General features: G+C 32.1%; 60 protein-coding genes, 1 tRNA gene and 1 pseudogene (1 of these 62 running past the window's edge). 29 read left to right on the top strand and 33 right to left on the bottom strand.

All coding sequences use genetic code 11. The annotated features are described in order from the left end of the window. From B4A23_RS07950 to B4A23_RS07935, 4 genes are all read left to right on the top strand, one after another. Window positions 1-631: the 3' portion of a TPM domain-containing protein gene (locus tag B4A23_RS07950; RefSeq protein ID WP_291118734.1), read on the top strand. Its footprint begins 182 nt before the window's first position; 631 of the gene's 813 nt are visible here — the last part of the coding sequence; the start codon falls outside the window, past its left edge; it ends in the stop codon at window positions 629-631. Window positions 632-642: 11 nt separating this feature from the next. Next, a complete protein-coding gene (locus tag B4A23_RS07945; RefSeq protein ID WP_349679959.1) occupies window positions 643-1,413 on the top strand; it encodes an NADAR family protein in 771 nt (256 codons plus the stop codon). A 105-nt stretch (window positions 1,414-1,518) separates the two neighbouring features. Continuing rightward, complete coding sequence (gene dgt, locus B4A23_RS07940) at window positions 1,519-2,886, top strand: dGTP triphosphohydrolase (protein WP_291118731.1); 1,368 nt, start codon at window positions 1,519-1,521, stop codon at window positions 2,884-2,886. A gap of 65 nt (window positions 2,887-2,951) precedes the next feature. Next, a complete protein-coding gene (locus B4A23_RS07935) occupies window positions 2,952-3,404 on the top strand; it encodes a GNAT family N-acetyltransferase (protein ID WP_291118728.1) in 453 nt (150 codons plus the stop codon). A gap of 54 nt (window positions 3,405-3,458) precedes the next feature. Here the strand turns inward: B4A23_RS07935 and B4A23_RS07930 are convergent, their stop codons facing one another. Beyond that, the gene (locus tag B4A23_RS07930) at window positions 3,459-3,989 is read right to left on the bottom strand and encodes an RNA methyltransferase (RefSeq protein ID WP_291118725.1); all 531 of its coding nucleotides are present in this window, start codon (window positions 3,987-3,989) and stop codon (window positions 3,459-3,461) included. A gap of 80 nt (window positions 3,990-4,069) precedes the next feature. Between B4A23_RS07930 and mutS the strand changes: the two genes are divergently transcribed. The 6 genes from mutS to B4A23_RS07900 all read left to right on the top strand — a co-directional run bounded on the left by mutS (window position 4,070) and on the right by B4A23_RS07900 (window position 13,673). Then, complete coding sequence (mutS, locus tag B4A23_RS07925) at window positions 4,070-6,625, top strand: DNA mismatch repair protein MutS (RefSeq protein WP_291118722.1); 2,556 nt, start codon at window positions 4,070-4,072, stop codon at window positions 6,623-6,625. 10 nt (window positions 6,626-6,635) lie between these two features. Continuing rightward, window positions 6,636-7,439: a M48 family metallopeptidase gene (locus tag B4A23_RS07920; protein ID WP_291118719.1), complete on the top strand. Its 804-nt coding sequence runs from the start codon at window positions 6,636-6,638 to the stop codon at window positions 7,437-7,439. Between the two features lie 97 nt (window positions 7,440-7,536). Beyond that, window positions 7,537-9,441, top strand: a complete 1,905-nt coding sequence (gene acs, locus B4A23_RS07915) for an acetate--CoA ligase (RefSeq protein WP_115001458.1) — start codon at window positions 7,537-7,539, stop codon at window positions 9,439-9,441. A 180-nt stretch (window positions 9,442-9,621) separates the two neighbouring features. Beyond that, the gene (locus B4A23_RS07910; protein ID WP_038332050.1) at window positions 9,622-10,269 is read left to right on the top strand and encodes an O-methyltransferase; all 648 of its coding nucleotides are present in this window, start codon (window positions 9,622-9,624) and stop codon (window positions 10,267-10,269) included. Further along, complete coding sequence (locus tag B4A23_RS07905) at window positions 10,269-11,033, top strand: C40 family peptidase (RefSeq protein WP_180904985.1); 765 nt, start codon at window positions 10,269-10,271, stop codon at window positions 11,031-11,033. Before B4A23_RS07910 ends, B4A23_RS07905 begins: the two co-directional genes overlap by 1 nt. Before the next feature lie 141 nt (window positions 11,034-11,174). Beyond that, window positions 11,175-13,673, top strand: coding sequence for a cation-translocating P-type ATPase (locus B4A23_RS07900; protein ID WP_291118713.1), 2,499 nt, complete (start codon window positions 11,175-11,177; stop codon window positions 13,671-13,673). Window positions 13,674-13,700: 27 nt separating this feature from the next. On the opposite strand, the gene B4A23_RS07895 is transcribed toward B4A23_RS07900, so the two are convergent. The 3 genes from B4A23_RS07895 to B4A23_RS07885 form a co-directional block, all read right to left on the bottom strand. Continuing rightward, the gene (locus B4A23_RS07895) at window positions 13,701-14,471 is read right to left on the bottom strand and encodes an alpha/beta fold hydrolase (protein WP_291118710.1); all 771 of its coding nucleotides are present in this window, start codon (window positions 14,469-14,471) and stop codon (window positions 13,701-13,703) included. A gap of 91 nt (window positions 14,472-14,562) precedes the next feature. Continuing rightward, window positions 14,563-15,129 carry a guanylate kinase gene (gene gmk, locus B4A23_RS07890; RefSeq protein WP_135834340.1) on the bottom strand — a complete coding sequence of 189 codons (567 nt, stop codon included), beginning with the start codon at window positions 15,127-15,129 and terminating at the stop codon, window positions 14,563-14,565. Further along, complete coding sequence (locus tag B4A23_RS07885; protein WP_291118706.1) at window positions 15,129-15,989, bottom strand: YicC/YloC family endoribonuclease; 861 nt, start codon at window positions 15,987-15,989, stop codon at window positions 15,129-15,131. The genes gmk and B4A23_RS07885 overlap by 1 nt, the downstream gene beginning before the upstream one ends. A 149-nt stretch (window positions 15,990-16,138) precedes the next feature. On the opposite strand from B4A23_RS07885, the gene B4A23_RS07880 reads away from it, so the two are divergent. Next, on the top strand, window positions 16,139-17,449 hold the full coding sequence (locus B4A23_RS07880; RefSeq protein WP_286484778.1) for a DUF4026 domain-containing protein: 1,311 nt from the start codon (window positions 16,139-16,141) through the stop codon (window positions 17,447-17,449). Here B4A23_RS07880 and hutI read toward each other — a convergent pair. From hutI to hemH, 6 genes are all read right to left on the bottom strand, one after another. Next, complete coding sequence (hutI, locus tag B4A23_RS07875) at window positions 17,439-18,668, bottom strand: imidazolonepropionase (RefSeq protein WP_291118703.1); 1,230 nt, start codon at window positions 18,666-18,668, stop codon at window positions 17,439-17,441. The two genes, B4A23_RS07880 and hutI, sit on opposite strands and share 11 nt — an antisense overlap. A 134-nt stretch (window positions 18,669-18,802) precedes the next feature. Next, window positions 18,803-19,339 (bottom strand): GNAT family N-acetyltransferase, encoded by a 537-nt coding sequence (locus tag B4A23_RS07870; protein ID WP_291118700.1) that lies wholly within the window; start codon window positions 19,337-19,339, stop codon window positions 18,803-18,805. 5 nt (window positions 19,340-19,344) lie between these two features. Further along, window positions 19,345-19,554: a hypothetical protein gene (locus tag B4A23_RS07865; RefSeq protein ID WP_286478764.1), complete on the bottom strand. Its 210-nt coding sequence runs from the start codon at window positions 19,552-19,554 to the stop codon at window positions 19,345-19,347. Between the two features lie 70 nt (window positions 19,555-19,624). Further along, on the bottom strand, window positions 19,625-20,674 hold the full coding sequence (locus B4A23_RS07860) for a DUF3078 domain-containing protein (RefSeq protein ID WP_286484775.1): 1,050 nt from the start codon (window positions 20,672-20,674) through the stop codon (window positions 19,625-19,627). Between the two features lie 26 nt (window positions 20,675-20,700). After that, window positions 20,701-21,801 (bottom strand): DUF3078 domain-containing protein, encoded by a 1,101-nt coding sequence (locus tag B4A23_RS07855; protein ID WP_286500293.1) that lies wholly within the window; start codon window positions 21,799-21,801, stop codon window positions 20,701-20,703. An 80-nt stretch (window positions 21,802-21,881) separates the two neighbouring features. Next, entirely contained in the window at window positions 21,882-22,865 is a 984-nt protein-coding gene (hemH, locus tag B4A23_RS07850) for a ferrochelatase (RefSeq protein ID WP_291118696.1), read from the bottom strand. A gap of 108 nt (window positions 22,866-22,973) precedes the next feature. Between hemH and ruvB the strand changes: the two genes are divergently transcribed. From ruvB to B4A23_RS07815, 7 genes are all read left to right on the top strand, one after another. Continuing rightward, the gene (gene ruvB, locus B4A23_RS07845) at window positions 22,974-24,011 is read left to right on the top strand and encodes a Holliday junction branch migration DNA helicase RuvB (protein ID WP_038332085.1); all 1,038 of its coding nucleotides are present in this window, start codon (window positions 22,974-22,976) and stop codon (window positions 24,009-24,011) included. A 3-nt stretch (window positions 24,012-24,014) separates the two neighbouring features. Continuing rightward, entirely contained in the window at window positions 24,015-24,956 is a 942-nt protein-coding gene (gene queG / locus B4A23_RS07840) for a tRNA epoxyqueuosine(34) reductase QueG (protein ID WP_291118693.1), read from the top strand. Between the two features lie 41 nt (window positions 24,957-24,997). Then, complete coding sequence (locus B4A23_RS07835; protein WP_291118690.1) at window positions 24,998-26,851, top strand: protein O-mannosyl-transferase family; 1,854 nt, start codon at window positions 24,998-25,000, stop codon at window positions 26,849-26,851. Window positions 26,852-26,922: 71 nt separating this feature from the next. After that, on the top strand, window positions 26,923-27,603 hold the full coding sequence (locus B4A23_RS07830) for an SH3 domain-containing protein (RefSeq protein ID WP_291118687.1): 681 nt from the start codon (window positions 26,923-26,925) through the stop codon (window positions 27,601-27,603). Continuing rightward, entirely contained in the window at window positions 27,596-28,126 is a 531-nt protein-coding gene (locus B4A23_RS07825) for a hypothetical protein (RefSeq protein WP_291118685.1), read from the top strand. The genes B4A23_RS07830 and B4A23_RS07825 overlap by 8 nt, the downstream gene beginning before the upstream one ends. Next, on the top strand, window positions 28,116-28,610 hold the full coding sequence (locus B4A23_RS07820; protein ID WP_291118682.1) for a hypothetical protein: 495 nt from the start codon (window positions 28,116-28,118) through the stop codon (window positions 28,608-28,610). The genes B4A23_RS07825 and B4A23_RS07820 overlap by 11 nt, the downstream gene beginning before the upstream one ends. A gap of 29 nt (window positions 28,611-28,639) precedes the next feature. After that, complete coding sequence (locus B4A23_RS07815) at window positions 28,640-29,155, top strand: hypothetical protein (RefSeq protein WP_286484768.1); 516 nt, start codon at window positions 28,640-28,642, stop codon at window positions 29,153-29,155. Between the two features lie 52 nt (window positions 29,156-29,207). Here B4A23_RS07815 and B4A23_RS07810 read toward each other — a convergent pair whose 3' ends face one another. Together B4A23_RS07810 and B4A23_RS07805 are read right to left on the bottom strand one after the other, a co-directional pair. Further along, window positions 29,208-30,260 carry an endonuclease gene (locus tag B4A23_RS07810; protein WP_291118680.1) on the bottom strand — a complete coding sequence of 351 codons (1,053 nt, stop codon included), beginning with the start codon at window positions 30,258-30,260 and terminating at the stop codon, window positions 29,208-29,210. 81 nt (window positions 30,261-30,341) lie between these two features. Then, complete coding sequence (locus tag B4A23_RS07805) at window positions 30,342-31,220, bottom strand: helix-turn-helix domain-containing protein (RefSeq protein WP_115001429.1); 879 nt, start codon at window positions 31,218-31,220, stop codon at window positions 30,342-30,344. A gap of 196 nt (window positions 31,221-31,416) precedes the next feature. Here B4A23_RS07805 and hemA point away from each other — a divergent pair, with 196 nt between their 5' ends. The 4 genes from hemA to hemE are packed head-to-tail and all read left to right on the top strand — an operon-like array spanning window position 31,417 to window position 35,290. After that, window positions 31,417-32,664, top strand: coding sequence for a glutamyl-tRNA reductase (hemA, locus tag B4A23_RS07800; RefSeq protein WP_291118677.1), 1,248 nt, complete (start codon window positions 31,417-31,419; stop codon window positions 32,662-32,664). A 7-nt stretch (window positions 32,665-32,671) separates the two neighbouring features. Then, the gene (gene hemC, locus B4A23_RS07795; protein ID WP_291118675.1) at window positions 32,672-33,598 is read left to right on the top strand and encodes a hydroxymethylbilane synthase; all 927 of its coding nucleotides are present in this window, start codon (window positions 32,672-32,674) and stop codon (window positions 33,596-33,598) included. Then, complete coding sequence (locus B4A23_RS07790; protein WP_291118673.1) at window positions 33,598-34,275, top strand: uroporphyrinogen-III synthase; 678 nt, start codon at window positions 33,598-33,600, stop codon at window positions 34,273-34,275. The genes hemC and B4A23_RS07790 overlap by 1 nt, the downstream gene beginning before the upstream one ends. Beyond that, window positions 34,262-35,290: a uroporphyrinogen decarboxylase gene (hemE, locus tag B4A23_RS07785; RefSeq protein WP_286484763.1), complete on the top strand. Its 1,029-nt coding sequence runs from the start codon at window positions 34,262-34,264 to the stop codon at window positions 35,288-35,290. The genes B4A23_RS07790 and hemE overlap by 14 nt, the downstream gene beginning before the upstream one ends. Before the next feature lie 44 nt (window positions 35,291-35,334). Here the strand turns inward: hemE and B4A23_RS07780 are convergent, their stop codons facing one another. Beyond that, window positions 35,335-36,003: a hypothetical protein gene (locus B4A23_RS07780; RefSeq protein WP_291118671.1), complete on the bottom strand. Its 669-nt coding sequence runs from the start codon at window positions 36,001-36,003 to the stop codon at window positions 35,335-35,337. 60 nt (window positions 36,004-36,063) lie between these two features. Further along, window positions 36,064-36,348, bottom strand: a complete 285-nt coding sequence (locus tag B4A23_RS07775; protein WP_291118669.1) for a hypothetical protein — start codon at window positions 36,346-36,348, stop codon at window positions 36,064-36,066. 386 nt (window positions 36,349-36,734) lie between these two features. Between B4A23_RS07775 and B4A23_RS07770 the strand changes: the two genes are divergently transcribed. Next, a complete protein-coding gene (locus tag B4A23_RS07770) occupies window positions 36,735-37,514 on the top strand; it encodes a superoxide dismutase (protein ID WP_291118667.1) in 780 nt (259 codons plus the stop codon). Window positions 37,515-37,581: 67 nt separating this feature from the next. On the opposite strand, the gene B4A23_RS07765 is transcribed toward B4A23_RS07770, so the two are convergent. From B4A23_RS07765 to B4A23_RS07720, 10 genes are all read right to left on the bottom strand, one after another. Further along, a complete protein-coding gene (locus tag B4A23_RS07765) occupies window positions 37,582-37,905 on the bottom strand; it encodes a T9SS type A sorting domain-containing protein (protein WP_115001418.1) in 324 nt (107 codons plus the stop codon). Between the two features lie 129 nt (window positions 37,906-38,034). After that, window positions 38,035-38,859 carry a translation elongation factor Ts gene (gene tsf / locus B4A23_RS07760; RefSeq protein ID WP_038334478.1) on the bottom strand — a complete coding sequence of 275 codons (825 nt, stop codon included), beginning with the start codon at window positions 38,857-38,859 and terminating at the stop codon, window positions 38,035-38,037. A 114-nt stretch (window positions 38,860-38,973) separates the two neighbouring features. After that, complete coding sequence (gene rpsB / locus B4A23_RS07755; protein WP_038334479.1) at window positions 38,974-39,720, bottom strand: 30S ribosomal protein S2; 747 nt, start codon at window positions 39,718-39,720, stop codon at window positions 38,974-38,976. 124 nt (window positions 39,721-39,844) lie between these two features. Next, a complete protein-coding gene (rpsI, locus tag B4A23_RS07750) occupies window positions 39,845-40,231 on the bottom strand; it encodes a 30S ribosomal protein S9 (protein WP_038334481.1) in 387 nt (128 codons plus the stop codon). 9 nt (window positions 40,232-40,240) lie between these two features. Next, window positions 40,241-40,696, bottom strand: coding sequence for a 50S ribosomal protein L13 (gene rplM, locus B4A23_RS07745; RefSeq protein ID WP_038334665.1), 456 nt, complete (start codon window positions 40,694-40,696; stop codon window positions 40,241-40,243). A gap of 355 nt (window positions 40,697-41,051) precedes the next feature. Beyond that, a complete protein-coding gene (locus B4A23_RS07740; RefSeq protein WP_180904968.1) occupies window positions 41,052-41,912 on the bottom strand; it encodes a fumarylacetoacetate hydrolase family protein in 861 nt (286 codons plus the stop codon). Window positions 41,913-42,036: 124 nt separating this feature from the next. Then, a complete protein-coding gene (locus B4A23_RS07735) occupies window positions 42,037-43,176 on the bottom strand; it encodes an acyl-CoA dehydrogenase family protein (RefSeq protein WP_115001412.1) in 1,140 nt (379 codons plus the stop codon). A 51-nt stretch (window positions 43,177-43,227) separates the two neighbouring features. After that, complete coding sequence (locus B4A23_RS07730; RefSeq protein ID WP_291118665.1) at window positions 43,228-44,028, bottom strand: porin family protein; 801 nt, start codon at window positions 44,026-44,028, stop codon at window positions 43,228-43,230. A gap of 26 nt (window positions 44,029-44,054) precedes the next feature. Continuing rightward, on the bottom strand, window positions 44,055-44,795 hold the full coding sequence (gene ubiE, locus B4A23_RS07725; RefSeq protein ID WP_038334486.1) for a bifunctional demethylmenaquinone methyltransferase/2-methoxy-6-polyprenyl-1,4-benzoquinol methylase UbiE: 741 nt from the start codon (window positions 44,793-44,795) through the stop codon (window positions 44,055-44,057). A 25-nt stretch (window positions 44,796-44,820) separates the two neighbouring features. Continuing rightward, window positions 44,821-45,384, bottom strand: coding sequence for a hypothetical protein (locus B4A23_RS07720; protein ID WP_180904965.1), 564 nt, complete (start codon window positions 45,382-45,384; stop codon window positions 44,821-44,823). 123 nt (window positions 45,385-45,507) lie between these two features. Here B4A23_RS07720 and B4A23_RS07715 point away from each other — a divergent pair, with 123 nt between their 5' ends. Beyond that, window positions 45,508-46,581 (top strand): 3-oxoacyl-ACP synthase III family protein, encoded by a 1,074-nt coding sequence (locus B4A23_RS07715; protein ID WP_038334667.1) that lies wholly within the window; start codon window positions 45,508-45,510, stop codon window positions 46,579-46,581. Window positions 46,582-46,598: 17 nt separating this feature from the next. Beyond that, window positions 46,599-47,663 (top strand): chorismate synthase, encoded by a 1,065-nt coding sequence (gene aroC, locus B4A23_RS07710; RefSeq protein WP_291119484.1) that lies wholly within the window; start codon window positions 46,599-46,601, stop codon window positions 47,661-47,663. Between the two features lie 52 nt (window positions 47,664-47,715). Here the strand turns inward: aroC and B4A23_RS07705 are convergent, their stop codons facing one another. Both B4A23_RS07705 and B4A23_RS07700 read right to left on the bottom strand, forming a co-directional pair. Then, window positions 47,716-48,396: a LytR/AlgR family response regulator transcription factor gene (locus B4A23_RS07705; RefSeq protein WP_291118663.1), complete on the bottom strand. Its 681-nt coding sequence runs from the start codon at window positions 48,394-48,396 to the stop codon at window positions 47,716-47,718. Continuing rightward, window positions 48,383-49,450, bottom strand: a complete 1,068-nt coding sequence (locus B4A23_RS07700) for a sensor histidine kinase (protein ID WP_115001401.1) — start codon at window positions 49,448-49,450, stop codon at window positions 48,383-48,385. The genes B4A23_RS07705 and B4A23_RS07700 overlap by 14 nt, the downstream gene beginning before the upstream one ends. 142 nt (window positions 49,451-49,592) lie before the next feature. On the opposite strand from B4A23_RS07700, the gene B4A23_RS07695 reads away from it, so the two are divergent. Further along, a complete protein-coding gene (locus B4A23_RS07695) occupies window positions 49,593-50,417 on the top strand; it encodes a DUF5694 domain-containing protein (protein WP_286484754.1) in 825 nt (274 codons plus the stop codon). 209 nt (window positions 50,418-50,626) lie between these two features. Here the strand turns inward: B4A23_RS07695 and rplI are convergent. The 3 genes and pseudogenes from rplI to rpsF form a co-directional block, all read right to left on the bottom strand. Continuing rightward, window positions 50,627-51,124, bottom strand: a pseudogene (gene rplI / locus B4A23_RS07690) (50S ribosomal protein L9); the annotation flags it as partial. 21 nt (window positions 51,125-51,145) lie between these two features. Then, complete coding sequence (rpsR, locus tag B4A23_RS07685) at window positions 51,146-51,448, bottom strand: 30S ribosomal protein S18 (RefSeq protein ID WP_019976570.1); 303 nt, start codon at window positions 51,446-51,448, stop codon at window positions 51,146-51,148. A gap of 8 nt (window positions 51,449-51,456) precedes the next feature. After that, window positions 51,457-51,804 (bottom strand): 30S ribosomal protein S6, encoded by a 348-nt coding sequence (rpsF, locus tag B4A23_RS07680; RefSeq protein ID WP_038334492.1) that lies wholly within the window; start codon window positions 51,802-51,804, stop codon window positions 51,457-51,459. A 338-nt stretch (window positions 51,805-52,142) separates the two neighbouring features. Between rpsF and B4A23_RS07675 the strand changes: the two genes are divergently transcribed. Continuing rightward, window positions 52,143-53,447, top strand: a complete 1,305-nt coding sequence (locus tag B4A23_RS07675; protein WP_291118661.1) for an aminopeptidase P family protein — start codon at window positions 52,143-52,145, stop codon at window positions 53,445-53,447. Between the two features lie 74 nt (window positions 53,448-53,521). Here B4A23_RS07675 and pncB read toward each other — a convergent pair whose 3' ends face one another. Next, window positions 53,522-54,724 (bottom strand): nicotinate phosphoribosyltransferase, encoded by a 1,203-nt coding sequence (gene pncB, locus B4A23_RS07670; RefSeq protein ID WP_291118659.1) that lies wholly within the window; start codon window positions 54,722-54,724, stop codon window positions 53,522-53,524. Between the two features lie 96 nt (window positions 54,725-54,820). After that, window positions 54,821-55,576, bottom strand: coding sequence for a hypothetical protein (locus B4A23_RS07665; protein ID WP_291118657.1), 756 nt, complete (start codon window positions 55,574-55,576; stop codon window positions 54,821-54,823). A 68-nt stretch (window positions 55,577-55,644) separates the two neighbouring features. Here B4A23_RS07665 and B4A23_RS07660 point away from each other — a divergent pair, with 68 nt between their 5' ends. Further along, a complete protein-coding gene (locus B4A23_RS07660) occupies window positions 55,645-56,058 on the top strand; it encodes an RNA-binding S4 domain-containing protein (protein WP_115001391.1) in 414 nt (137 codons plus the stop codon). On the opposite strand, the gene B4A23_RS07655 is transcribed toward B4A23_RS07660, so the two are convergent. Continuing rightward, window positions 56,055-56,582: a shikimate kinase gene (locus B4A23_RS07655; protein WP_291118655.1), complete on the bottom strand. Its 528-nt coding sequence runs from the start codon at window positions 56,580-56,582 to the stop codon at window positions 56,055-56,057. The two genes, B4A23_RS07660 and B4A23_RS07655, sit on opposite strands and share 4 nt — an antisense overlap. A gap of 2 nt (window positions 56,583-56,584) precedes the next feature. Continuing rightward, the gene (locus B4A23_RS07650; RefSeq protein ID WP_280050413.1) at window positions 56,585-57,190 is read right to left on the bottom strand and encodes a hypothetical protein; all 606 of its coding nucleotides are present in this window, start codon (window positions 57,188-57,190) and stop codon (window positions 56,585-56,587) included. A gap of 298 nt (window positions 57,191-57,488) precedes the next feature. Between B4A23_RS07650 and B4A23_RS07645 the strand changes: the two genes are divergently transcribed. After that, window positions 57,489-57,561: transfer RNA gene (locus tag B4A23_RS07645), tRNA-Lys, on the top strand. Window positions 57,562-57,671: the final 110 nt, after the last annotated feature.

Below are 57,671 nucleotides of genomic sequence, written 5' to 3'. Positions count from 1 at the left end.
TGATGATTCAACTTCTACGCAAATTTTGGTGTTAACAGTTGAATCTTTGGATGGTTATCCGTTAGAAACTTTTGCGAATGATATTGGTCAAAATTGGGGAGTTGGTACACAAGGCAAAGATAATGGAGTGGTAATTGTTTTGAGTGAACAAGATCGTAAGATTACTATCAGAACAGGCTATTCGGCTCAGATTTATCTACCACCAAGTGTTAACAAATCAATTATTGACAATGTTATTATTCCGTATTTCAAACAAGGTGATTACGCTGGCGGAATAAATGCTGGAGTGAATTCTATTTTTCAAGCTTTTGCAGGAAAGTATAAGCAAGACAAACCAAGATCACAAGAACCAGAAATGGATTGGTTTGCATTGATTTTTGCCATAGGATTTTTCATTTTTATCTTCATTATTATTTCGAAAGGTAGAGGTGGTAATAATGGTGGAAATGGTGGTAGACGAAGAAGTTTGTTAGACGATATCATCATCATGAATACAGGAAGTTCTGTTTTCGGTGGCGGAGGTTTCGGCTCAGGAGGAAGTTCTTGGGGTGGATCATCTGGCGGCGGAGGCGGCTTTGGTGGCTTCGGAGGAGGAAGCTTCGGAGGAGGAGGTGCTTCTGGTAGTTGGTAGAAATTTTTGAAATGAAACAGAATTATAGTATTAAATGGTTAATCAAAAATTACGAACAAGGAGTAAATCTGAAGTTTATTTATTTTTGGGGACATTCTAATAAGTATAAAGAAGAAATCGGTAAATTTTGTTTTAGTCAATGGTTTCAATCAGAGTTTGTTGTTAATGAAATTATTTTTAAGACGTCAGAACATTGGATGATGGCTCAAAAAGCATTATTATTTAATGACTTTGAAAATTTTGAAAAAATTATTAGTTCTGAATCTCCAAAGATTGCTAAAGAAATAGGACGTCAAGTAAATAATTTTAATGAGGAGATTTGGAATGCAATGAAATATAAAATAGTAGTTGCAGGAAATGTTCATAAATTTATTCAGAATGAATCATTAAAAGATTTTTTATTAAATACGAATGATAAAATAATTGTTGAAGCAAGTCCTGTTGATACCGTTTGGGGAATAGGTCTTACTCAAGATAGTAAAGATATTGATAATCTATATCTTTGGCGAGGAGAAAATTTGTTAGGATTTGCATTAATGGAAGTTAGAGAATATTTGAAACAATTTAAATTAGATAATTTATTGGATTCAACTATACTTCCTCCTTGGAAAATGTATCCTGAATTAGATCAAGATGATCTGTTTTGGAGAATGGGAAAAGGAGAAGATTATTTAATAAATTTTACACAAAAATATTTGAAATTATCTTCTGAAGACAAACTTTTATATTCTATAACTTATATAGAACCTCATAATTGGTTAGGCTTTTATAAAGATTTCTAATCTTAATTAATGATTATATTAAATAAAACCAAAAATCCGAACGAAACCGTTCGGATTTTTTTAGGACTGAACATTATTCGTTAAATTCGTTTTCTAAATCAGTTTATGGAACTTCTAAATCATATTTACACCAATCAACGCAGTAATACAAACGATACGTCGGATGCGAGATCAGAATATCAGCGCGATTATGATCGTATTATTTTTTCGTCTGCCTTTCGTCGTTTGCAGAACAAAACGCAAGTTTTTCCTTTGCCAGGAAGTGTGTTTGTACACAATCGATTGACACATTCGTTAGAGGTTTCGTCTGTTGGTCGTTCGATGGGAAATTTGGTTGGAACATTTATTTCCGAAAATTATAAATTGACAAAAGAATCGAAAGAGTTTTACAAATATAGTATTCACGATGTGATTTCGGCGGCGTGTTTGTGTCACGATATCGGAAATCCAGCTTTTGGACATTCGGGCGAAGATGCAATTGCTTCTTATTTTGATCGTCATGAAACAGATTTGAAACAATATTTTACTGAAGCCGAATGGGCTGATTTAATCAATTTTGAGGGAAATGCGAATGCAATCCGAATTTTAACGCAACAACAAAACGGAAAATCGGAAGGAGGTTTGCGTTTGACATATTCTACGTTGGCTGCGATTGCAAAATATCCGTGCGAATCGGTTGCAAAAGATAAAAGTCAATTGCATCGAAAGAAGTTTGGATTTTTTCAGGCACAAAAAGATGCGTTCCGAACAATTGCTGAAAAAACGAATATGATTTTGGAACAAGATTCGCCAATTATTTACAAGCGACATCCGTTTGTATGGTTGGTAGAAGCGGCTGACGATATTTGTTATTCGATTATCGATGTTGAAGATTCGCAACGTTTAGGAATTATTGACCATGATAAATGCCGAAAATTATTCTTGAATTTAGTTGAATCTTTAGATCCATCTCAAATTGATAAAACAAAAAATACACTAAAATCTATTTCAGATAAAAATGATCGAATAGCGTATTTACGTGCAAAATCAATTAATTTATTGACTCAAAAGTCGGTTGAAGTTTACCAAAATAATTTTGATCAGATTGTAAAAGGAGATTTTAAAACGGCGTTATTAGATGTCATTAAAAATGAAACAGAACAAGTAACAAAAAGAGTTTTAGACGAAATTCAACGTTTCTCGATTGAAAATATTTACAATCATCGTTCTGTTCTCGAAATCGAAAATGCAGGTTATAATGTAATGTCTGAATTACTTTCGCAATTTATTCCTCCAATTTTGAAAGATGAAAAAGAACGCAAAACGTTTGAGAAAAAAGCCTTGCGTTTAGTTCCTGCTCAGTTTCTATATGAGAAAGGAACAAAGTATCAAAAGGTAATGGGAATTTTGGATTATGTTTCGGGAATGACTGATAATTACGCAACTGAATTGTATCGCCGTATTAAAGGAATCGAAATTGGAATGACGATCTAGTTACGAAATTAGAAATACGAACTTCGAGTTTCGACTAACGCATAACTACATAACATCACACAATAATGAAAAATGTAACAATACGAGAAGCAAGAAAAGAAGATTGCCCTCGAATTTTGGAATTGATTAAAGAATTAGCTTTATACGAAAAAGCACCAGAAGAAGTAACGGTAACCTTAGAAGAAATGGAAGAATGCGGTTTTGGAGATAAACCAGTTTGGGGCTCTTTGGTCGCAGAAGTGGACGGAAATGTAGAAGGAATTGCGTTGCATTACGATCGTTATTCAACTTGGAAAGGACGCAGATTATATTTGGAAGATTTAATCGTAACCGAAAAAATGCGTGGTTCTGGAATTGGAAAATTATTGTTAGACGAATTAATTGTTTACGGAAAAGCAAATAATTACCACGGAATGGTTTGGCAAGTGTTGGATTGGAATGAGCCTGCAATTAATTTCTACAAAAAATACAATGCTGATTTTGATCCAGAATGGATTAATGTTTCGGTGAATTTTTAACCAATAAAAAAGACTCAAATCATATGATTTGAGTCTTTTTTATTTTGCTTACCGCTATTTCATAAATCCTTCATACCATTTCCATAAAATAATTCCTGTACAAACAGAAACATTTAACGAATGTTTTGTTCCAGATTGTGGAATTTCGATACACGTATCACATTGATCAATGATTGATTGTTGTACACCATCAACCTCATTTCCCATCACAATTGCATATTTCTGAGATTGGTCAACTTCAAATTCATTCAACAAAACAGAACCTTCTGTTTGTTCAATCGTTACAATTTTATAAGCATCTTCTTTTAGTTTTGTAACCAATTCATTCGAATCTTTCACATATTCCCAATCAACAGAATTTTCTGCACCAATTGCCGTTTTATGAATTTCTTTATGAGGCGGAGTTGCTGTAATTCCACACAAATAAATTTTATCAATTAAAAATGCATCCGAAGTTCTAAAAACCGCACCAACATTGTGCATACTTCTTACATTATCCAACACCACAACAATCGGATGTTTTTCAATAGCTTTATATTCTTCCGCAGAAACGCGACCTAATTCGTCTAATTTTAGTTTTCTCATCACTTCGTTTTTAACTAACTTAGCTGTTCAAAATTTATAATAATTTGACAAAAGTAGTAAAGAATAAGGAAACTCCTCTAATGAAACAATATAACACGATCAAGGCGAAATATCCTGATGCGATGTTGTTGTTCCGTGTGGGAGATTTTTACGAAACATTTGGAGAAGATGCTGTGCGAGCTTCTCGCATTTTAGATATAGTTTTAACGAAACGTGCCAATGGCTCTGATAATAGCGCTTTGGCAGGTTTCCCTCATCATAGTTTGAATACTTATTTACCAAAATTGGTGAAAGCTGGTTTGCGTGTTGCAATTTGCGATCAGCTCGAAGATCCAAAGATGGTAAAAGGTATCGTAAAACGAGGTGTTACGGAATTGGTTACGCCTGGTGTTGCGTTGCAAGATGAGGTTTTATCGTCAAAATCGAATAACTTTTTGATGGCTGTTCATCAAGGTGATAAAGCTTTTGGAATAGCTTTGTTAGATGTTTCGACTGGAGAATTTTTAGTTTCTGAAGGACAAGAAGATCAAGTTGCAAAAATTATTCAATCGTTTCGTCCAAGTGAAGTGATTTACCAGAAACGTGTCAAATATAATTTTTCTGATGTCAAAAGTAAATTTTTGTTGGATGATTGGGCTTTTCAATATGATTTTGCAATTGATAAATTAACCAATCTTTTCAAAACAAAGAATTTAAAAGGTTTTGGAATCGAAGATTTAAAAGATGGAATTATCTCTGCTGGTGCTATTTTAGCTTATTTGGATGATACGCATCATTTCGAAATTCAGCATCTAACATCTGTTCAGCGTCTTAATCAAGATAGTTTTGTTTGGATGGATCCATTTACGATTCGCAATCTAGAATTGGTTTATTCTCCACATCCAAAAGGTGTTACGTTATTAAATGTTTTGGATGATACTAAAACTCCGATGGGCGCACGCTTGTTGAATCGTTGGATGGTCATGGTGTTGAAAGATTTGAAATCAATTCAACGTCGTCAAAATATTGTCGAATATTTCTACAAATTTGGAGATTTACGTTACGATCTACGCGAAAAATTAGGTCAATTAACCGATTTAGAACGTTTGGCTGGAAAAGTTTCGACAGGAAAAATTACACCTCGTCAATTACAACAATTAGCACAAAGTCTTAAAATTTCGGAAGAAATAAAAGAAGTTGCTGAACAATCAAATATCAAAGAAGTTTCGGATTTATTTTCTCGAATCGAACCAATTGATCATTTAACACAAAATATTTTTGATACACTTTCTGACGAACCTCCGCATCAAATTGTAAAAGGAAATGTGATTAGAGAAGGTGTTTCAGAAGAATTGGATCGATTACGAAAAATTCAGTTTTCTGGAAAAGATTATTTGGATCAAATGTGTCAGCGCGAAACAGAACGAACTGGAATTTCGTCCTTGAAAATTGCGTTCAATAATGTATTTGGTTATTATATCGAAGTTCGAAATACGCACAAAGATAAAGTGCCAGAAGAATGGATTCGTAAGCAAACTTTGGTGAATGCAGAGCGTTATATTACCGAAGAATTAAAAGAATACGAAACGCAGATTCTTGGTGCAGAAGAAAAAATTCTTGCAATAGAAAATCAATTATTTATTGAATTGTTACAAGAAATTATTACTAAACTTTTACCAATTCAACAAACTGCAAAAGCAATTGCTTTTTTGGATGTTTTGTCAACTTTTGCAGAAATAGCAGAGAAAAATAATTACACAAAACCGTCTCTTAATGATGGTTTTGAATTAAATATAAAAGAAGGTCGTCATAGTGTAATTGAGCAACAATTACCAATTGGCGAACAATATGTGTCGAATAATGTTGAGTTAAATTCGGATCATCAGCAAATTATTATGATTACTGGACCAAATATGTCTGGTAAATCGGCACTTTTACGTCAAACTGCTTTGATTGTTTTGATGGCGCAAATGGGAAGTTTTGTTCCAGCTCAAGCAGCCGAATTAGGAATTATTGACAAAGTTTTTACTCGAGTTGGTGCTTCAGATAATATTTCGTCAGGCGAATCGACGTTTATGGTCGAAATGAATGAAACGGCAAGTATTTTAAATAACATTTCGGAACGAAGTTTGATTTTGTTGGATGAAATTGGTAGAGGAACTTCAACGTACGATGGAATTTCGATTGCGTGGGCAATTGCAGAATTCCTACATCAAAGTGCCTTGAAACCTAAAACATTGTTTGCAACGCATTATCATGAATTGAATGAAATGTCAAAATCAATGGAACGTATCAAAAACTTTAATGTTAGTATCAAAGAAACAAAAGATACGATTTTATTTTTGAGAAAATTAGTTCCAGGAGGAAGTGAGCACAGTTTTGGTATACATGTTGCTAAAATGGCTGGGATGCCGAAACGAGTGGTAGACAGAGCGAATGATGTGTTAAAGGTTTTGGAAGCAACGAAAACAGATGAAGGAATCTCGAATAAAACAGAGAAAATAACGCAAGATAATATGCAATTAAGTTTCTTTCAATTAGATGATCCAATTTTAGAATCGATTCGAGAAGAAATTATGAACACAGATATTAATACTTTAACGCCTGTTGAAGCATTGATGAAATTGAATGAAATCAAAAAGAAACTCGGTAAATAAACTTAAAAATATGAAGAAAATAATTTTAACAGCTGCAGGAGCTTTAGTCTTAGCTTCTTGTGCTACAAATCCAGTTACAGGGCGTAAATCGTTGTCATTAGTATCGAACGCAGATTTATTTCCGACAGCTTATAATCAGTATTCTCAAGTTCTTAAACAAGGTAAAGTGATTACTGGTACTGCTGATGCAAAAATGGTGCAAACAGTAGGGGAACGTCTAAAATATGCCGCTGAAAAATATTATCAAGAAAAAGGAATATCTTCTCAATTACAAGGTTATCAATGGCAATTTACGTTGTTGAATGCAAACGAAGTAAATGCGTGGTGTATGCCTGGAGGTAAAGTTGCAGTTTATTCAGGTATTTTGCCTGTTACCAAAGATGCAACGGGATTGGCTGTTGTTTTAGGTCACGAAATTGGTCACGCTTTAGCTGGTCATAGTGCAGAGCAAGCTTCTCAGCAAATGGCAGCACAAGGTTTAGGACAAATTGTAGGTGGATCGATTGGAAATGCAGAATATGCAAAAGTTTTTGAACAATTATATCCTGTAGGTGCACAAGTTGGTTTACTAAACTATTCTCGTAAAATGGAATTAGATGCTGATGTTACAGGATTGTATTTAATGGCGATGGCCGGTTATGACCCTTCTCAAGCAATTCCTTTTTGGGAACGTATGGCTGCGAAAAGTGGAAATGCTGGAGTTTCAGAATTTTTGAGTACTCACCCTTCTGATGCTACGCGTATGGCTAAAATAAAGGAAGCCTTACCAACTGCTTTAGCATATTACAATACAAGTCCGTATAAAGGAAAATAGAATAGTTTTTATTCATTTATAAAATATAAGCGAGTTAATTTGATAAATTGATTCGCTTTTTTTATATTTAGTATTCAAAACCACAATTAAAATTAAAATGATTAACAATTTTAGAATCAATTCGTTTTCTGAATATAAGAAAGCGTATAAAAAAAGTGTCGAGGAGCCTGAAAAATTTTGGGATAAAATTGCTGGAAACTTCGTTTGGCAAAAGAAATGGGACAAAACACTTGAATATAATTTTGAACAAGCAGATTTTAAATGGTTTCAAGGTGGACAACTAAATATTACCGAAAATGTTTTGGATCGTCATTTAGAAAAAAATGGAAACAAAACCGCTTTAATTTGGGAACCAAATAATCCTTTAGAAGAATCTCGAATTATTACATATCGTCAATTGCATTCTAAAGTTTGTCAATTTGCGAATGTCTTAAAAAATAATGGTGTACAAAAAGGAGATCGTGTGTGTATTTATATGCCAATGATTCCAGAATTAGCCATTGCAATGTTAGCTTGCGCTCGTATTGGTGCGGTGCATTCTATTGTTTTTGCAGGATTTTCTTCTGCAGCAATTGCCTCTCGTATCAACGATGCGCAATGTAAGGTTTTGGTGACAGCAAACGAAGTTTTTCGTGGAACGAAATCAATTAACTTAAAAGCAATTTGTGATGAAGCGTTAAAAGATTGTGCTTCTATTCAGTCGTGTATTGTTTATCGTCGTGCTATCGAGCCTACTTCTATGGTTGGTGGACGTGATAAATTTTGGATTGATGAAATGCATAAGGTAGACGATAATTGTCCTGCGGAAATTATGGATGCCGAAGATCCTTTGTTTATTTTGTATACTTCTGGTTCTACGGGAAAACCAAAAGGAATGGTGCATACATGCGGTGGATATATGGTAGAAACGGCTTATTCGTTCGATAATATTTTCCAAATGGAGCATAACGATATTTATTGGTGTACAGCAGATATCGGTTGGATTACAGGACATAGTTACATTATTTATGGACCTTTGGCTTGTGGAGCAACCTCGGTAATGTTCGAAGGAATTCCAAGTTTTCCTGATTTTGGACGTTTTTGGGAAATTGTCGAAAAATTAAAAGTAACACATTTCTATACAGCTCCAACAGCAATTCGTTCGTTAGCTCGTGAATCGTTAGATTATGTCGAGAAATATGATTTATCAAGTCTTAAAGTTTTAGGATCAGTTGGTGAACCAATTAACGAAGAAGCTTGGCACTGGTTTAATGATTATATTGGAAAAGGAAATTGTCCAATTGTAGATACATGGTGGCAAACCGAAACAGGTTCGATTTTGATTTCGCCATTAGCAGGAATTACGCCGCTTCGTCCAACGTTTGCAACATTGCCACTTCCTGGAATTCAGCCAGTTTTAATGGATGAACAAGGAAAAGAAGTAGAAGCAGTAAATGAGAAAGCTGAAGGACGTTTAGCAATTAAATTTCCTTGGCCATCTATGGCTCGTACTATTTATGGTGATCATAAACGTTATGTAGAAACTTATTTTTCAACATTTCCGGGATATTATTTTACAGGAGATGGAGCGTATCGCGATGTAATGGAAAATTATCGAATTACAGGACGTGTAGATGATGTGGTGATTGTTTCTGGACATAATTTAGGAACTGCACCAATAGAAAATGCAATAAATGAACACGAAGCTGTAGCAGAAAGCGCAGTTGTTGGTTATCCTCATGATATCAAAGGAAATGCATTATATGCTTTCGTGATTTTACAAGATGGAGTACAAGGTTCACCAGAACTTGAAGCAGAAATAAAAAATGGAGTTTCTAAATTAATTGGAGCAATTGCAAAACCAGATAAAATACAGTTTGTTTCAGGTTTACCAAAAACGCGAAGTGGAAAAATTATGCGTCGTATTTTGAGAAAAATTGCAAGTAACGAAACTGATTTTGGCGATACTTCAACATTATTAGATCCAGATGTTGTAACTGTTATTCAGAAAGGAAAAGTTTAAAGTAAGGCTGAGGTTAAGATTTAGCCTAAGTTTATCAAAATAATTTTCAAAACAAAAAGCATTACCCAAAAAGTAATGCTTTTTTGGTTTGATTATTTTGGATAAATTTTCTCATCTAAATTTCCTTTATATAGCCGAGATTCAATGCATTTTTTGTAATTTTGTAGACTTTTTAAAGGTATGATAAAAATTTCACCAGTTTTAGAATCGTATTTAGATCATCATGTGGATCAAGAACCTGAAATCTTGAGCCGTTTACGTGTTGAAACTTATCAATGTACAACGCAGCCACACATGATTTCGGGCGAATATCAAGGTCGTTTGTTAAGCATTTTGTCGAAGATTTTAGCGCCTAAAACTATTTTAGAGTTAGGAACTTTCACAGGTTACGCAACATTGTGTTTGGCAGAAGGTTTGACTGCTGATGGAAAAATCATTACGATGGATAAAAATGATGAGTTAGAATATCTTTGCAGAAAGTATTTTGATGAATCAGAATTTGCCTCAAAAATTGATTTCAGAATCAATGATGCGCGCGAAGAATTGAATACAATTGAAAAAGATTCTGTAGATTTAGCTTTTATTGATGCCGATAAAGAGAGTTATCCTTATTATTTCGAGAAGGTATTGGAACTTCTTCGTCCCGGAGGAGCAATGTTGGTTGATAATGTGTTGTGGTACGGAAAAGTGATGATGGAGGAGGAAGATAAGAAAGATCCTTCGACAAAAATCTTGAAAGAATTTAATGAGATGGTAACGAAAGATGAACGTGTCGAATCGATCATTTTACCAATTCGTGATGGAATTACATTAATTCGAAAAAAATAATGAAGTACGCCATTTGTCAAGTAAGTGTTGCGCCATTGCGCTCCGAAGCAAGAGATTCATCAGAAATGGTGAGTCAGGTTTTGTTTGGAGAAAAGTTGATTATTTTAGAAGAATTAGAAAAATGGACGAAAGTTCAATTGGCTTTTGATGGTTATGAAGGTTGGCTTGATCCAAAACAAATTGTAGAAATTTCGGAAGAAGAATATAATAAAGATTCAATCGAGAAATTTGCTATCAATCCGTACAATCATGCGATGGAAAGCGGCTTGCCAATGACTTTGACAATTGGAGCTGAGGTTCGTGCTTTGAATGAAAGTAAAATCAAAATTGGTCCAAAATGTTTTGAATATTTTGGTGTATATACTTCTGGAAAAAAATCAAAAGATCAATTGGTCGAAATTGCAAAAGCCTATCTAAATGTTCCTTATTTGTGGGGCGGAAAATCTTCTTTTGGAATTGATTGTTCTGGTTTAACGCAACAAGTGTACAAAATAGGAGGTTACAAAATTCCGAGAGATGCTTATCAACAAGCGGAAATGGGCGAAGTTTTAAGTTTTGTTGAAGAAGCAGAACCTGGGGATTTAGCTTTTTTTGATAATGCAGAAGGTCGAATTATTCATGTTGGAATTATGTGTGGAAATGGAAAGATTTTACATGCACACGGAAAAGTTCGCATTGATCCAATCGATACAAATGGAATTTTCAATACCGATTCTCAAAAATATTCGCATAAATTGCGATGCATTCGAAAATTAATTCCTTAATAATAGAGCAAAAATCATTTCATTCGAAATGATTTTTTTTGTTTTAATTGAAATCAAATCTAAATAGGGTATAATCAATGATTAAACTATTTTTTAATTGGATTTAGCTGTAACTTTAGTAAACACTAATCGATTGAAATAATGTCTATAAAAATTCCTGAAAATTTAAAAGGGTTATCTGATTTTGAAGTTAAAAAAGCTCAAGAACAATACGGAGATAATGCGATAAAAAGTGATCAAAATTCTGCTTGGTACAGCTTATTGTTTGATATTCTAAAAGAACCAATGACTCTAATTTTGATTTCTATATCAATTATTTATGTGTTGGTTGGTGATTTGGGCGAAGCTGCATTTATGTTTGTGGCGATTGTTGCGGTGACAGGAATTTCTTTTTATCAAGATTCTCGTAATCAAAAAGCTCTGCAAGAGTTGGAAAAGTTGAACGAACCTTTGAGTTCTGTTATTCGTAATGGACGATTAGTTGAGATTCCAACACACGAAATTACAATTGGTGATTTGTGTGTGACGGAAGAAGGAAAAATGATCAATGCGGATGGGAATATTGTTCATAGTAATGATTTTTCGGTTAATGAATCTGCTTTAACAGGCGAAAGTATGTCAGTTTTTAAAGATATAGAACATCCAGAAATTTACAGTGGAACCTTAACGGTTTCTGGATTGGCTATTTTTGAAGTGACGGCCATTGGAGCAGGAACGAAGTTAGGGAAAATAGGAACCTCAATTTTATCTATAAAAGAAGAAAAATCGCCTTTGCAATTACAGATAGAAAAATTTGTGAAAGGAATGACAATCATTGGAATCATTGTTTTTGTAATGGTTTGCGGATTCAATTATTTTCAAACAAAAGACATTGTAAGCAGTTTATTAAACGGTTTGACTTTGGCAATGTCTATTTTACCCGAAGAAATTCCAGTTGCATTTACCACATTTATGGCATTGGGTTCATGGAAATTATTACGTGAAGGAATTATAGTAAAAAAGAGTAGCGTTGTCGAAACTTTAGGAAGTACAACTGTTATTTGTAGTGATAAAACAGGAACAATTACCGAAAATTCGATGAAATTGAAAGCGATTTATGATGTAAAAACGTCTTCTGTTTTTGATGAAAATCAATTCAAAAATGTCGAAATTTCTGAAATTATACAATATGCGATGTGGAGTAGCGAACCTGTTCCGTTTGATCCGATGGAAAAAACATTGCACCGAGTTTACGAACAAACACAGCTTGATGAACGTAATCAATATCAAATGTTTTTCGAATATCCTTTATCTGGGAAACCTCCCATGATGACGCATTGTTTTAAAAATAATAAAAATCAACGAATAATTGCAGCGAAAGGTGCTCCAGAAGCAATTTTGAATGTTTCTAACTTATCTGAGGAAGAAAAAAATCAATTAAAAAAAGTAATTGATGATTTTGGATTAAAAGGTTTTCGACTTTTAGGTGTTGCGAAATCTAATTTTGAAGAGGATAATTTTCCAAAACATCAACAAGATTTACCACTCGAGTTTTTAGGATTCGTCGTTTTTTATGATCCTCCCAAAAAAGGAATTAATACTGTGTTTCAACAGATTTATGATGCGGGAATAAAAGTAAAAGTGATTACGGGTGATAATGCTGAAACAACAAAAAGTATTGCAGAACAGGCTGGAATTTTACATGCAGAAAATAGTATTACAGGAAGTGAAATTGCTCAACTTTCGGAGACAGATTTGTTACAAACGGCTCATGATAAAGTGTTGTTTGCTCGTATGTTTCCTGAAGCGAAATTGGCTGTTGTAAAAGCGTTGAAAGAAGATGGAGAAGTAGTGGCAATGTTGGGTGATGGGGTGAATGATGGACCAGCCTTGAAAGCGGCTCATATTGGAGTGGCGATGGGTGAAAAGGGAACAGAAATAGCGAAACAAGCGGCGCAATTGATTTTGACGAATGATGATTTAGGAAAATTAGTGGTCGGAATTGCGGCAGGAAGACGTATTTATACGAATCTAAAAAAAGCTGTTCAATATATTATCTCTATCCATATTCCGATTATTTTAATTGTCTCGTTGCCGTTGTTTTTAGGTTGGGCTTTTCCACAAATTTTTACGCCAGTTCACGTTATTTTCTTAGAATTGGTAATGGGACCAACGTGTTCTATTGTGTATGAAAATGAACCATTGGAAAAAGATTCGATGAAAAGAAAACCTCGTCCTATGACCGAAACTTTCTTGAATTGGAAAGAGCTTTCAACAAGTATTATTCAAGGAATTATAATTACATTAGGATTATTGTTTGTATATCAATATACTTATCAACTTGGAGGAAATGAAGAGAAAACACGTGCAATGGTTTTTACAACGTTAATTTTCTCGAATGTTTGGTTGAGTTTAACCAATCGCTCATTTTATTATAGTTTATTGTCAAGTTTCCGAAACAAAAATAACTTAATGGTCTATGTCACAGTTTTGACATTAGTAATACTTTTTGCAATATTGTACATACAACCAATTTCATTGTTTTTTAAAGTAACTTCATTAAATCTAAATGAATTAGGAATCGCGATGCTTGTAGCAATCCTTTCTGTACTTTGGTTCGAAGTGTATAAATGTATAAAACGTAGAAGAAAAGTTGAATAAATAGAGATATTTAGGTTTATTGATTCGTTATAACGAATCAATAAACTCAACTGTTTTAGCCAAAGTTGGCGTTCTATTTTCTTTGTATGGCGTATGTTTTGCATTAGGAACAAGATAACTTTCTTTTCTTCCTTTTACATTGTTGATAATTCCATTTACTTGCTCAATCGAACCATATTCATCATCAATTCCTTGAATAACCAAAGTTGGACATTCGATATTTTTTAATTCTTCTCGAATATCAAAATCAATAAAATCTGGGCGTAACCAAGTTTCTGTCCACATCTCAAAAACTTTCTGCGTTTTATCGCCATGATATTTTGTCAAACGTTCTTTCAAATTAGTTTCTGCATATGCAATTTTAGCATCTCTGATTCCTTGCAATGAAATTTCTTCCACAATAATGTGCGAACCAACGACAATGATTCCTTTTAAATTTTGATGATATTTTGAAGCGTAAAGCAACGTTATCGAGCCACCATCGCTATGTCCAAATAAAATAATGTCTTTGAAATTGAAATGTTGAACCAAATCATTTAGAAAATCTGCTTCATCATGCATATAGTTTAATTCGCGATGATCAATGGTAAAAGGCGACGATTTTCCATAACCTTTTCTATCGTAGATAAATAAATTACAATTCGTTTTTTTGGCAACTTCTTTCGGGAAATCTCTCCAAAGTTGCGTAGAACCTAAAGAATCATGTAAGAAAATAAGTGTTGGTCTTGCTGGATTTATTTCGTGGTAATAATAATGAATATTGGCGTTGTTGATTTCTAAACTGTTTTGGCTTTCCATTTTTTGTTGTGATTTTTACGAAAGCTAAAGATAACAAAAATGCCTCGATTTTATTTATTCGAGGCATTTGTTTATTTTGGTTTTAGAATTATTATTTGATAAAATCTGTAATAATTTCTAAGGTTTTCGCTTTTGCAGTTTCCAAATCGTCATTCAATAAAATGATATCAAAGTCTTTTGCTTTTTCCATTTCAATTCCCGCTTTGTCCAAACGTTGTTTCAATTTGTCTTCGCTTTCTGTGTTGCGAGAAATCAAACGTTCTTTCAAAATTTCTAAAGATGGAGGATTTACAAATACCGTTAAACATTGATCTCCGTATAATTTTTTGATATTCAATGCACCAATAACATCAATATCAAAAATCACAGAATTTCCTTCAGATGTAATGCGATCAACTTCCGATTTTAAAGTTCCGTAAAAATTATCGCGGTAAACTTCTTCGTGCTCTACGAATTCGTCGTTTGCAATTTTTGCTTTAAATTCTTCTGGTGTTAAGAAATAATAGTCTTCTCCGTGAGCTTCACCTTCGCGTTTATCTCTAGTTGTACAAGAAATAGAAAATTTGATATTTTCCAATTGTTCTAAAGCGTAACGAACCAAAGTTGTTTTTCCTGCGCCTGATGGAGCTGAAAAGACGATTAATTTTCCTTTTTTCATTATAAAATGTTTAACGATTGTTCTTTAATTTTTTCTAATTCATCTTTCATTTGAACGACAATTTTTTGCATTTCAGAATGATTTGACTTTGAACCTAATGTATTAATTTCACGACCAATTTCTTGCGAAATAAATCCTAGTTTTTTACCATTTGATTCAGTTCCAGCTAATTCTTTCAAGAAATATTCGCAATGGTTTTTTAGACGAACTTTTTCTTCAGTAATGTCCAATTTTTCCAAATAGAAAATTAATTCTTGCTCAAAACGATTTTGATCAATATCAACTTTTACTTCTTCTAAACGTTTATTGAAACGTTCTTTGATAGTTTCAATTCGTTCTTTTTCAAAAGGCACAACTTGTGTTAAAAGCTCCAAAATATTATTCAAGTTTAAAGTTAAATATTTCTCTAAAACTTTTCCTTCGTCTAATCTAAATTGATTTAAAGCGTCAATTGCATCAATAATTGTTGCACGAATTTGATTCCATTCGTCTTCACCTAAATCGTCTTGCGTGTACGAAATAACGTCTGGAAGGCGCATTACTACAGGTAACAATTCACCATCAGTCACATTTGGAGTGATTGATTTGAATTCTGTCATATAACTTTTGATTAATTCAGCATTTATATTTTGATTTCTTGCAGCAGGATTTAACTCTACCAACATAGAAAAATCAACTTTTCCACGTTGAACTTTTTCTGAAATAAGGTTTCTGATTTCTAATTCTTTTTCACGATAAAAAGAAGGAATTCTCGTGTTTAAATCCAGTGTTTTACTGTTTAAAGAACGGATTTCTATCGTTACTTTTTTCTCAGGTAATTCCAATACGGCTTTACCGTAACCTGTCATAGATGCTATCATAATTGTAAAATTATGCGAACAAAATTACAATAAATTAACGTAATGCGAACTGAATTATCATCTTTAATCATTTTAAAGTTTAACATTTTGCTAAAATTTTGATGAACTTAAAACATTTATCTTTAACAAAAAACAAACTAAAAATAACTATGACAAATCAAGAATTGTACAAAGGAATTGCAGAAGATGGATTGAGTTTGCCTTCTACAATGGGAATTTTTCCTTCATCGAAAGATTTTGTATTCTCGAGAGAATCAATCGAAAATAGTCTAAAATCAACTAATTATTTTCAATTAATTAATTTTGATCTTATCGAGATTGATAAAGACGAAAATGAAGCGGTAAAGCAAGAATATCAACTTGTAGTGTCTTATTTGGAGGAAGAATTTGATGTGAATTTGTATGTTGTGGATGCGAGAAGTAACGATTATTCAGAATTTGGTTTTGGAAATATGATTTCGGATGAAGAAATGGAAATTGCAACGCAACAAGATTTTTATTTGGAATCTGTGATGTATTTCGGAAATGACGCGTTGGATAGTTTTCATTTGCAACTAAAAATTATGCAAGCCATTGTCGAGAATCCGTCTATTGTTGTCGATTTTATGCCTTATCGTTTGCTTTCTGGTAAATGGGCGAAAGTAACAGCAGAGTCAGAAATTCCGCCTGCGCCTTCGTATTTATATGTGATACATGGCGTTTATGATGAGGACGAAAATGGCGATCGCGTGTATTGGATGCATACACATGGTTTGCATCGTTGTGGTTCTGTGGAATTGGAAATGTTGAACATCAAAGATGGAGTAGAGCAGATGAATTCGGCTTTGGATATGATTGTAAATGCGTTTATCAAACCAGATTTTCGTTCGCCAGAAAATGAAGAATTTAATATTGGTTATGATGGTTTGGATATTACATTTTGTTGGAAACGTTGGGAAGATGTGGTAAAAGATTATCCTGCAACAATTCCGGGAGGTTATAATGAGCGTCAGCCAGAAAATGAAAATTACGAACCTTGTGGCGTTTTGTTAGCGGTGCAAGAAGGACATACATTGACGCCAGAAGTTTATGCGGCGACAATTGCAGATAATCCGATTTTCTTTATCAGCGATCAGGAAACGGAACGAATGTCAGCCTTGGCTTATCAACGTTTTGAATCGTATAAAAAAGCATTTAACACGTATTTTAATCCAGAAGCAGATGAAGAAAATTATTATCGATTTTTAATCAAATTAGGATTTGATGTTGATCATGAAATGAATAAGGAACATATTTGGTTTGATGTGTACGGAATCAATGAAAACAACGAAATTTTTGGTGTTTGTTTGAATCGTCCTTATGCTGTAGAAGGTTTGAATGAAGGAGATGAAGGTCTTTATCCGCAAGAAATGATTACCGATTGGTTAATTTACACGCCGACAAACACCATCACTCCTGATAATATTTACACTATTGATTAATCAACGCGCCATTTTTCCAAACATGCGTTGGTTGTAATTGCCCTTGATAATAGATAATATTACGATAATCGAAGGTAGAGAAGCTGATAAAATCGGCTTTTTTACCTTTTTCTATTGTGCCACGATCAGCTAAATTTAATGCTTTTGCTGCACGAAAAGTAATTGCTGCTAAAACTTCTGCCATTGATAATTTCTCGAAAGTAGCCAAAACAGAAGCTTGTGTCAAAAGATTTCCCATCGGAGCCGAACCAGGATTCCAATCTGAAGCAATCGAAACGCAACAACCAGCATCTAACAATTTTCGAGCAGGCGCATATTGCATTCCCAAACCGATTGAAGCGCCAGGTAAAACAGTTGCCACAACATTAGAATTGGCAAGATTTTTCACTTCTTCTTCACTAGAAAATTCTAAATGATCTGCACTCAATGCCTTATATTTTGTTGCTAAATAACTTCCTCCAGCTGTAAATTGATCGGCATGAATCGTAATTTCAAATCCTTGATTTTTTGCTTCATTCAAGAAATAATCGCCTTCTTCAACAGAAAAAGCAGATTGTTCCACAAAAATATCGACACGATTTGTTAAATCATCAGCTTTTAATTTTGGAAAAACTTCTTTCACCAAAAGTTCTAAATATTCTTTGTTCGAACCTTCAAAATCTTTTGGTTTCATATGCGCACCTAAAAAAGTTGGAATTAAATCAATTTCACTTTCTTGATTCGCCATATTTATCGCTTCCAACATTTTAATTTCGCCTTCAACAGAAAGTGCATAACCCGATTTAACCTCAGCAGTTGTGATTCCTTGTTTGGCTAATTGCGCAATATGTTTTAGCGTAATATCTTTCAGTTCGTCAACTGTTTTCTTACGTGTTTCTGTTACAGTAGACCAAATTCCACCACCACTTTCGGCAATTTCTAAATAAGTTTTTCCGTCCAAACGCATAGCAAAATCTTTGGCGCGATTTCCTCCAAAACAAACGTGCGTATGCGAATCAACAAGTCCAGGAAGAAGAATTTGTTCCGTTTTAATTTGTTCAATTTCGATGGTTGGATGTTGTTGAGAAAGTGTTTCGAAATTTCCAATTTCTACAATTGTTTCATCATCAATAATAATTCCTCCATCTTCGAGAACTTCGATTTGGTTTTCGTGAAGTGCTCCTTTTAAAGGTAGATTGGCAAGTGTTATAATTTGTCTGAAAGGACCGATTAATTTCATTTTTGTTGTTTTATAACACAAGTTTACGAAATTTAAGGGAGATTGTGTTCGAATTTTGAAACTCGTTTACCTAACTTCGAAGTTTTTATTTTTACGAGATTTGATTCGAAAACGAGTTTGGAATGACTTAATTTTTATCGTAAGTCAGTCGATAAAATAGCGTAGCCATAATTATCTGCCCAACCAGATTTTAGAGGAAGTAATTGTCTTGTATGCGCTTCTCGTATCATGCCAACTTTTTCAAGAACTTTATAAGAACCAATATTATCAACAGCGTATCCAGCTTCAATTCGATGTAAATTTAAAGTGTTAAAACCAAAAGAAATAATTTCTCTTAAAGCTTCTGTTGCAATTCCTTTGTTCCAAAAATCTGGATGTAATTTGAACCAAATTTCTGCATTTCTGTATTTAGCTCGACCTAAATTTAGAGAAATTAATCCAGCAAATTGATTGTCATTTTCGATAACAAAAGTATAGGCTTGCGGTTGCTCTCCTTGATTAGATTTTACTAAATCTTTTACATGAAGAATGGTAACGTCTATATTCTCTGGAATTCCTAACGTGTTATATTGATCAACTTCTTCGATAGAATGTAATTGGTGAATTGTTTCAGTATCACCAATTGTGACTGGTCTCAAAGTTAAACGTTCAGTTTTAAGAATTACATTCATATAAATTACTTTTTCTTCAAATAAGTTGGGTCGTTTGGGTATTTAATTACTTTGACTAATGTAATAATTGTAAAAATAACGAAGATTAATATCACGATTGCGCTAAGAATGATGCGGTTATTTTGTTCGTTGTTGAACCCAAGGTAAAGCTCGAAAGCTGCCCAAACAATCATTAAAATTTGTGGTAATAGTGCACCGAAAATATTTTTTGTCATTTTATTCTTCTATTGAGCTGTAAAAATAAGAAAAATAAAAAACCTGCTTATTAAAAGCAGGTTGAAAATATTATTGAGAGACTAATTTTGTTTCATTAAGAATTGGTTCTCTTTTCAGAATGTAAGTTGCCACTTCTATAGTTTCTTCTTTTTCTTCGAAAATTGGAGCTTCTTGCATAAATGCAGTTGCTGGCGCTTCTTCTACTTTTGGTGGCGTGTTATCAAATTTGTAATTAAATCCGATTCCAAGTGTTTGTTTTGCTTGCGTTTTTTTTATTTGATCTTCGTCATACAATAAGTTTATTGTAACCTGCGCAGAGATAAATTTGTTAACTTTTAAATCTAGAATACCATCATAGGCTAAATCCATATTCCCAAATTTGTTTAAATAATCTGCATAAATTCCTAAACGATTATCGTATGTGATTCCATCCATAATTTGGATTTTGTATCGAGCACCTAAATAAGCACCAAATTCAAGTAATGTGTTATCTCCATCGTTTTTAAGACCAAAGTTTCCTTTTTTCTGTAGGTCTTTATCCATTACAAAAGTCATTCTAGGCGTGAATGGATGAATATTAATTTGGAAATTTTCGTTTGGTTTATAATCAACACCCAATCCTAAACTCAAATATCCAGGAGCTAAAATATTTGATATTTTAACTCTCGGATCTGGAACATAGTTGTAACCAGCAGAGAATTGAGTACGAAAAATCATTGCAGATGCTAAAAACCAATTATTTTTAATTTTGTAACCATAAGAAGAATAAAATTCTAACATATCATTAGTTTTGCGCGTATCATCTTTATTAGCTTGTATACCATATGCCATTACAACTCTATTATCCCAAATATGTTTATCACGAGTAAAATTGAATTCATAGTCTAATGATCCATTAAGTGCAAAAGAATTAATTCCTCCTGCAATCCAATTGCTGTACGCATTTTGAGAAAATAAAAGTGAATTATTTCCTGATATGAACCAGCCAGGTTGACGTCCATCAAATTTTTGATCTTTTAAATAACGTTTGCTATCAGTAGACACTTTACCATCTTTAACAGATTGAGCAAAACTTGTAGCACTTCCTACAATTGCTAATGCAAATAAAATTTTTTTCATATAGATTTAGTTGATTTTATAAAGGTTTATTCCAAAAATATGGATTCTGATTTAATATACGTTGATTTTTCGTCAATTGTATTTTTATCAAAAACTTGATCATAGTTTTGCTTCTCCAGTTTTATTCTAGGTAATTTGATTGGAGAAATGCCAGATGTATCGAAATATGGGAGAATTTCCTTCTTTCGACGTTTCTTCTTATCTTTTTTCTTAGTACTGTCTATTTTATACGTTAAGCCAATCCCAAGAGCTTGTTTAAACTGTGTTTGCGCAACTTGATCTTCATCGTAAATCAAATTAATGGTTAATTGAGTAGACATAAAATTATTAATTTTCATGTCTAATAATCCAGCATATACAATATCGAGGTTATAAAATTTGTTCGAATAATTAGAGAAAATTCCAATATTATTATCGTAAGTGACATTATCAAAAAGTTTTAGCTTATAACGTCCACCTAAATATGCACCAACTTCGAAAAGAAACGTGTCGCCTTCATTTCGCAAACCATAGGTTCCTTTCTTTTGCAAATCTTTGTCTGCAACAATTGTTGTTCTTGATGTTAAAGGTTGAAAACTGACAGAAAAATTAGAATTTGGTGTATAATTCGCTCCGATCCCAATTGTTACATATGCAGGCGCAAATAAATTTGATAGTTTTGTTTTTGGAGTTGTTCCGTAATTGTAACCCGCAGAAAACTGTGAACGAATATTAAGTGATGAGGTTAGATACCATTTTTCTTTAATCAAATATCCATAAGAAGTTGTGATATTTAGATTGTCAGCAGTTTTACGTGTTCCATTGGTTTTATTATCTAAAAAACCATATTCAAAAATAAAACGATTGTCCCAAAAGTGTTTCTTTTTTCGGAAATTGAATTCGTAATCAGTTTTTGCATTCAGTGAAACCGAATTTTCACCTCCTGCCATCCAATTGGAAAAGGTATTTTGATTAACGGTTAAAGTATTTGCACCATAAATTTCCCAACCCGATTTTCGTCCTGTAGTATCCACTTTAGATTTCAGATATTTTCGACCATCAATAATTAGATTTCCACTGGTATCTAAAAATTGAGCCGAACTAAAAAGTGATAGGACTAAAAAAATAATTGAGAAAATTAGTCTCATTTTAAAAAAATATCTTTGTTTAAAATTGAAAAATTCCAAACAAAGATATCTAATTTATTTTGTAAGGCTAAAAACCTTTCTTAATTATTTTGCCAACCTTTCAACCATTTCACTAATGTATCCACCCATTCTTGACGATCATTCAAACATGGGATGTATGTAAATTGTTCTCCACCAGCTTTTAAGAATTCTTCTTGTCCTTCCATCGAAATTTCTTCCAAAGTCTCCAAACAATCTGCAACAAAGGCAGGTGAACAAACAACTAAATTTTTCACGCCTTGCTCAGGAAACTCTTCCAATACATAATCTGTATATGGTTTTATCCAAGGATCACGTCCCAAACGAGATTGGAAAGATGTTGTGTATTTATCTTCTGGTAATTGCAGATATTCAGTTAATAACCTTGTTGTTTCAAAACATTGATTACGATAAGTTTCAATTGGTAATTTACTAATCTTCGCAGCACGAAGTGCTTTATTATCATGACGCTCTGGAATTCCATGATAAGTGAATAATATTTTATCGTATTCTTCAGGTAAATTTTCTTTGATAGAATCTCCTAAAACTTTGATATAATCTGGATGATTGTAAAAAGCTTTCAAGAAATTAATCTTAGTGTCTTTGTAACTTTTTTTCTGAATTTCAAGCACTTTATCCGCAACAGTTTCTGTAGAAGACATCGTGTATTGAGGATATAAAGGAACAACCAAAATGTCGCGAACTCCTTTGTCATGAAGCTCTTGTAAACCAGCTTCTATCGAAGGATTTTTGTAACGCATTGCCAAAACAACTGGAATATCCATTTGTTTTTGTACCATATCTCTCAAAATTTTAGAGTAAACAATCAAAGGAGAACCTTCTTTTGTCCAAATTTTTCGGTAAGCTTCAGCAGATTTTTCTGGTCTTTTTGGTAAAATAAATAATTCAACAATAGTTTTACGAATAATCCAAGGAGAATCCAAAACTTTCTTATCCATTAAAAATTCGCGTAAATAAGTTCTTACGTCTTCAACATTGGTAGAATCGGGCGAACCTAAATTCACTAATAATATTCCTTTGCTCATAATTCTTTTTATCTAAAAAAATATTGCGTTCTTTGTAGGTGTAAAAGTACGGAGGATAATTTAATTTGTCCTTCGTAATATCATCATTATAATTTATATCATCATTTTATGTCAGATTTATTAAATCCTGATAAAGAATTTTATCCAGACGACGATCTAAATCACGAAAATACTGTTCGTCCGCAAAGTTTTGATGATTTTGCTGGACAAGCTCATATTCTCGAGAATCTAGAAGTTTTCGTAAAAGCTTCTAAACTTCGTGGCGAAGCATTAGATCACGTTTTGTTGCATGGACCTCCAGGTTTAGGAAAAACTACATTGGCGAATATTATTGCGAATGAATTAGGCGTTGGAATCAAAATTACCTCTGGACCAGTTCTCGATAAACCAAGTGATTTAGCTGGTTTGTTGACGAATTTGGAAGAAAATGATGTGCTTTTTATTGATGAAATCCATCGTATGTCTCCTGTTATTGAGGAATATTTGTATTCGGCAATGGAAGATTTTAAAATTGATATTATGATCGAATCTGGACCAAATGCGCGTTCGGTTCAAATTGGTCTGAATCCTTTTACATTAATTGGCGCAACAACACGTTCTGGTTTATTAACTGCGCCACTTCGTGCTCGTTTTGGAATTAATTTCCGTTTCGAATATTATAATGTCGAATTATTAAGTACGATTGTTGAGCGATCTTCTCGTATTTTAGATACACCAATTGACGAAAGAGCAGCGATAGAAATTGCAGGTCGTAGTCGTGGAACTCCCCGTATTGCAAATGCATTATTGAGAAGAACACGAGATTTTGCTCAAATAAAAGGAAATGGAAAAATTGATTTATCAATTGCTGAATTTTCTCTAAAAGCCTTGAAAGTTGATGATAATGGTTTAGATGAAATGGATAACAGAATTTTATCAACTATCATAGAAAAATTTAAAGGTGGACCAGTCGGAATTACAACTTTAGCAACAGCAGTAGGAGAAAATGGCGGAACATTGGAAGAAGTTTACGAACCATATTTGATTCAAGAAGGTTATTTAATGCGTACTGCTCGTGGACGTGTAGCAACAGAAAAAGCTTTCAAACATATTGGCGTAAAATACCGTGGAGAAAATTCTCCTCAAACCGATTTATTTGATTTGTAACAAATGCTCCTTCAAACAGAAGAACATATCAAAATAAAATGGTCCCATCGCATCAAAGAAAAAGCTGAAGCGTTGGGATTTATTTCTTGCGGTATAGCCAAAGCTGATTTTTTAGAAGAAGAAGCACCTCGTTTAGAAGCTTGGTTGAAGAATGATTTTCATGGCGAAATGCAGTATATGGAAAATCATTTCGATATGCGATTAGATCCTCGAATTTTGGTAGAAGGAGCAAAATCTGTGATTTCGTTGGCGTATAACTATTACCAAAATTTAGATCGAAATCCAGATTCTTATAAGGTTGCGATGTATGCGCAAGGCGAAGATTATCACTTTGTCGTGAAGGAGAAAGTGCGCGAATTATTAGATTTTATTCAAGAAGAAATAGGAGAGGTGAGCGGAAGAGCATTTACTGATTCAGCTCCAATTCTGGAACACGCTTGGGCAAAAAAAGCTGGAATTGGTTGGGTTGGAAAAAATTCGTTGACATTGTCTAAACAAAAAGGGTCGTTTTTCTTTTTGTCCGAATTAATTATTGATTTGGATTTAGCCTATGACTTTCCAATCGAAACGGATCATTGTGGAAAGTGTACGCGTTGCATTGATGCTTGTCCAACAGAGGCAATTTTACCCAATAAAACAGTGAATGGAAGTCAATGTATTTCATATTTTACAATAGAATTGAAAGATCAAATTCCAACCGAAATGAAAGGGAAATTTGATGATTGGATTTTTGGTTGTGATGTTTGTCAAGAAGTTTGTCCTTGGAATCGTTTTTCGTTGCCAACGAAAGAAACTCGTTTTGTTGGTCATGAGAAAATTAATCAATTCTCGAAAAAAGATTGGGAAGAAATTACGGAAGATGTTTTTCGTGAAATTTTCAAGAAATCGCCTGTCAAACGTACAAAATTTGATGGTTTGAAAAGAAATATCGATTTTGTAAAATAAAATTAGATAATTTCTGTTTAAGTATTATTTAAATTGAAATTATGTTAAGCAAAAAGATTGTAGATAATAGTTTATTAATTATTATTTTAGTATTCTTTTCTATACTATATTATTTTACACTTTATCCTGGAGTCGGAGGGAGAGTCAACTTTGGAGATTCTGCTAAGTTTCAATTTTTATGGGCTATAGATGGAGTTCCACATTCAACTGGTTATCCTCAGTATACATTTATTACAAAAATGCTTGCTCAATATTTACCTTTTTTTGAACCATGGAAAAGAGTATCAATGCTATCAATATTATTTGGAGTGGCAACGTTAGCAGTTTTATATAAAACAGCATTGTCATTGACAAAAGACAGTTTTATAAGTTTATTACCAGTTATTACGCTTGGTAGTTGTTATGTTTTTTGGAGTCAATCAACCGAACCAGAGGTTTATACATTGAATTCTTTTTATCTAGTTTCAACAATTTTCTGTTTAATAAATTATTATTACACCCGTAAAAATACTTATTTATACTTATCTATTTTTATTTATGCAATTAGCTTTGGAAATCATCTTATGATGATAACTTTTCTACCAGCATTTGTTTATTTGATATATGCGGTAGATAAGAAAGTATTTTTTCAACCAAAATTTATTATTATAACGTTTTTATCAATTCTAATCGGAATAAGTCAATATTATTATTTATGGTATTTAGCACATCAAGAATCTATTGGTTTAGAGTATGTAGGTTATAATCCTACATTTAATCATTTTCTAGATTATATAACAGGAGGACAATTCCGAGATCAATTAAATAATAATCCTGGATTCTACTATATATTTTCCGAGTCGTTATCGATTATGTTAACCCAAATATGGAAGAATATTGGTTGGTCTATTTTAATAATATTAATTATCTGCTTCTTTTCTAAAAGAGATAATACAAAAAGTAATCATCAAATTAATTTTTTTTTACTAATAGCTTTACTTTGCCATATTATTTTTACTTCTCGTTACGATATAGGTGATATTGTTGTTTATTATATACCTATATTCATTTATATTTCACTATTTTTTTTAATCTATTTGAATTCAATAATTTCAAAGAAAACAAAAATAGTAATTGTTATTTTGCACACTTTATTAGGATTTATTTTTATTAATCAAACAAATAAAAAATTAGATGAGGTAAGTTTGAATCCAATGAATGAATTAGAAATTTATACGAATTCAATTCCCGAAAAATCTACATTATTTTTACCACATGCACCATTTTATGATTATTATGGAGCAATGGCTATAAATTATGTGAAATTTGTAGATAATCCGAAAAATTTAAATATTCTTCAAGCTCTTGATCCAAATCAATTACCAAAAGAGTTTTACATTCCTGTAAAATATGCGCAAGAAATTCCTCAAGATAAATATAATTTAAGCTATGTTGATCTTCAGAAAGAAGAAAATATTGTTGATTTTATCAATTCAAATAAAAGTAAAACAATCATTATTTCAGCAAAAGACGAAGCTGTAAATGGATTGAATGATATTGATAAATTAAGTTTAAAAAAGATTGGTTTAAATAAAATTGAAAAACTACTGATTAGAGGTTCTTATGTAGCAGTTATTAGTAATAACAAGGTTATCGAAGAAGAATATGATAATTTCGGTGTTGTCAAAATTACTGATATAGTTTTACCAAATAATAAATATCTTAATGAATTAACATCTGCAGGATATTTATTAGGAAATTACTCAAATATCATTATAGATAACAAGGATTATTCTATGAATCAAAAAGGACTGAATATTGTAGTTATTGATGAAAAAGGAATACACGCTAATTATTCTGATACTAATATTTCTAATTTAATTTATCCATTTATGTATAAGATGACTTTAAAGTAAAATCACTATAATTCGTGAAAATTTTTGGTTTAGATTTTGTTAGCTTTACTTCAAGAAAATCGAATCAAAAAATGAAAAAAAGTTTATTCATTCTTACTACTTTTTTAAGCTATTTTGCGCAAGCTCAATTTGGGATTGTCCAAGATAAAGATGGTTTTGTAAATGTGAGAGATGAAAAAAGTACTTCATCTAAAATTGTTGCTAAAGTCAATTCAAATTCAATTTATCCAATTGATTCTGATGAAGAAAACTCGAAATGGTATTTGGTCGAATATCAACTTGAAAAAGCAGGTTATGTTTACCATGATCGAATCAAAAAATTAGAAGATTTTGAAACAATTTCACCAACTTCAGTCAATGATTCTAAAATAGAATTTTCGGTTGCAGATTATATTATTCAGCTCGAAACGCAAACATTTAATTCAAAAAAGCATAAAATTTTCAAGGAAGGTGATTTTGTTTATGCGATTGATGAAAAAGATTTTCTTGGTTCGGATGGAATGATTCCTCAAACAGAATTCAAATCGTTTAAAATATCATTCAAAGGAAAAGAGATTATCATTCCAAAAGAATATTTTACCAATTTATATAACGCAAATTTATCCGCTACAAAACTTACTTACAATAAAGAGTTAAATCAATATTATTTGTTTGGGACATATAGCGATGGAGCTGGAGTTTATGATACGCTTTGGGTGTTGGATAATGGGAAAATTGTAAAACATATTGCTCAAATTAATGCTTATGCTTAGTCGATTTTTTTCAATTTTAGGATGCTTTTTGCTATTTACTTCGATAATATTTGCTCAAAAAGTAACGACTTCCAAATTTGGAGATATTTCGTACGAAATGACGCAAAAACAAGTAGCAGCTTTAACGCCAAATAAATTAGCTCTTTATGATGTAAATAATCCTGAAATGCCTGAACAGGACATTGAGTTGAATGGAATTAAATATCATATTTCGTACTATAAAAATTTGAAAACAAAACAATTTGAAATATATACAGTTTCGTCTGTTAGCGCTCAACTTTCGACTTTATCAGGAATAAAAATTGGAAGTTCGTTGGATGATTTATGGAAAGCGTACAAAAAATATGATATTTCTGTGCAAGATATTTTTGAAGATGGTGAGACAAAATCGGTCAGAGCTTTTGCAATAAATGATCTTGATAATGGATGTACATTAGATTTTTATTTGAAAAATAATAAAGTCGTAAAAATGGTTTTGTCAAATGAATCGGGTTTTTTAAATAACAATATTTATGAAAACTAAAATAGCTTTAGTAGGATTTTTCTTACTATCAATAGTAGGATTTGGTCAGATTTCTACAACACGAATGAATGAGTTGAAAATTGGAATGCGTCCGTCCGAAGTATTAAAATTGTTAGGTAAAAAACCTGCTGCAATTGTTGATGAAGGAGAAACGAATATCACGTTAAAAGGAATTGATTACACGATCGAAATAAGAAGTGGTTATTTGAGTAAAACAGAAAATGACACCTATTTAAGTTCTATTTCGACAACAAGTAAAAACATCAAAACCTTATCTGGAATTGGTATTGGCAGTACGTTGGACGATTTATGGAAAGCTTATTCGTCGAAATACAATGTGTTTTTGGATAAATCGAATAATAATTACAGAGAATTTAGAATTGATGATAAAGAAAATGGTGTAATATTGACTTTTTCTTTGAAAAATGAAATTGTAGCAACAATAGGATTGAGTTCTTATAATCCAGAAGAATGTACACTTTAAAATAATGATTAAAACCTAAATACATAAAAATGAAAAAAATATTTTTTATAGCTGCTTTTGTAGCTGGAATAGCTTTGCAAGCGCAAGTTTCTACAACTCGTATTAATGACGTAAAGCTTGGAATGAAATTGTCTGAATTAGAGAAACTAACTGGACAAAAATTCAAGTTGAAATTAAACGAATATGGTTATCCAGAAGATGATTTGACAATTGTTTCGAAAGGCGTAACCTATAAAGTTGGCTTAACATCGAACGGAGAAGGAAATGGCTCTAATAATTTAACTGTTTATAGCGTAAAATCGACAGATTCGAGCCTTAAAACATTGTCTGGAATTAAAGTTGGTTCTTCATTAGATGAACTATTATCGAAATACAAAAACTTAAATATTTCGATTTATGATGGTTATGATGATAAAACGGATAAAAGAACAAAGGCTTTTCGTTATTTTAATGTAGAAGATCAAGATACAGGTTCAATATTACAATTCAAATTGGTAAATGATAAAGTAGCTTCTTTTGATGTGATGTATAACGAAGGTTGTTAAAATGAATAAACAAAAAATTCCAACTCTTAGAGTTGGAATTTTTTGTTTAAAATTATTTCTTAATCACTTTTTTTGTGATGATGTTTCCATCTTTTAGGTGAATAGATAAAATATACATTCCAGCTGGATAATTTTTCAAATTAACTTCCGAACCCAATTCAATTCCAAGTAAACGACCATTAAAATCATACAGATTCACGTAATCAAAATTCTTCGCATTAATTTTTACCTTATCTGTTGTTGGATTAGGAAAAATTTCTACGAGTGTTTGCTGATAATTGTAATCGTTCGCAGATAATTCAGCCCAAGTATTTTCGGCTTTATCTCCGCCCCAAATTAATGTTGCTAAATACGGATTATCAATAAATGGATTTCGACTTCCTTGTGTTTCGGCAATAATTTCGTTTCGGACTTTCTCAAATTCAGATACTTTATCCTGCACATTCCATTTCAAAAACATATCTGGCATTCCATCATTATTGGTTGTTGTTGTGTTGTTGTACGCAACCAATTGTGGATCGGTTTCCAACCCATAATGTACATACATATACATAATAATTCGCGCCACATCTCCCGTCCATTCATCACCAGGATAAAAACCTCCATTGATCAATTTAGCTTGTCCTGTCACATCTTGTGTCCATTTTTCACGATAAGCATTGTTACTTCTAGTCGAATTAATTTGTCTGTCAACTGCGCGTAAATTATGTGCATCTGTACCTGTTCCAGGACTATTAGTCGTCAAAACAGGATTTGCTAATGATTTTGGAAAAACATGTTCGCGTTCCCATTTTCCATTTGCATTTCCGCCAGTATTGTTTTTGTTGTTTACATCGCGCGTGCGTTGTTCAGCATAAACAGTAGAATTATCTGTGAAACCATAAATCAATAAAACGCGACCTTTCGAATCTAAATCTAAGTCAGATTTATCTAAAATATTCCAAACTCCAGGCGTATAGCTAACTGCATGATGCGTAGCATTGATTAAATCGTGTAATTCTTCCTTTATCGTTTTTCCATTTTGTTTAAAATCAATCCCTTCATAATAGTCGGGTTGTTGCGCAAAAGCGGCAAAAGGAAATAAAAGAAGTAAAAATTTTTGCATAACTATTTATAAATATTTAACAAAAGTAAGTATTTATAAGTAGTTAATAAATGATATTAAGATTAACAATTATTAAAGTTTTTACTGAAATTGTTTAATGTATTGTTTAGGTGTCAAGCCGTATTTTTTTTTAAATGCTGATATAAAATGAGATGGGTTTTCGTAACCAATTTCAAACGAAATATCTTTTACCATTTGTTGATTTTCTTCTAATTTATGCAATGCATATTCCAGTTTTTTATCCAACAAATAACCATAAACAGTGGTTCCATAAAGTTCTTTGAAACCTTCTTTCAGATGATATTCCGAGATCGAAAATTTTTCGCAAAGTTGTTTGATGGTTGGAGGATTTTTAAAATCAGCTAATAAATAATCTTTGATTTCTTTGATTCGTTTTCCTTCATTTTCGTCATTAAGGAAAGGACAATGTTCAGTTTGACTTTCGATTTCAGAAAAATAAAGCGTGAACAATTCGTACATTTTTCCAATCAAAAATAAATTTTGAAATTGTGGAGAAAGTTTCATTTGTTCAATTTGATTCAAAACTAATTTTATTGCTGGACCAATTTCGCGTTCAATATAAAATTTTTCTTGCGTCATGCTCGAAATCAAATTATTCTGAATTTGATATTCTGCAAACAATTGATGTAATTTCTGAATAGACAAAACCACAATATAAACCTTACTTTCTGCATTTATATTTAGCGATAATGGAATGTCTAATGTCGGATAATAAAACAAAAAACTTTTTCCTTCGTTCAAATTGATTTTATAAATACCATTATTAAAATTAAATGTCAGCGAACCTTTTGTACAAAAATAGAATTGTATATAACGCTTGTCAATTCCTTTCAGAATCGTGTCTGTAGAAGCTGTAAAGTTGTCTATTTGAGCGATAAATACGTCTGTTGATAATTTATACTCGTTAATTTTACTTTTATGGGTATTTTTTAAATCCATTTCGAATGATGAGGTTTGTCATATAAAAAACGTGATAATTGTCAACTTCGCTCTTTATAATGGTTTACATACAAATATAAACCTTTAATTTATAATTATTCTAAAAAAGCAAACTTTAATTTTTAGCGTTATTTTTTCTTTTTAAAGTTATTTTTCGAAGACTTTTGAAACTACTTTTGTATCAGTATTTGAAGAAATGGCAATTAGAGGTAATAAAACGGAAGAAAATTTTTACGTAATCGGAATCAGTTATGAAAAAGCTGACGCCATTACACGTGGTAAATTTACATTTTTCCCGGAACAAGTTGAAACGTTTACACAAGATTCTAAAACGAATGGTTTAGAAAACTTTTTTATTGTATCAACTTGTAATCGTACTGAATTTTATGGTTTTGCAGAAAACGAAGATCAAATCGTTGAGCAATACTGTAAATACACAGAAGGTAATGCAGATGAATTCCGTCAATTTATGATGGTAAAAGAAGGAGAAGAAGCGATTACACATTTATTCCGAGTTTCTTCGGGATTAGAAAGTCAGATTTTAGGTGATTTTGATATCATCGGACAAATCAAAATTTGGTTTTCTCGTTTCAAAAAACAAGGTGCATCAAATGCTTTCTTAGAGCGTTTGGTAAATACTGCGATCCAAATTAGTAAAAAAGTAAAGAACGAAACTTTCTTAAGTAACGGTTCTGCTTCGGTTGCATATTCTGCGGTTAATTTTATTCAAGCAACGCAAGGAAACTTGGTCGACAAAAATATTTTGTTGTATGGAATTGGTAAAATTGGTCGTAATACGTGCGCTAATTTGGTCAAACATTATCCAAATACAAACATTACGTTAATCAATCGTACAAAAGAAAAGGCAGAAGTTCTTGGTTTGAAATACGATATTACCGTAAAAGATCACATCGAATTAAAAGAAGAATTACAAAAAACAGATATTCTAATTGTTGCAACGGGAGCAAGTAATTACACGATTACAGAAGAAATGATTCCGTTCGATAAGGAAATGACGATTATAGATATGTCAGTTCCAGAAAATGTAATTCATACGTTGGCTGCTCGCGAATCTATTCAATTGGTAAATGTGGACGGATTGTCTAAAATGGTAGATGATACGATTGCGCAACGTCGCAATGCAATTCCAGAAGCTTTGGTAATTATAGAGGAGCATTCTACAGAGTTTTACGAATGGTTAGAAACCAGAGAATTGGTTCCTGCTATTCAATCTTTCAAAGATAGATTAGACTTTTTTCAGAGTTTTGCTTTAAATAACTTGAAAAAAGATAATGTAAACATTGACGAAAATGAAACGATTTTAACTGAAAAAGTAATTCAGAAAATTACAAATCAGTTTGCTTCTTATTTGATTGAAAATAAAGAAAATGCAGACGAAACAATTCAGTTAATCGAAAAAATGTTTCATTTAAAACAAGCTTAATACAATCATGAAAACAATAAAAATTGGTACACGTCAAAGTCCGTTAGCGCTTTGGCAAGCCAATAAAGTTGCTTCTATTCTTGAGGCAAAAGGTCATCCAACAGAAATCGTTCCGATTACTTCTGAAGGTGATGCAAATCTAAAACAACCCATTTATTCATTAGGTTTAACAGGTGTTTTTACGCGTTCATTGGACATTGCTTTGTTGAATGATCAAGTAGATATTGCGGTTCATTCGTTGAAAGATGTGCCAACTGTTTTACCAGAAACATTAGAGTTGATTGCGTATCCAGAGCGTGCAAGTTCTGCGGATATTTTGGTGTACAAATCGGAAGATATTTTCGAGAAAGAGCACCGAATTATTGCAACAGGATCTTTACGCCGTAAAGCATTTTGGAATCATAAATATCCAAATGATACGATTGTAGATTTACGTGGAAATGTGCAATTGCGTCTGAAAAAGTTGCAAGATAATGCAGATTGGGACGGAGCTGTTTTTGCGTTTGCAGGTTTGGATCGTTCAGAAATTTTGAATGAATTGGCAGAAAAAGGTCTTCATTATAAAGTGATTGATTGGATGATTGCTGCGCCATCACAAGGAATTTTAGGAATTGTAGCCAAAGAAGGTTTGGATTTGAGTGATATTAATAATCCTCAATGCGAACTTTTTGCTACGGTAGAACGTCAATTCTTGAATGTTTTAGAAGGAGGTTGTACAGCGCCAATTGGTGCGTTAGTTGAGAAAATTGATGAAGAAAATTACTCGTTCAAAGGAGCAATTTTATCAATCGATGGACAAGAAATGATTTCAATCGAAAGACAATTCAAAGCAGATGAATATTTGACAAAAGGTCGCGAATTTGCTGAAGAATGTATTGCGCAAGGTGCTGCAAAAATGATTGAAGAAATTAAAAAAGAAATCGGAACGAAATAGTGCGAACGAAGGTTTTATTCACGAAGTTAATTTCTCCTGAATTACTTGAAAAAGAATTTGGAGCCGATGTTGAGGTGGTTTGTAAACCAACTTTACAAATCGAATTGACTTCGAAAAATGAAATTTATGCACAGATTGATGAATCTGTTCATCAATTTATCGTGACGAGTCAAAATACAGTAAATGCCATTCAAGGATTGGAATTGAATGGTCATTTTTTTGTTGTTGGAAAAAAAACGGCAGAAAAACTAAAAGCGCAAAACAGAGAGGTTGTGTTGATTGAAGATTATGCAGAAGATTTAGCTCCGAAATTGATTTCAGGAAATTATTCTCCGAAATGGAATTTCTTATGCGGTTCATCGCGCCGAGATTTGTTGGTAAATGAATTGTCAAAAGCAAATCACGAAGTCAATCAAATTATTACATATCAATCAGAACAGATTGTTTATCAATTAAATGAAACTTTTGATACCTATGCTTTTTTTAGTCCGTTATCATTCAAAGCGTTTCATCAACAAAATGAAATATCGGAAAGTTCGTGTATTTTTACAATCGGAAATACAACAACTTCTGCGATACAAGAAGTTTATCCAAATCATGAAATTATAACTGCGCAAACACCATTGGTGGAAGTAGTTATCGAAAATATAAAAAAATACATCAATGATAAAAAATGATTTGCTTTTAAAAGCATTGAGAGGTGAGGAGGTAGAACGTCCGCCAGTGTGGATGATGCGTCAAGCAGGACGTTATTTACCAGAATTTATCGAATTGAGAGATAAATATGATTTCTTTACACGTTGTCAAACGCCAGAATTAGCGGCTGAAATTACAGTTCAACCAATTCGTCGTTTTCCGTTGGATGCAGCAATTATCTTTTCAGATATTTTGGTTGTACCACAAGCAATGGGAATGAATTTCGAGATGAAACCTGGTGTTGGTCCATGGTTAGAGAATCCTATTCGTACAGCTCAAGATGTAGAAAAAGTTTATATTCCTGATGTTGAAGAAGAGTTAGGTTACGTTTATGCAGCGATGGATATTACAAAGAAAGAGTTGGACAATAAAATTCCGTTGATTGGTTTTGCAGGTTCTCCTTGGACATTGTTATGTTATGCTGTAGAAGGACAAGGTTCTAAATCTTTTGACAAAGCGAAAGGTTTTTGTTTTCAAAATCCAGTTGCAGCGCATCAATTGTTAGAAAAAATCACTCAAACAACGATTCAATATTTGTTGAAAAAAGTGGAACACGGTGCAAATGTGATTCAGATTTTTGATTCTTGGGGTGGAATGCTATCGCCAAAAGACTATGATGAATTTTCTTGGAAATACATCGAGCAAATTGTAAACGAAGTTTCTAAAGTAGTTCCTGTAACAGTTTTTGCAAAAGGTTGTTGGTTTGCTTTAGAGAAAATGGCAGATTCTAAAGCTTCTGCTTTGGGTGTTGATTGGACAATTACGCCGCAATTAGCGCGTGAGTTTACAGGTTTCAAAAAGACGTTACAAGGTAATTTTGATCCTTCTCGTTTGTTATCTCCTCCAGAAACTATTCAGCAAATGGTAAAAGAAATGATTGACGATTTTGGTCCGTATAAATACATTGCCAATCTAGGTCACGGAATTTTACCAAATATTCCAGTTGAAAATGCACAAGCTTTTATAGAAGCTGTTGTAAATTATAAGAGAGATTAAGAAACTCTATATAACAAGAAAACCTTCCGTAATGGAAGGTTTTTTTATTGAATATATAATTTAAATTTTACGATATTATTTAGATCTTTTGTATAATAAGCTATCCAATAATAATTATTCTCTTTACTTACAATTCTATATTGATATATTTCTCCTTTTCTACTAAATGATTTTTTCATTGAATTATTACTTTCTAAAAACTCTAAATTAAAATCATTATTTTTTATCCAATATAATTTTAGTTTAGAAAAAGATTCATCAATAAAATATTCAATCCAATTATTATCTTCAATTTTTACAATTGTTTTATTTCCTTCGTAGTCAAAATAATATAATTCAGAAGCTGACTTTACTAAATTATAATCTTTGTCATTGATTGTTGATTTAGGCAAATTTTCTAAAGTAATCCAGTTTTCATTATTTTTTTCAGAGAATTTCTTTATTATATCAGTGTATTCTTTACAATTTTTTTGAAATCTATAAAAGATAGCTTCTTCTTCAGCTTGAATTTCATCTTTTGAAAAATCTTTAAAATATTTAATTAAACTAACATTTTGATTAACTAAATTAATTCTTTCTAAATCATTAAGATTTTTATTTTCGGAAAGGATCTTACAAAGATTATGAATTAGTATATCTCTTTTTTCATCAATATTTTGTGAAAAAGAAATTGAACAAATTATAAATAGAATATAAGTTAGGTAATATTTCATCTTTGGTTTTTTATAATTAATAAAATAAGAATAATTAAAATCTCTGAAATAAAATAGTGTTTATTTCGCAAAATTTTTTGAGAGTTTATCACTGAAAATAATTCCAATAAATGAAAGTAGAATAATAATTGAACTCGAAATTAAATCAGAAGTTAGTCCATTTTGAAAAGAATCTTTTACACTAAAATACTTAATTGTTGTATTGATAAAAATAGGTAATTGAAAAATCAATAAAATAATCGAAACGATTATTATCGAAATCTGTGCATATTTTTGAATAGGAATTGTTAGATTTTCAATTCTTGTATCTTCAAAATATTTTTCGATTCTAAGAAATCTAATCATAATTTCTGTTTTATAAATGAAAGTATAATAAATCAAAAACAGTACAATGAATAAAACTACAAGAGTGATGTAAGGAAATAACACGATATTTTGACTTTTTATTTCTTCAGGAAATATTACATCAAAGTTCATTAACAGATTGATTTGCTCGGGAAAAAATGTTATAAAAGTTTCTATAATAAAGAAAAAACCAATCAATTTGATTATGATTGCAAATAGATTTTTAATCGTCATTTTGTTTCGTGTTAATTATTATAAATGTAATAAAAATACATTCTAATCTCCATTTTAACAGAAAATTAAAAGAAATCAATTTTATATTCGATAGTTTTAGTATATTTTAGTAGAAATATTAATATCATAAGTAAACTACATAAAAGAATAAGATGAAAAAGGGTATATTTTTGATGTCAGTTTTGGGTGTTCTTTTCTTTGTTCAGTCATGCGAAACGAAGAAAGAAAATGCTGACTCAACAACTAAAGAAGTTGTAAAACAAGATACAGTGCAAGCTGCTGCAGAGCCTGTTGGAAATCCTACAGATGTTAAAGCTGACCCAGGAACTTTCCAAATTAAACCTTTGAAATATGGTTACGATGAATTGAACGAATACATTGATGCAAAAACAATGGAGGTTCATTTCTCTAAACATTATTTAGGATACATCAACAAATTGAATACAGCGCTAAAAGAAGCAAATATCAAATCGAATGATATTGTAGACATTTTGAAAAAAATGGATATGAATAATGCTGCTTTGCGCAAAAATGCTGGTGGATATTACAATCACATGCTATATTTCGATATTATGTCTCCAACGCCGCAGAAAGCGCCTACAGGAGATCTTAAAGCGAAGATTGATGCAACATTTGGTTCTACAGAAGAATTGATGAAACAATTGGACGAAGCGGGTTCTAAACGTTTTGGTTCTGGTTGGGCTTGGTTGGTTGTGAAAGCGGACGGAAGTTTGGCGGTTACAAGTACAGCAAATCAAGATAATCCATTGATGCCAGGAGCAGAGGTTGCGGGAATGCCAATTTTAGGAATTGATGTTTGGGAACATGCTTATTATTTAAAATACCAAAACAAACGCGATGATTATTTGAAAGCGTTTAACAATGTTTTGGATTGGAAACAAGTTGAAGATAATTACAAGAAAGCGAAATAGACTTTCGGATAACGACATAAAAAAAGCTTCTCAAATTTTTGAGAAGCTTTTTTGTTTATTTTTTATTTTAATTCTTAATCAACGATTGTGTTTCTGTTGTTCCATCTTCATTAAAAACGCGAACAATGTATTTTCCTTTTTTCAAACTTTGTACGTTAAAGTTTGCTTTTTGGCTTCCGTCTAATTTTTTATTCATCACTTCATTTCCAATAATTGAATATATCGACACCGAACTTGCTTTCGATGGATTATCAAATTTTATTGTAAACGTAGAACTCGCAGGATTTGGATAAATACTAACAGAGCCTTTGTCCTGATCAAATCTCGACTGAGCTGATGCAGATGTTATGGTGAATAAAAATATAGTTATAAATAGTATAAAGTGTTTCATATGCTTGTAATCCTAACAAATATAAAAATAAATAATTATAAAACAAACATTTCAAAATATATACCAAACAAAAAAGTGATGCTAAATTTTAGCATCACTTTAAGATATATAATAAAAATTATAAACTTATTATAAGCTGTAACGGATAAATCCAGTTACTTTCAAGTCAGCGTTAACAGCTTTAACGACATCTTGAACAGAAGTTTTTCCGTCTTTGATTGACGCTTGGTGAACTAATGTATTCTCTTTGAAGAATTTTTGTAATTTACCTTGAGCGATGTTTTCAATCATGTTTTCTGGTTTACCTTCTGCAACTAAAGTTTCTCTAGCGATAGATAATTCAGTGTCAATTACAGATTGAGCAACAGAAGTTTCATCTAATGCTACTGGGTTCATAGCAGCAACTTGCATAGCAACGTCACGAGCTACTTCAGAAGCACCTTCTACGTTAGCAGATAGAGAAACTACAGCACCAATTTTGTTACCAGCGTGGATGTAAGAATTAACGATAGCACCTTCGATAGCTTGGAAAGTACCAATTTCGATTTTTTCTCCAATAACACCTGTTTGCTCAGTTAATTTTTCACCAACTGTAATTCCTGCGAATGGTAAAGCTAATAATTCTTCTTTAGAGTTAACTGTTAAAGCTAAATCAGCGATTTCGTTAGCCATAGCAACGAAAGCTTCATTTTTAGCAACGAAGTCTGTCTCACAGTTCAAAGCGATAACGATACCTTTAGTTTGGTCAGCGTTAACTTTAGCGATAACTGCACCTTCTGTAGAATCACGGTCAGCTCTTTTAGCAGCTACTTTTTGTCCTTGTTTACGTAAAACTTCTACAGCTTTATCGAAATCTCCACCAGCTTCTTCTAAAGCTTTTTTAGAGTCCATCATTCCCGCACCAGTTGCGTTTCTTAATTTACTTACCTCAGCGGCTGTTGCTTTGTAGCTCATAGTAATATTTTTATTTTGTTTCTTAATATTTTAAATAAAAGTAGCTCGTACACCACAAAATGGTGTAGGAGCTACAAGGTATATTATATCGATGAATTGATCATCAAGTTAATGTTAAGCTTCTTTTGTTTCAGCTCCTTCTTCTTTACCTTCTTTTGCTTTTTCTTTTTCTGCTTTACGTGTAGATAAACCAGCTTTGATAGAATCAGCTACTGTAGATAAGATGATATCGATAGATTTAGAAGCATCATCATTTGCAGGGATTGGGAAATCTACTTGACGTGGGTCAGTATTTGTATCAACCATTGCAAAGATTGGAATACCCAATTTTTGAGCTTCAGCTACAGCGATGTGCTCACGTACGATATCTACAATAAATACTGCAGATGGTAAACGTGTCATATCAGCGATAGAACCTAAGTTTTTCTCTAAAGATGCTCTTTGACGATCAACTTGTAATCTTTCTTTTTTAGATAGTGTTTCAAACGTACCGTCTTTTTTCATACGATCGATTGAATTCATTTTTTTAACTGCTTTACGGATAGTAACAAAGTTAGTTAACATCCCACCAGGCCAACGTTCTGTAATATAAGGCATGTTGATTTCTTCAGCATGCTTAGCTACAACATCTTTCGCTTGTTTTTTAGTTGCAACAAAAAGAACTTTACGTCCAGATGCAGCAATTTTTCCTAAAGCTTCAGATGCTTCATCTAATTTCACTGCAGTTTTGTGAAGGTCGATGATGTGGATTCCGTTTTTCTCCATAAAAATATAAGGAGCCATAGCCGGATTCCATTTTCTTGTTAAGTGACCAAAGTGCACACCAGCACCTAATAAGTCCTTTACATTTACTTTTGCCATTTTCTTTTTTTTAGTTTACGTTCCGTTATCTCAACAAGCAACAAACAAGTGGTCGAAAAATTCTAGCCTTATTTGTTTAGATGCTAAACCAACGGAAAATGGATTTTTTAATGAATTGAATAAATTAACGTTTAGAGAATTGGAATTTCTTACGCGCTTTCTTTTGACCGAATTTTTTACGTTCAACCATACGTGGGTCACGTGTTAATAACCCTTCTGGTTTTAATTGTAAACGAAAATCTGCGTCAACTTCACATAAAGCTCTAGAAATTGCTAAACGAATTGCTTCAGCTTGACCAGTGATTCCACCACCAAATACTTTGATATCTACATTGTATTTCTCTTTTGTACCAGTGATTAAAAATGGTTGTTCTACTTTGTATTGTAATACTGCCGTAGGGAAGTAGATTGCTAACTCGCGCCCGTTAATGAAGATTTCTCCATTACCTTCTTGTAAGTATACACGAGCAACAGATGTTTTTCTACGTCCGATTTTATGAACTATTGCCATGGAATTAGATTATAAATATTCGTTAATATCGATTTGTTTTGGTTGTTGAGCTTCGTGATTGTGCTCAGTACCAACAAATACATGTAAATTAGTCAATAATTTACTACCCAATTTATTTTTAGGTAACATTCCTTTTACTGACTTTTCGATTAAGCGTACAGGATCTTTTGCAAAAACTTCTTTCGCAGTTAAAGATCTTTGTCCACCTGGGTAACCTGTGTGACGGATGTATAATTTGTCATCCCATTTGTTACCTGTTAATTGAATTTTGTCAGCGTTTAAAACAATTACATAATCTCCACAATCTGCATGAGGAGTGAAGTTTGTTTTGTGCTTACCTCTGATAAGCTTCGCAACACCTGACGCTAAACGACCTAATGATAAGTCAGAAGCGTCCACAACTACCCATTCTTTCTGAGCAGTTTCTTTGTTGGCTGATGAAGTTTTGTAACTTAACGTGTCCACTATCTTGATTTTTAATATTTTATAAATTACCGACAATCCGATCGGGGTGCAAATGTACAAAATGATTCTGTTTTCCCAAAAGATTTTAGGAATTATTCATCATTTTGATGGATTTGTACCATTTAGATGGTTGTCAAAACGTTTGCAAAATTACGTTAATTAATTGAATATCCAATATTTTTTTCGAATTAGACGTTCTATTTAACCGATTGATTGTTTTAAAATGATTAACAAATTACATAAAAAAGTATTCATTTTATCGTTTAATCAATTAAGTATGATGCTAAACAAAATTTAAAAACCGCGCAATTCAAAATTTAAAATGCACGGTTTTTTTATTGTAAGATATCTTATTTTAACCTCTTGAGAAAGGTAAAATAGTTTGAGTTGTAGAACCTAAACCTTCAATTCCATATTCGATAACATCTCCTGGTTTTAACCAAACTTGAGGTGTTTTTCCCATTCCTGATCCTGCTGGAGAACCTGTAGAAATAATATCTCCTGGTAAGAAAGACATAAATTGAGATAGGTAAGAAATTAATTTAGGAATACGGTAAATAAAATCACTTGTATTACCATCTTGCATCAATTCTCCGTTTAATTTTAACCAGACACGTAAATTATTTACATCCTCGATTTCGTCTTTTGTTGCAATAAAAGGTCCAACAGGTGCAAATGTATCACATCCTTTTCCTTTGTCCCAAGTACCACCACGTTCTGTTTGGAAAGCACGTTCAGAAATATCATTAATCAATGCATAACCGTATACGTGATTCATTGCGTCTTCTTCCGTTACATTATTTGCTTTTTCACCAATAATAATACAAAGTTCTGTTTCCCAGTCCATTTTTGTAGAACCATTTGGTTGCATAATTCCGTCTTCTGGTCCGTTAAACGATTGATTCGCTTTGATAAACATAATCGGTTCTGCTTGTTGTTGTAAACCTGTTTCTTTTACGTGATCATCGAAGTTAAGACCTACACAAACAATTTTTCCTGGACGAGTTAAAGGTGTACCAATACGTACATCATCTTCAACTAATGGCAAGCTATTAATGTTAAGCTCGATATATTTTTGTAAAGTTTCTTGTTTTTCTGTATTTCCAAAAAAATCATCATCATAAATAATTCCAGATGCTGAAACATCGAATTTTTTCTCATCGATGATTACACCTGATTTCTCCTGACCTTTTGGTCCGAATCTAAAAATTTTCATCTTCTTTATATTTTTTCCGCCACAAATATACGACGTATTGTTTTTTGATTAAATAAATAAAAAAAAGACATCTGTCATTAACAGATGTCTCATAAAGATAAAAAATAATTATATTTATCTAAAATTATTTAGCAATTCCTCTCGAAATTACAATTTTTTGAATTTCTGATGTTCCTTCGTAAATCTGAGTAATTTTTGCATCACGCATCATACGCTCTACATGATACTCACGAACATAACCATTTCCTCCATGAATTTGAACGGCTTCCGAAGCAACTTCGTTCGCTGTTTTAGAAGCAAATAGTTTTGCCATTGCACCAGAAATAGAAATATCTTTTCCTTCGTCTTTCTCAACCGCAGCTTTGAAACATAACATACGAGCAGCTGTAATATTAGTTGCCATATCTGCTAATTTGAATGCAACAGCTTGATGATTGATGATTTCTGTTTTGAATGCTTTACGAATTTTTGCATAATCTAACGCTAATTCATAAGCACCTTGAGCAATACCTAATGCTTGAGAAGCAATACCGATACGTCCTCCGTTTAAGACATTCATTGCGAAAGCAAATCCAAATCCATCTTCACCGATACGGTTTTCTTTTGGAACTTTTACATCATTAAAGAATAATGAATGTGTGTCAGAACCACGGATTCCCATTTTTTGCTCTTTTGGTCCAATTTCGAAACCTGCCCATCCTTTTTCTACGATGAAAGCATTGATTCCTTTGTGACCTTTTTCTGGATCAGTTTGAGCGATTACTAAATAAGTAGAAGCTGTTCCACCATTCGTAATCCAGTTTTTTGTACCATTTAATAAATAGTGATCTCCCATATCTACCGCAGTAGTTTTTTGAGAAGTCGCATCAGAACCAGCATCTGGCTCAGATAAACAAAATGCTCCGATCACTTGACCAGAAGCTAATGGTACTAAATATTTTTGTTTTTGATCTTCGTTACAATATTTTTCCATACCAGCACAAACCAAAGAGTTGTTAACTGACATGACAACAGCAGCAGAAGCATCAACTTTAGCGATTTCTTCCATTGCAATGACATAAGAAACGCTATCTAAACCAGATCCTCCGTATTTTGGGTCAACCATCATACCTAAGAATCCAAGTTCTCCCATTTTTTTTACTGCATCAGTTGGGAAAGTAGATGTTTCATCGCGTTCGATAACTCCTGGTAATAATTCGGCTTTAGCGAAATCACGAGCAGCTTCTTGAATCATTAATTGTTCTTCCGATAATTGAAAATTCATGTGATTATTTATTTATGGTTTTTATTATTTTATGATTATGACTTTAAATTTTTATTCAAATTTTAGAGAAAAAACAAATGCTCTGGTTGATAATGAATTCAAGCTTCCTGTCCAATAAGGGTCTGTAGAAGGTTTATCAGGAACAATTTCATTATTAAAGAAGAACATACCTTTTAGAGCTGGTGTAAGTTTAAATCGTTTGAAATAAATTTCAACTCCAATTTCAGCTTGCCAGTTAAAGTTATTTGTTGTTGTTCTAAAAACTCCAGTTGCGTTATCGTCTTCTTTATTTTCGTTCGATTGTAAGTTCATTAGATAACCCAAACCTCCTTGAATGTATGGACGTGTATTGAACCAACGATCTCCGTGAAAGTTAAGTAACAATGGAATTTCGATATAAGTAGATTTTACTTCACGTTTTACATTAGAATCTTCTAAATTTCCTTCATAAGTACCAGTCGATGTACCAGCTAAAGGGGCATTACGAAAATGTAAAATACGTTGAGCAAAATGCAATCCTGGTTCTGATTTTAAATCAATATAATCATTTACTCGCATTTTTGCGATTAATCCAACAGAGAAACCAGCTTTACTTTCTTGATCTAAATAAACTAAACCGTGTTCATTTACTCCATCATCTTCTGGAGTTTGAGGAGTTCCTGGTAACGGATTTGTTTGAGCTTTAGGAACAATCTTGTAACTCATCATATTAGTTCCCAAGAAATATCCAAAACTAAATTTTTTCTGATCAGTTTCAGTTCTGTTTTCACTTCTGTCATTATTAGGGCGAAACTGCGCATTTGCAATGCTAGCAACAGTTAACGATAATGCGATGATTAGATTTTTTCTCATAGACTTTCAACGAATAACAAGCAATTTTATTTTATACTCTTATAAATGCTTGCAATACCAAAAGTAAGTTTTTTATCAATAGGTTGTGTAAATTTTACACTTTTCAAGATGTTTTTCATCTCTTCTCCATGTGGAAAAGCACGAACTGAATCTGGTAAATAGGTATAAGCACTTTGATCTTTCGAAACCATTTTACCAATTGCAGGTAAAATATTTTTAGAATAAAACGTGTACAATTGTTTCATTGGGAAAGCTGTAGGATACGAAAATTCTAAAATAACAAAAGTTCCGCCTGGTCTTAAAACACGATTAATTTCTGCTAAACCTTTCTCTAAGTTTTCAAAATTACGAACACCAAAAGAAACGGTTACACAGTCAAAAGTGTTATCAGGAAAAGGTAAATTTTCCGAATCACCTTGTACCATTTCGATACGATTTTCTAATCCAGCTTCTTTTACTTTTTTGCGACCAACTTCCAACATTCCGTTAGATAAGTCTAATCCAGTAATTTTTGCATCGGTATTTTTACCCATCATAATCGCTAAATCTCCTGTTCCAGTCGCGATATCTAAAATCGTTTTTGGTTGAGAAGCTTTTACCATTTTGATGACATCTTTTCGCCATTGAATGTCGATTCCCATTGATAAAACACGGTTTAATAAATCGTATTTTGGCGAAATATTATCGAACATTTGCTCGACTTGTTTCTTTTTATTTAGATCTGATGCTTCGTAAGGAGTTACTGCATCGTGTTGATGATTTGCCATTTTGTAAAGTTATAAAATCTAAATCTTATTCGTAATTCTCGAAATAAAATTGTTTAAAATCTTCTTTGTTAAATATTTTCGATAAATCAGTTGCTTTCTCGCTTCCGCCACTTTTTATAAACATCTTAGGATAATCCTGATCGATGTTGTAGTAAAAGTTTTCGATGTATAATTGAGAAGATTTTTCGATAATTCCGTGATAAACCTTGTTATCTATTGCAATATTGTTTGATAAAAAGATAGAATCTTTGTTTTTTCTAACACCATAAGGTCGTGTAAATGTATAATATTCTTGATGCGTTGGATTTATAAAACCATTTGCTCTTGTAATATCTACAACTGTATCTACATTTTTGTTATTAAAACTATAAACGATATGCGCTTTTCCTTTTTTCAGGTCTACTCTTGCATTTTGTTGAGGTGCAATTGTAAAATCTTTATCGTTAATTTTGATTGTCAAGGTTTTGTTTGATGGATTGTCAATCACATACCCATCTTTTTTGCTCAAAAAAGTGTTATAAACAACAACGATCAAAGCAGCTAATCCACAGACGATTAAAAGACCAATTAATGAAGGATTTTTTTTCATGCTGCTAAATTAATTATACTTTATTAATTTCAGCATGAGTTATTACATATTTTTCATGACTATTTTAATGAAATGTGTAACTTTGTCGCTATTATTTTTTTATTAAAATTGAACAATATTAATATGATAAACTCTGTAATTACAGGTTCTGGACACTATTTACCAAATAGAATTGTTACGAACGAAGATTTTGTTAACCACGAATTTTATGACGAAAGTGGAAATCGTTTGGATAAAACTGGTGAAGAAATTACGCGTAAATTTGAGGAAATTACAGAAATCAGAGAAAGAAGATATGTAGAAGATGATTTATTAAATTCTGATATCGCAACTTTTGCAGCTAAAAAAGCAATTGAAGAATCTGGCGTTAATCCAGAAGAATTAGATTATATAATCGTTGGACACAACTTTGGAGATATTGATCCTGTTGGTCATCAAATTGATATTATGCCGTCAATTTCGGCAAAAGTAAAACACAATTTAGGAATAAAAAACCTAAAATGTAAACCTTATGATATGACATTTGGTTGTCCAGGTTGGATAGAATCATTGATTTTAGGACATCAATTTATTCAAGCAAATATTGCAAAGAAAGTTTTGGTAATCGGTTCTGATACGCTATCTCGTGCTGTAGATCCACATGATCGTTCTGCGATGATTTTTGCAGATGGAGCAGGAGCAGTTGTTTTAGAAGCAAAAGAAGCTGACTATAAATATGGAATCATCAATCATGAAACTTTAAGTTATACAGGTGATGAATTGGCTTACTTGACAAATGGACGTTCTGCAAATCCAGACTATAAAGGTTCAATCAAAACAATTAATATGAAAGGTCGTAAAGTTTACGAATTCGTATTAAAAAATGTTCCGCCGGCAATCAAAGAATTGTTAGACGAAACAAATTTATCAATTACTGATATTGATAAAATTTTATTGCACCAAGCAAATGCAAAAATGGATCATGCGATGATAGAGCGTTTATACAAATTATATGGTGTAGCTGTTCCAGAAAAAATTGATCCAATGACGGTTCAATTCTTAGGAAATACATCTGTAGCAACGGTTCCTACAATGTTTGATTTAATCAAAAAAGGAGAATTAGCTCCTCATCAATTTCACGCAAATGATAAAATTATTTTAGCTTCTGTTGGAGCTACAATGAATGTTAATGCGGTGATTTATCAATTCGAAAAATAAAAACAAAAAACACATATATTATTGTGAATACATTCGGAAGACTATTTAAAATTTCAACTTTTGGCGAAAGTCATGGTGTAGCGATTGGAGGTGTAATTGATGGCGTTCCAAGTGGAATCGAATTAGATTTTGATTGGATACAAGCGCAATTAGATCGTCGTAAGCCAGGGCAATCTGCAATTGTGACACAACGAAAAGAACCAGATGCAGTACAATTTCTTTCAGGTATTTTTGAAGGAAAAACAACAGGTGCTTCTATCGGGTTTATTATTCCGAATGATAATCAAAAATCGCACGATTACGATCATATCAAAGGCGTTTTTCGTCCTTCTCATGCCGATTTTACATACGAAACCAAATATGGTGTTCGCGATCATAGAGGTGGAGGAAGAACTTCTGCGCGCGAAACGGCTAATTGGGTTGTTGGTGGCGCTGTTGCAAAACATGTGATTCCAAATATCAATATTACAGCTTATGTAAGCGGAGTAGGTGAGTTGAAGTTGGATAATGATTATTCTACATTAGATTTTTCTAAAATTGAAGATACGGCAGTACGTTGTCCAGATCTAGAAATGGCAGAAAAAATGATCGATCGTATCAAAGAAATTCGCAAAGAAGGTGATACAATTGGTGGTGAAGTGACTTGCGTTATTCAAAATGTGCCAGTAGGTTTAGGTGAACCAATTTTTGATAAATTACACGCACGTTTAGGGCAAGCAATGATGTCGATAAACGCGGTGAAAGGTTTTGAATACGGCGAAGGTTTTGCTTCAACATCAATGAAAGGTTCAGAAATGAATGATCAATTCAACCAAGATGGAACAACAAAAACCAATTATTCTGGCGGAATACAAGGTGGAGTTTCGAATGGAATGGATATTTATTTCAAAGTTGCTTTCAAGCCAGTTGCGACATTGATGCAAGAACAAACGACGTTGAATGCTGATGGCGAAATGGTCGAAATGCATGGAAAAGGTCGTCACGATCCTTGTGTTGTTCCAAGGGCCGTACCTATTGTAGAAAGTTTAGCTGCGATGGTTTTGGCTGATATGTTGCTGATACAACGAACAAGAAATATATAAATAACAAAAAACTCCAACTTTTAAAGTTGGAGTTTTTTGTTGCTTAACGCTTTTAACCAAAATCCTTCATTTCTTTTCTGTATGTTTCTCCAATTGGTAAAATTTTCTGATTGAGATAAACAGAATTACCATCTATTGAAGTTAAAAAATCAAGATTGATGATATACGAACGATGAATTCTTTTGAAATGATTTGGTAATTTTTCTTCGAAAGATTTCATGGTTTCTAAGACTAATATTTTTTCAGTTTTGGTATGAATTCGAATATAATCTTTCAAACCTTCAATGTAAATTAAGTCCGAAAAATTAATTTTTACTTGCTTTCCATCTGCTTTTACAAACAAATAAGTCGATTGATTTTTAGTTGATGTCGTTTGAAAAAAATCAACATACTTTTTTACTGACGAATCAAAACGGTCTTTCGTGATAGGTTTCAATAAATAATCAACCACATGAAAATTAAAACTTTCTAAAGCATAATCTTGATAAGCAGTTGTAACAATAAATTTCTGAGAATGATCAAGGATTTTCATCAATTGAATTCCTGTTAATTCGGGCATTTGAATATCTGTGAAAATAAGATCAACTTTATTATTTTTGAGAAAATCAATTGCTTCAAAAACTTCAGTTGTAGCAAGTGAAACAATTAAATTTTCATATTCAGAAGCGTGTTTTTTTAATAATTCAACAGCCAAAGGTTCATCGTCTAAAATAATACACTTAATTTTCGTCATTTAATGGAATTTTTAGGTAAATATGAAAGGTTTCGTAATCGTTTTTAATCTCGAAAGTATAATTATTTCCGAAATAATAATTTAATCTTTTTTTCAAATTTGTTAATCCAATTCCAGAAGTTTCATCTTTTTGATGTTGATTAATTTTATTTGAAACGGAAATCTCAAGGTATTCAGAATTGGTTTTTAAATTGATTTTAATTGGATGATTAATGTCTTTTACAACACCATGTTTTATTGCATTTTCGATTAAAGGCGAAATAATATACGGATGAATTAATTTTTTAGAATTTTCGATCAAAAATTCTTTTTCGACATAAAATTTTTCTCCATAACGAATCTGCTCCAAATCTAAATATTGATTGATGTAATCAATTTCTCGTTCAATTTCTATTTTATCTTTATTGGTTTCGTAGGTTGTGAAACGCATAATTGCACTCAAATTTTCGATAGCTTTCAGCGAATGAGGAGAATTTACACTAACCAAACTATAGATATTATTAAGGGTATTAAATAAAAAATGAGGATTAATTTGAGATTTCAGAAAATTGATTTCAGCTTCTTTTTTCTCTTTTTCTATAATGTTATTTTGTTTTAGTGTATGGATTGAATGAAATGTCATCCATAAAAAAAGTGACGAAAAAACGATGAAAGAACCATAATGTAAATTGTCGTAAATGTAAAAACTAATCGTTGTTCCTTCAAAATAATTGACTTTGTGAAACAAAAAATCTGTAATAATTTGCTCAATAAAATAACGAACAATAATGAATGTTGTAAAGGAACATATTATAGAGAATAATATCGATTTCCAATTGATTTTTTTAAGAAAATAGGGGGCAATAAAAAAATAGATAATAAAAATTGTAATTAACTGAACAATATACATTGTTGATGCAAATAATGTAATTGCTTTAAAAAATGAATTTCCGTTAGTTAGATTAACTAATCCAACTGTTATATAATCAAACAGAATGTAAATAAGCCAGAACCCCAAAAGTATAAGTACACTTTTTTGTTTCGAGAAACTTAAATTTTTTTTATCACGCTCCATTGTTTTTGTTTTTTGTAAAATTAGATTCTTTTCTAGATAAAAGTGAAGTGATTCGTCGATAAATCAAATGGGTTAGTCGATAAATAGAAGTCAATTTTTTCAGAATCACAGAAATTTGAATCATAATTAAAAATTAACTCAAATGAAAAACTTATTTATTGCAATTGCTACATTTATTGGTACTATGAATTTATCTGCTCAAGCAAAATATCAATTTCAAACAAAATTTGATGATGCTATTCCAGTTCTTAATATGGGAACTTTTCACATGGGATATACGCCAGATGCAAGTACGACTGAATTTGATGAGAATAACCAAGATAATGTTCGTCAAATACATGAAATAGCAAAGCAGATTGCGGCTTTTAAACCTACAATTATTTTAGTTGAACAAAATCCTTCTCGCAATAAAATGTTGAATAAACTTTTTCAAGATTATTTACTTAATCCTAAAATGAAGTTTGAAAATCCAAACGAAGTTGAGTTATTGGCTTATGAAGTTGGGAGACTAAGCGGATCGAAGAAAATTTACGGAATTAATTATCAAGAAGATTATCTTTATATGCTTGGTGATTTGTTGAAAGAGCAAGATGATTCGATTACATTCAAAAAATACATTGAAATGTTCCGAAATAATGAATCAAAAAATGGAATTACAAAAAAAGATGTGAAATTGAAAGAGTTATTGCAGTACTATAATCAACCAGAATTTTTAGATTTTTCTGTTGCAGTTAATGCAGATATGTTAACGACGGTTTCATACAAAAAATATCCAATAGGAGCAGAACAAGCGGCGAAATATTATCATAGAAATTTAGCCATGTTCTCAAATATGAATAATGTGCCAATAACAAAAGACGATCGTATTTTTGTATTAATGGGAGCTACACATACGGCTTTCTTTAAAGATTTCTTACGACGTTCACCAAAGTTTAAAGAAGTAAATACGTTAGATTATCTAAAATAAAAGCATAAAAAAACCTCGCAAACTGCGAGGTTTTTTTATATATAGTTGAATAATAATTATTCTTCTGTAGATGGAGTTTCTTCTGTAACAACTTCTTCAGATACTTCCTCTTTTTTCGCTTTCTTGTCGTTAGCGTAAATTGGGTTATCATAGTTGAAGAAAGAACCTTCTTCTTTAGTAGCATTAGCTGCTTTTTGAGCATCTAATTTAGCTAATTCTGCTCTAGTTTTAGCAGCTTCTTCAGCAGCTTTGATAGATGCAGCATCTGGTACAATTTCAAATCCGAAATCTACTTCAACATCTCTGTGGAAACGAACTTTAGCTTCGTATTTTCCTAAACGTTTGATAGTATTTCCAGGGATTCTAATATTTTTCTTCTCGATTTCAACACCAGCTTTTACTAAAGCTTCTGCTAAATCTGCATTGTTGATAGATCCAAATAATTTGTCTCCAGAACCAACTTTAGCGTCGATTTTAACCACTAAACCATCTAATTTAGCCGCTTTTTCTTTCGCTGCAGAGATTAATGTAGCTTCTTCTGCTTTACGAGCGTCTAAAACTTCATTTAATTCTTGTACATTTTTTGGAGTTGCAACTGATGCTAATCCACGAGGGATTAAGAAGTTACGTGCGTATCCAGGTTTTACTGAAACAACTTCAAATTCAAAACCTAAACCTTCTACATCTTGTCTTAAAATTACGTTCATGATATTTTAATATTTAGGTTATTATTTTAATTGATCACCAATAAATGGCATTAATGCTAAGTGACGAGCTCTTTTGATCGCTTTAGAAACTTTTCTTTGGTATTTTAAAGATGTTCCTGTGTAACGACGAGGTAAAATTTTACCTTGCTCATTCACGAATTGAATTAAGAAATCAGCGTCTTTATAGTCAACGTATTTGATTCCAAATTTTTTGAAACGACAATATTTTGAGTTTGATTGTGTTTCGATATCTAAAGGAGATAAATAACGGATTTCTGATTCGCTACCTCCAGCTGCTTTTTTTGCTAAATCGTCAATTGCCATAGCTTTGCTTATTTGTTAGAGTTAGACTTTAATTTTGTTCTACGTTTTTCTGCCCAGTCCATACCGTGTTTGTCTAATTTCACAGTTAAGAAACGGATTACACGCTCATCACGTTTGTAAGCAACTTCTAATTGAGAAACTAACTCGTTATTGTCTGATTTAAATTCTACTAAGTGGTAGAATCCATTTCTTTTGTTTTGAATTGGGTAAGCTAATTTTTTTAAGCCCCAGTTCTCTTTTGCTACGATTTCACCACCGTTAGCAGTAACAAAGTCATTGAATTTATTAACTGCTTCCTCTACCTGAGAATCAGATAGAACGGGAGTCAAAATGAAAACAGTTTCGTAATGTGTCATTTTTAACTTCTTTTAAGTTATTATTTATACTAAAATTCGAGGTGCAAATATAAGAATAATTATTTGAATATCGCAAATGAATAATTATTGAATTTTTATAGATAGCTTATTTGTTGAATATTATCGTTTTATCATATTGACGTTAAAAAAATATTGACTTTTTTTAAAAAAAATTTGCAGTTTAAAAAAAGTAGCTTACATTTGTCAACATAAAAGGCTAATGGCTTTTTCATAGGTTTAGGTTGGTTAAGGTTAAAACCCTCGTTTCTGCGAGGGTTTTCCTTTTTTTTCTAAAAACATCTTCTTAAATTTGGTCATAATAATTAATGTAAAATTTTATGACAACAAAATACAATCCTATTCCAAGCGAATTATTCGTAAAGAACAGAGCGAAATTTGTAAAAGCAATGAAACCTCGTTCTCTTGCTATTTTCAATTCTAACGATATTTATCCAATTTCTTCAGATTCTACGTTACCATTTGCACAACATCGTGATATTTTTTATTTATCTGGAGTTGATCAAGAAGAATCTATCTTATTAATTTTTCCTGATGCTTACGATCCAAAATATAAAGAAGTATTATTTGTTCGCGAAACAAACGATCATATTGCAGTTTGGGAAGGAGAAAAATTATCAAAAGCTCAAGCAACAGAAGTTTCTGGAATCAAAACTGTACTTTGGTTACAAGATTTACCAAATGTTTTGCGCAAATTGATGGTAGAAGTAGAAAATGTCTATGTGAATAAAAACGAACATTATCGTGTAACGGAAGCGCCACAATTAGAAACGCGCGAAGATCGTTTTGTAAAACAATTGAAAGCAGATTATCCTGGACATACTTATTTACGTTCAAATCCTATTTTGCAACGTTTGCGTTCTGTAAAAGAAGTGGAAGAAATTGCTTTGATTCAACAAGCGTGTGATATTACAGAAAAAGGTTTTCGTCGTATTTTAAATTTCGTAAAACCTGGTGTTTGGGAATTCGAAATCGAAGCTGAGTTTGTTCATGAGTTTTTACGTAATCGTTCAAAAGGTTTTGCATACACGCCAATTATTGCGTCTGGAAATAATGCGAATGTGTTACATTATATTCAAAATAACCAAGAATGTAAAGATGGTGATTTGATTTTGTTTGATGTTGCTGCAGAATATGCAAATTATTCATCAGATATGTCACGTACAATTCCGGTTAATGGAAAATATACAAAACGTCAACGCGAAGTTTATGATGCAGTTTTACGTTGTAAAAAAGAAGCAGAAACGATGTTAGTTCCTGGAAATAATTGGTATAAATACCACGAAGAGTTAGGAAAAGTTTATACTTCTGAATTGTTAGGTTTAGGTTTATTGGATAAAGCAGATGTACAAAACGAAGATCCAGCTTGGCCAGCTTACAAAAAATACATGATGCACGGAACGTCTCATCACATGGGATTAGATACACATGATTATGGTTTATTGACTGATGATTTTGTGGCTGGAATGGTTTTCACAAACGAGCCAGGATTCTATATTCCTGCAGAAGGTTTTGGAATTCGTTTGGAAGATGATTATGTAATTCAGAAAGAAGGAAAGCCTTTCAACTTGATGCAAAATATTCCATTAGAAGCAGAAGAAATCGAAGATTTAATGAATAAATAATCTTTCATTATATTAAATGATAACAAAAATGGAACTCAATATTGAGTTCCATTTTTTATTTTAAAAGATAATTCTTAATCATTTTCTGGCGCATCATGCGATGGAATATCATCTAAATCTAACATTTCTTTTGCAAGAGCAATCATACGTGGAGTTCCTGTGTGTTTATTTTTTTCGTCCGAAAGTTTTACAACGCCTGTCCATTTTATATCTATCGAAGAAATTTCGGTTAATTTCATCACGATATTCATAGGTTTTAAATCAGTGTCATTTGTTAAGTTCGTTCCAATTCCAAATGATAATCCAATTCTTCCTTTGAAAGCTTTTGTAATCATTTCCACTTTTTCTGAATTTAATCCATCCGAGAAAATAATCGTTTTGAATAAAGGATTGATGCCCATTTTTTCGTAATGCGCAATTGTTTTTTCTCCAAATTCAATTGGATCTCCAGAATCGTGGCGAACGCCATCAAATAATTTAGATAGTTTTTTATCAAATTGTCCAAAGAAAACATCCGACGTATAAGTGTCAGTCAAAGCAATTCCTAAATCACCATAATAAACTTTTACCCAACGATCTAAGCTGATTGAATTCGCGATTTTGAATCCGTAGCGTGCACCATGAAACATAAACCATTCGTGAGCATGAGTTCCAATTGGTTTTACGCCATATTTATGAGCAAAGTGAACATTAGAAGTTCCAACAAAACTTTTTCCTTTATGGTTTGTTAATTCTTTCATCACGACATCATGAACTTCGTAACTGTGACGACGACGAGTACCAAATTCCGCAACTGTAACGCCAAGACGATTGTATAAATCAACTTTATCACTTGTGCGTTTTGTGATTTCTTCGTTAGAAATACGTTGCGCATTTGTCAATTTATAGAAAATTTCGCTAATCAAACACAAGATTGGAACTTCCCACAGAATTGTGCGATACCAATATCCTTCTACATGCACTTCTACATCAGTACCATTTTGAGTGATTTTTACTTCATTTGGATCATAACGATAACCTTGCAAAAAATCTAAATAAGCAGGACTTAAATAAGGACAGTTCGTTGTGAAAAAGTTTTTTTCGTCTTTGGTTAAAGCAAGTGAAGCCATTGCATTGATTTCTTTTTGCAATTCATCTGCAAAACCTTCAGGAAATTGATGTTCACCACGGTTGATGAATTTATAGCGAGCCATTACATCTGGATATAATTTTGTAACGCCAAATTGCATGGTGAATTTATAGAAATCGTTATCGATAATAGATTTTATAATACTCATTTTTTAGGTTTAATTCTAATATATTTTGAAATTTAAAGATAAAAAAAAACCATCAATGTAGATGGTTTTTGTAAGATTATCTAGTTTTGAAGATAATTATTTTGTTGTTCTTTTCTCGATTTTAGGTAATTCGAAATTGAAAACTATAGTTGCGTCTCTGTATGTTGAATATTCAGTTAACCCTGTACTTTGAACGTAATATTTGTTTCTTGCATAAGCTAAACGAGAAGGTAAAATAATTACACCTTGAAAGTTATACAAATCAGTTGTAGCACGTTCAGTTGTTTTGAAATGTTTCAGTCCTTCTACAAAGTTTTTTAATTCGATGTGTTCTCTTTTTACACCATTTTTAATTTCTGTTGCTGTTGGTGTAAAGTAATAAAAAGTTGGATCTTGTGTAGCAGAACCATCTCCAGTATTTATACTTGAATAATAAAACTGACCCAAAGAACCATATTTTCTTTTGTAGTCTGTACTATTCGTTGCAACAAAATATGTTGAAATAGAACTTAGATAAATAGAAGTACTATCATTAGAAACAATAGTTTTTCCTGTTCCTTTATGATTAGGATTTTCGGCATACCAAATTCCTAAGTTGTCTTGTTTTGCTAAAGATTTTAATGTTGGATAAGCATCATCTTCGTTTCCTTTGATAGTATCAAATTTTGTAAGTACACCTTTAGAGTTGAAGTAAAAATCTTCCATGTATTGTTGAATCGCTTCATCGTCTAATGCATTACGTTCTTCAATTGGAATTTTAGTTTCTTTATTTACACCATTATCATCATCATTATTACATCCTACTAAAACAGCAGAACATGCAATTAAAGTAACGAAGAATTTCTTTATCATGTTATTTCGATTTATATTGCGAATTTAGAAAAAATATTAGTTTAACCTAACAAATATTCAGTTTTTAAATGAGATTAGATAAATTTCTTTGGAGTGTTAGATATTATAAAACGAGATCTTTAGCGGCTGATGCGGTAAAAAAGAATCGTGTAAAAGTGAATGGAGATGTAGCAAAAGCATCGCGAGATATAATTCCAGGTGATGCGATTGAGGTGAGAAAAGATCAAATTAATTTATCTTTTAAAGTATTGCAAGTGCCAAATAATAGAATTGGAGCTAAATTGTTAACCTTGCATATTGTGGATACAACGCCAAAAGAAGAATATGAAGTTTTAGAGCTTCGAAAGCTTTCGCAAGATTATTATCGTGAAAGAGGTGAAGGTCGACCAACGAAAAAAGATCGCCGAGATTTGGATGATTATTTAGAAGAGGGTGGAGAAGATGCAGAAGGTATCATTATAAAAGGAGAAGATTTGGATTAATTCCAAATCTTCTCCTTTTTAAGATGTTTCATAATTTCGTCCAAAATCTCTAATGTACTTTGGTTTGAAATACTGATTGTATATTTTGCCTTTTCATAAAACTGATTGCGCTCAAACAAATGTTTCGCAATAAACTCCATCATTTCTTCATCAGAAAGGTGAGCAATCAAAGGTCGAGTTTCTTTTTTATTTTCCAATCGTTTCACCAATTGCGGTAATTGTACACGCATGAAAATTGAAATCGAATTGTTGGCAATTTCATCCATGTTATCGTAATAAACAGGAGTTCCACCGCCCAAAGAAAGCACAATGTTTGTTGAAGTCAAAACTTCTTTTAAGGCTTCTCTTTCTTTTTTTCGAAAACCTAATTCGCCTTCTTTTTCAAAAATCTCACTAATTTTTGTTTGATATTTATTTTCGATAAAATCATCAAGATCGATAAATTCGAAACCTAATGCTTTGGCTAAATCTTTTCCGGTAGTCGATTTTCCGCTACCCATATATCCTACTAAAGAAATAATCATGATTAGTCTACTGGTAAGTCTTCTGAATAAAAAATAGTTAATCTCGCGTATCCATCAAACGTATCAATTTGATACGAATACGTATTCTCCAAACGTCTTGCATCATATCGCTCCACATTATAAGTTACCTGATAATCTTCGTTGGTAACAATAGAATTTGAATGATGATATTTAGATTTTGGCGCATCTTTTTTGATTTCTGCTCTATATTGATTCAAGAACTTAATCGGAAAAGAATACGTTAATTTGTAAACAATCTCTTGCGAAACCTGTATTGCTGTTATTTTATTCAAAAACATCGTTCCTTGATTATTGTTTTTGATTTTCAAAGAATCTAAACGATCAGAATTTTGAATGTATAGATTTTTCCCAAGTTTAGAAACCTTGAAACAACGATCATTCAATTTTTGATGAATAATCTGTGGTTGATCTTTTATCAATTCCTTTAACTCTTTCAATGCAAAATTAGACAAATGTGCATCTTTTGTTTCCTGATTACAATTGTTTGCATATTCAGAATCGGGTACGTCTGCCTCTGGATTATCAGATTTTTTACACGATACTACCGAAAACAAAGCAATAATAATATATAGTATATTCTTCTTCATTCTAAAATTTCAATCTTTAAATAGCGTTCCGAAAATAATTTCGGTTCACATAGATTTAGATTTGCTGGTTGACAAATATAGTATATAAATCATTTATCAAATATATAAAATGATGTTTCTATGGCTTATTTTTTCAGTTTTCTTACTCGAAATTCTATCTTTCAAAAAAAAACTAAAAATTTATCTAAATTTAAGTTCTTAAAACCGAAATGATTAATTAATAAATTGTAAAAAACTTCACAAAACGTTTGTTAAATTAGTATTAAACGCCCTATATTTGCACTCGATTTAAGAAACCGACCTGGTAGCTCAGTTGGTAGAGCACAACACTTTTAATGTTGGGGTCCTGGGTTCGAGCCCCAGCCAGGTCACTTAGTCAAAACGTTCTTTTTTATATAAGAAAAATAAAAACGTTTTTCGTTTTGTAAACTCAGATATAATCGTATATTTGCAGTCCGAAAAAACGGAGACCTGGTAGCTC

Origin of the sequence: Empedobacter sp. UBA7248 (assembly GCF_002472945.1) — a bacterium.
In the GTDB taxonomy this organism is placed as follows: Bacteria; Bacteroidota; Bacteroidia; order Flavobacteriales; family Weeksellaceae; genus Empedobacter; species Empedobacter falsenii_C.
The sequence above is the reverse complement of the archived record's forward strand: the minus strand, read 5'-3'. Positions and strand labels throughout refer to the sequence as shown.

Excerpts from the sequence above, each read along its gene's own strand:
- B4A23_RS07895 (WP_291118710.1), bottom strand. The coding sequence starts at position 14,471 with ATGGAAAGCCAAAACAGTTTAGAAATCAACAACGCCAATATTCATTAT.
- tsf (WP_038334478.1), bottom strand. The coding sequence starts at position 38,859 with ATGAGCTACAAAGCAACAGCCGCTGAGGTAAGTAAATTAAGAAACGCA.
- pncB (WP_291118659.1), bottom strand. The coding sequence starts at position 54,724 with ATGAGTATTATAAAATCTATTATCGATAACGATTTCTATAAATTCACC.
- B4A23_RS07650 (WP_280050413.1), bottom strand. The coding sequence starts at position 57,190 with ATGAAGAAGAATATACTATATATTATTATTGCTTTGTTTTCGGTAGTA.
- B4A23_RS07905 (WP_180904985.1), top strand. The coding sequence starts at position 10,269 with ATGAAGTACGCCATTTGTCAAGTAAGTGTTGCGCCATTGCGCTCCGAA.
- B4A23_RS07770 (WP_291118667.1), top strand. The coding sequence starts at position 36,735 with ATGAAAAAGGGTATATTTTTGATGTCAGTTTTGGGTGTTCTTTTCTTT.
- B4A23_RS07920 (WP_291118719.1), top strand. The coding sequence starts at position 6,636 with ATGAAGAAAATAATTTTAACAGCTGCAGGAGCTTTAGTCTTAGCTTCT.
- B4A23_RS07865 (WP_286478764.1), bottom strand. The coding sequence starts at position 19,554 with ATGACAAAAAATATTTTCGGTGCACTATTACCACAAATTTTAATGATT.
- hemH (WP_291118696.1), bottom strand. The coding sequence starts at position 22,865 with ATGAGCAAAGGAATATTATTAGTGAATTTAGGTTCGCCCGATTCTACC.
- B4A23_RS07935 (WP_291118728.1), top strand. The coding sequence starts at position 2,952 with ATGAAAAATGTAACAATACGAGAAGCAAGAAAAGAAGATTGCCCTCGA.
- B4A23_RS07885 (WP_291118706.1), bottom strand. The coding sequence starts at position 15,989 with ATGATAGCATCTATGACAGGTTACGGTAAAGCCGTATTGGAATTACCT.
- B4A23_RS07835 (WP_291118690.1), top strand. The coding sequence starts at position 24,998 with ATGTTAAGCAAAAAGATTGTAGATAATAGTTTATTAATTATTATTTTA.
- hutI (WP_291118703.1), bottom strand. The coding sequence starts at position 18,668 with ATGAAATTAATCGGTCCTTTCAGACAAATTATAACACTTGCCAATCTA.
- B4A23_RS07775 (WP_291118669.1), bottom strand. The coding sequence starts at position 36,348 with ATGATTAGATTTCTTAGAATCGAAAAATATTTTGAAGATACAAGAATT.
- hemC (WP_291118675.1), top strand. The coding sequence starts at position 32,672 with ATGAAAACAATAAAAATTGGTACACGTCAAAGTCCGTTAGCGCTTTGG.
- B4A23_RS07870 (WP_291118700.1), bottom strand. The coding sequence starts at position 19,339 with ATGAATGTAATTCTTAAAACTGAACGTTTAACTTTGAGACCAGTCACA.
- B4A23_RS07815 (WP_286484768.1), top strand. The coding sequence starts at position 28,640 with ATGAAAAAAATATTTTTTATAGCTGCTTTTGTAGCTGGAATAGCTTTG.
- ruvB (WP_038332085.1), top strand. The coding sequence starts at position 22,974 with ATGTCAGATTTATTAAATCCTGATAAAGAATTTTATCCAGACGACGAT.
- rpsI (WP_038334481.1), bottom strand. The coding sequence starts at position 40,231 with ATGGCAATAGTTCATAAAATCGGACGTAGAAAAACATCTGTTGCTCGT.
- B4A23_RS07810 (WP_291118680.1), bottom strand. The coding sequence starts at position 30,260 with ATGCAAAAATTTTTACTTCTTTTATTTCCTTTTGCCGCTTTTGCGCAA.
- B4A23_RS07780 (WP_291118671.1), bottom strand. The coding sequence starts at position 36,003 with ATGAAATATTACCTAACTTATATTCTATTTATAATTTGTTCAATTTCT.
- B4A23_RS07660 (WP_115001391.1), top strand. The coding sequence starts at position 55,645 with ATGAGATTAGATAAATTTCTTTGGAGTGTTAGATATTATAAAACGAGA.
- B4A23_RS07715 (WP_038334667.1), top strand. The coding sequence starts at position 45,508 with ATGATAAACTCTGTAATTACAGGTTCTGGACACTATTTACCAAATAGA.
- rpsR (WP_019976570.1), bottom strand. The coding sequence starts at position 51,448 with ATGGCAATTGACGATTTAGCAAAAAAAGCAGCTGGAGGTAGCGAATCA.
- B4A23_RS07930 (WP_291118725.1), bottom strand. The coding sequence starts at position 3,989 with ATGAGAAAACTAAAATTAGACGAATTAGGTCGCGTTTCTGCGGAAGAA.
- B4A23_RS07830 (WP_291118687.1), top strand. The coding sequence starts at position 26,923 with ATGAAAAAAAGTTTATTCATTCTTACTACTTTTTTAAGCTATTTTGCG.
- mutS (WP_291118722.1), top strand. The coding sequence starts at position 4,070 with ATGAAACAATATAACACGATCAAGGCGAAATATCCTGATGCGATGTTG.
- B4A23_RS07900 (WP_291118713.1), top strand. The coding sequence starts at position 11,175 with ATGTCTATAAAAATTCCTGAAAATTTAAAAGGGTTATCTGATTTTGAA.
- hemA (WP_291118677.1), top strand. The coding sequence starts at position 31,417 with ATGGCAATTAGAGGTAATAAAACGGAAGAAAATTTTTACGTAATCGGA.
- B4A23_RS07880 (WP_286484778.1), top strand. The coding sequence starts at position 16,139 with ATGACAAATCAAGAATTGTACAAAGGAATTGCAGAAGATGGATTGAGT.
- B4A23_RS07730 (WP_291118665.1), bottom strand. The coding sequence starts at position 44,028 with ATGAGAAAAAATCTAATCATCGCATTATCGTTAACTGTTGCTAGCATT.
- B4A23_RS07705 (WP_291118663.1), bottom strand. The coding sequence starts at position 48,396 with ATGACGAAAATTAAGTGTATTATTTTAGACGATGAACCTTTGGCTGTT.
- B4A23_RS07820 (WP_291118682.1), top strand. The coding sequence starts at position 28,116 with ATGAAAACTAAAATAGCTTTAGTAGGATTTTTCTTACTATCAATAGTA.
- B4A23_RS07675 (WP_291118661.1), top strand. The coding sequence starts at position 52,143 with ATGACAACAAAATACAATCCTATTCCAAGCGAATTATTCGTAAAGAAC.
- B4A23_RS07665 (WP_291118657.1), bottom strand. The coding sequence starts at position 55,576 with ATGATAAAGAAATTCTTCGTTACTTTAATTGCATGTTCTGCTGTTTTA.
- gmk (WP_135834340.1), bottom strand. The coding sequence starts at position 15,129 with ATGAAAAAAGGAAAATTAATCGTCTTTTCAGCTCCATCAGGCGCAGGA.
- B4A23_RS07720 (WP_180904965.1), bottom strand. The coding sequence starts at position 45,384 with ATGAAAAAAAATCCTTCATTAATTGGTCTTTTAATCGTCTGTGGATTA.
- ubiE (WP_038334486.1), bottom strand. The coding sequence starts at position 44,795 with ATGGCAAATCATCAACACGATGCAGTAACTCCTTACGAAGCATCAGAT.
- acs (WP_115001458.1), top strand. The coding sequence starts at position 7,537 with ATGATTAACAATTTTAGAATCAATTCGTTTTCTGAATATAAGAAAGCG.
- dgt (WP_291118731.1), top strand. The coding sequence starts at position 1,519 with ATGGAACTTCTAAATCATATTTACACCAATCAACGCAGTAATACAAAC.
- B4A23_RS07740 (WP_180904968.1), bottom strand. The coding sequence starts at position 41,912 with ATGAAAATTTTTAGATTCGGACCAAAAGGTCAGGAGAAATCAGGTGTA.
- B4A23_RS07855 (WP_286500293.1), bottom strand. The coding sequence starts at position 21,801 with ATGAGACTAATTTTCTCAATTATTTTTTTAGTCCTATCACTTTTTAGT.
- B4A23_RS07765 (WP_115001418.1), bottom strand. The coding sequence starts at position 37,905 with ATGAAACACTTTATACTATTTATAACTATATTTTTATTCACCATAACA.
- B4A23_RS07735 (WP_115001412.1), bottom strand. The coding sequence starts at position 43,176 with ATGAATTTTCAATTATCGGAAGAACAATTAATGATTCAAGAAGCTGCT.
- B4A23_RS07700 (WP_115001401.1), bottom strand. The coding sequence starts at position 49,450 with ATGGAGCGTGATAAAAAAAATTTAAGTTTCTCGAAACAAAAAAGTGTA.
- rpsF (WP_038334492.1), bottom strand. The coding sequence starts at position 51,804 with ATGACACATTACGAAACTGTTTTCATTTTGACTCCCGTTCTATCTGAT.
- rpsB (WP_038334479.1), bottom strand. The coding sequence starts at position 39,720 with ATGGCAAAAGTAAATGTAAAGGACTTATTAGGTGCTGGTGTGCACTTT.
- B4A23_RS07655 (WP_291118655.1), bottom strand. The coding sequence starts at position 56,582 with ATGATTATTTCTTTAGTAGGATATATGGGTAGCGGAAAATCGACTACC.
- B4A23_RS07910 (WP_038332050.1), top strand. The coding sequence starts at position 9,622 with ATGATAAAAATTTCACCAGTTTTAGAATCGTATTTAGATCATCATGTG.
- B4A23_RS07695 (WP_286484754.1), top strand. The coding sequence starts at position 49,593 with ATGAAAAACTTATTTATTGCAATTGCTACATTTATTGGTACTATGAAT.
- B4A23_RS07825 (WP_291118685.1), top strand. The coding sequence starts at position 27,596 with ATGCTTAGTCGATTTTTTTCAATTTTAGGATGCTTTTTGCTATTTACT.
- hemE (WP_286484763.1), top strand. The coding sequence starts at position 34,262 with ATGATAAAAAATGATTTGCTTTTAAAAGCATTGAGAGGTGAGGAGGTA.
- queG (WP_291118693.1), top strand. The coding sequence starts at position 24,015 with ATGCTCCTTCAAACAGAAGAACATATCAAAATAAAATGGTCCCATCGC.
- B4A23_RS07805 (WP_115001429.1), bottom strand. The coding sequence starts at position 31,220 with ATGGATTTAAAAAATACCCATAAAAGTAAAATTAACGAGTATAAATTA.
- B4A23_RS07945 (WP_349679959.1), top strand. The coding sequence starts at position 643 with ATGAAACAGAATTATAGTATTAAATGGTTAATCAAAAATTACGAACAA.
- B4A23_RS07860 (WP_286484775.1), bottom strand. The coding sequence starts at position 20,674 with ATGAAAAAAATTTTATTTGCATTAGCAATTGTAGGAAGTGCTACAAGT.